Origin of the sequence: Paraflavitalea speifideaquila (assembly GCF_032395985.1) — a bacterium.
Taxonomy (GTDB): domain Bacteria; phylum Bacteroidota; class Bacteroidia; order Chitinophagales; family Chitinophagaceae; genus Paraflavitalea; species Paraflavitalea speifideaquila.
Genome location: NZ_CP135920.1, coordinates 3,263,958 through 3,321,628, shown reverse-complemented (window position 1 = coordinate 3,321,628; position 57,671 = coordinate 3,263,958). Strand labels below are relative to the sequence as shown.

Here is a 57,671-nt window from a genome sequence, read left to right as displayed (position 1 = left end):
GCGCCACCTTGGAATATGCTTTTCTATTGCTTCCCGCTTCTCTTTTGAGTCAGCCCTGGCGTTTATCTCTGTTGTCTGTATGTTTTCATGTCCTAAGATATCTCTGATGTAGACAAGGTTTACTCCGGCTTGGAGTAGGCCATAATCCTTTGCCCGTTTGTTTAATTTGAATATTTGGCGTTACTTGCACCCGTTAGCAACCAACCCCTATTATGAACCCTTGCTTATGCTCTAAAGTGCCATTTCGCACGATTCTTTTCCTTATACTTTGCAGCTTAATGAGTTCCTTAAGGATAGCTGCTCAAACCATTGTGTTCACACCAGCCACGGAGGATATTGATCTACTCAAAAAACTTTCCTTACAATATGAGGAAAAGTATAAGCTGACCATTACCAGCCTTCCTGCTCAGAATAAGGAAGACCTTCAAAAACTTTACCAGCAACGTTGGGAAAACATCAAATCCAAATTCAACGATAAAGAGATCTATACAGATCCAACCGCCCGGGGGTACCTCGAAGCCCTGGTCAATGAGCTCATACAGGGTAACCCTCAACTTAAGCAAAGAGATTTCCAATGCTTTTTCTCCCGCTCTGGTATTCCCAATGCCAGCTATATAGGAGAAGGAATCATTCTCTTTAACATGGGGCTCTTTCATCGATTAGAGAATGAAAGCCAGGTAGCTTTTGTGCTGGCCCACGAAATAGCGCATTTTTTTCTCAACCACAGCGATAATGCGATCAACCGGTATGTTAGTGCCCTCAATTCAGAAGAAGTACAGGCTGCTTTGCGTAAGATCAAAGGGTCCGAATTTGGAAAACGCGAACAGGTTGACAAACTCGTGAAAGGCCTCACTTTCAACTCACGCCGCCACAGCAGGGATCATGAAAGCCAGGCCGACTCCATGGCGGTGATGTTCTTACGCAATACAAAATTTGACATCACCAGTGCTGTCACCACACTGGCATTACTCGATACCATTGACACCGACAATTTCAATACGGCTACAGCACTCGAAAACACCTTTAATTCGCCCAAATATCCGTTCCAGAAAAAATGGATCAGAAAAGAAGAAGGCCTCCTGGGAGGTCATGCCTTGCTGAATGAAGACGCCCTCCCCGATGATTCACTAAAAACCCACCCCGATTGCCGGCAAAGGATCCAATACCTGCAACCAATGATCAATTCGGCCAGCCAAACCATTACAGCATCCAATCCTATTAACAAAACTACTTTTGAAACACTTGCCCAAACATTCAGGCAGGAGATCATTGCTTATACCTATACAGCCAACAATTATAGCCGGAGCCTGTATTATACCTTGAGGCAATTGCAAAAAACACCTACCGATCCATACCTCATTACCCACACCGGCACCCTGCTCAATCGTATCTATGAAGCCCAAAAATCACACACACTTGGCAAATACATCGACCTGCCAGGCCCGGCCTATCCGGGTAATTATAACCTCTTGCTACAATTCATCCAAAACCTATATCTCGAAAATATCGCATCTATTAGTTACCATTTCCTCAATCGGCACCATGCCCAATTGAGCCAGCATGAACCATTCAAAGTCGCCTATAGCGCAAGCATTCAAATAGCCCAACAATAACTAAACACTCCACCAAACACCTGAACATGATTAAAAGATTTATCATCGCCATCGCTTTGTGTTGTGCAGGTATGCACCACCTTTATGCGCAAACCAAACTCAGTATCGACAAAGTGTATTCTGCTTATTTACGCAACAGTGGTACCATTATGGAAAATAACCAGATCAAAGGTTATTTTTCCTGTACCAAAGTGATAAAATAGACAAGCGTACCAATGAATACACCCTACAGATCCTCGATCAGAATCTCAACAAGGTAAAAGACATTAAATTCCAGGATTCCAAACAAATTAGCCTCCTGGAAGCCGCCTATAATGGCACCAACCTCGCCTTCCTGTTTAAAAACGCAGAGACCAAGACCCTTGATATGAAAATTTACGCACTGGATGGTAAATTGAAATATACCTACTCAAGGGAATATGACGGAAAAACCGACGACCTCATGCGGCAATATGAAACCATGCATACAGATGAAGGCACCAATCAAAACGTATTCGACCTCGGTGAGCAGGGATTCGCATCCGTATTACCTTTGCGCGATGGTAAGCAGCGCACCTATGAAGTTGACTTTTATTCCTCTCTCTCAAAAAACAATGGACCTATGTACCCAATGATGACGAGGAAAAATATGCACAGGCAGAGTTCCTGGGTAGTACAGATAGCCTCATCATTCTGGAAGTGGTGAAAAAGAAAAGGGCCATGAGCGGTAAAATGGCTGCCAGCCTTATTGGTCTGAACTTCATTACCAAAAAGAAAGAATTTGAAATAGACGCAGAAGGCACAGATTATAAGTTCCTGCCTTCCAGTGTAGTTCAACTGAAAGACTCGCGTAAAGTATTGGTAATGGGTAGCTACTTTGATGTCAACGCCAATATAGCCAAAGATGCAAGTCTCGGACTTGCACTCTACGAAATCGATACCAAGGGGAAGATCCTTAGCAAAACCTATAATACCTGGGGTGGTGATTTTGCCAAATACCTGCCTACCACGGCCAAAGGAAAGATCGAGGATGTAGGTTACCTCTATGTTCATAAACTCCTCAAAACTCCTGAAGGAAAATTATTTGTCGTGGGAGAAGGATATAAACGAAAAGCAAGCGCACTGGGAATTGGCTTGATGGTTTTAAGCCGCGGAGGTTCCAATGCCGGTGTCACCAAAATCGTGATCACCGATATGGTCATGATGGAATTCAATGATAAATACAAGGTCACCAATGCTACAATCTATGACAAAACCCAGAATGATGCCACGGTTACCAATATCAGTGATTACTACAGTCAGCACGCCATAGCCACAATGCTCAAAATGTGGGGCTCTTTTGACTATGAATTCACAACCAGCGAACCCGACAACAGTACCTTCACCGTTTGCTACAGCGATTGGGTAAGAAGCTCAGACTACAAGGGCCAGACCTTCAATACCATTCGCTACACAGGAAGCAAGTTCACTACCGATAAAATTGAATTGAAGTCAAAAGCCAGCAGCATGAAAGTATTTCCTGCCAAATCCGGCTCTGTAATGATCCTGGAATACTTCAAAAAAGATAAACGACTGGACCTCCGCCTGGAAAAACTTGGATAACAAGGAATAGCATATAGTAAGTCCTGCTCCTTAAAAGGGCGGGACTTATTTTTAAAACTGTTTTACATATGATCGGACCCGGTTTTTACTCCTTTCTCACCAACCACCCATCAAACCCTGCATTTTCTTATCTTTACCGCTTACCGTAAACCCTGTCCTGCAACAACCTATTATTACACCAATAATAAATCCAGGTTCAGGAACCCGTGCCTATCACATCTTTATACAATGAGAAAGAACTACTACAACGCGTAGCTGCCGGAAATGGGCCGGCATTTGAACAACTCTTTGACCAATATTGGGATACCATTTACCAGGTGGCTTTTACCCTTACCAAATCCAGGAAACCGCCCGCGACATGGTACAGGAGATCTTTATCAAAATATGGCTTCTCAGAGAAGAATTGCCTCAAAGGACAGCTTCCGCAATTTCCTTTTCATTGTGGCCCGCAACCATATCCTGGACGAATTACGCCGCAAAACAAAAGAGGGCCATTTTACCCAACATTTACAGGCCTGGTTCCGGGAAAGCCCTACCACCCCCGATCAATACCTCCTGTTCCAGGAATCACAAGCCCTTCTCCGCAAAGCCATTGATACCTTACCTGCTCAGCAACGCCAGGTATACCTGCTCACCCGTGAAAATGGCTGGAGCCAGGACGAAATAGCCCAATACCTGCAACTGTCCAAAAGCACCATCAAAACCCATATGGCCCGGGCTTTGGCCGCCATCCGTGCCTACCTGGCCAACCATGCCCAGGGTATTTTGCTGCTGGTTGCCTTCCTGGAATGCCTGCTTTAAAAATATTTTTAACCCTTGTCATACCGCCTTCTTTAAAATACGTCTTTATCAATAGCACATCGTATGAACAGATTTGAAACACTTTGGAAAGCTTACCGCGAAGGCGTACTGCCCGAAGCAGAACTGGCCGAATTCCTGCAACTGATCCAGGATGCCGACAGCCCCCTGGCCGGTAAGGTCGATGAGCTTTTACAACAAGGCATGGAAGGAATGCCCCCGCCAGGTGAAAAGGAACATATCCTGCACCAGATCAGGGAACATATACAACCCGTCCATCCCAAAGTACATTTCCTGAAACGCTATCGTTGGGTAGCGGCAGCAGCCTGTCTACTACTTACCGGCGCTATTGCCTGGTTTACCCTGCGCAAAAGCGGCCAGCAAGATATTACCGGTACGGGGCGGCAGCCATCCCCGTTTATGATGCCGCCCCGGTAAATATGGTGCACAACTTACCCTAAGCAACGGCACCACCATCCTGCTCGACAGCACTTCCAATGGAACATTGGCTGTAGAGGGAAACACCAAAGTCATCAAAACCGATAGTGGCAGGCTCATTTACTCGCCTCCTGCCGGAACAGCACCCGGAGCGGTTGTCTATAATACCATGACTACCCAGCGCGGTCGCCAATTTCAATTAACCCTGCCCGATGGTAGTAAAGTGTGGCTCAATGCCGGCTCTTCCATCACCTACCCCACCGATTTTACCACTACGGCCAGAAAAGTTACCATCACAGGCGAAGCCTACTTTGAGATCAATACCATCCGTAATAAGGCAGGCAATAACATACCCTTTTTCGTAGATATACAGGCAGTTGCCGGCAACGGCCCCAGGGGGCAGGTAGAAGTGCTGGGTACCCATTTTAATATAAACGCCTATAATGATGAAGGCGCTATCAGAACAACACTGCTGGAAGGCAAGGTCAAAATAACACCATCAATAGACGCTCAACTCGTAGTTCGTAGCTCAAAGATGCTGGCTCCCGGCCAGCAAGCCCTTCTGCTTTTAGCTACCAACTCCAATCAGCCCCCTTCTATATCCGTTCGCACAATCGATGCAGATGCCGCAATAGCCTGGAAAAATGGACTGTTTAATTTCCATAAAGCCAGCCTGCCAAGCCTCATGCGACAAATAGCCCGTTGGTATGATGTGGAAGTAGTTTATCGTGGTCCGCTTCCTAACCGCTTATTTGGAGGAGAAATAGAACGTAACCTGCACCTGTCACAGGTCATAAAAATACTGGGTAAAATGGGCGTACAATGTACCATCGAAGACAAAAAGCTGATCGTACTGTCTTCCTAAAGCTGAATCCTGTACGCCCCCTGCAAGCCCACAAACTATCCTAAGAAAGCGCATCAACATCGCCCTCCTGGCTGCTGGCCGGGACAAGGCATCATCTTGCCAGAGAAGGAACAAGGTTATACCTGCATAAAAAACCGGAAAGTGTTCGCGGCACTTCCCGGCATCGTTCAGGCTAACCTTTGACCCGCCATAACACCAAAGAAGGGCGGGCTAAACAATTCCCGGTATACACCGGGAGAAGGACTGTTTATTGTTAAACCAAAACATTACGAAAGTATGCAATTTAAGGCGCTTTTCGATCAGCTTCCCACCCGGAAGTCCGGGCTGGGAGGTTTGTTCAGCAAACAAATGTTCTTAGTGATGAAACTGACTTTTTATTTTTGACCATCGCTTTCCTCCAGGTGAGTGCAGCCGGTGTTGCACAAACCATTTCTTTTTCCGATAAACAGGCACCATTGGAAAAAGCTTTCACTGCCATTAAGAAACAAACCGGTTACGTTGTCTTCTATGATTACAAACTTGTAGAGGGTTTAAGGCCCATTACAGTACATGCCGTTAACCAACCCCTCGAAACCTTTCTCCAAACAATATTGAAAGGCCAGCCATTGGATTATTCCATTGAAGGCAAAACCATTATTATTAGTCCGGCTGCTGCCAACAAAACAGTAGCTTCTACGCCATTTGCAACTGATGCGCCTGATAGACAAGAGATCAGTGGTACTGTAACCGATGCCGACAACAATCCCTTGCCAGGTGTAAGCGTTACCATTAAAGGCACCCATACCGGCACCTCCACCGATGCCAATGGGAAGTTTTCCATTCAGGTTACACCGGGCCAGGTATTATTATTTTCTTCAGTGGGTTATCAATCCATCGAAATAAAAGCAGGCAGCAGCAACACCCTCCAGGTGCAACTGAAACCTGCCAGCAATGAGCTCAACGAATCCGTGGTCATTGGTTATGGCACCGCTATCCGTCGCAGCAATACCGGTTCCGTATCCAGCGTAAAGAGCCGTGACATTGCTTCCCAGCCTGTCATGGATCCACTGGCTGCACTACAAGGTCGCGTACCAGGTTTCTTTGTATCCTCCTCCAATGGCTTGCCAGGCTCCAGCTTTAAAGTGATGCTACGCGGACAAAACTCCATTGCAGGTGGCAACGAACCCTTATACATTATTGATGGTGTACCTTATAATACCGAATCCCTCAACCAGTTCACTTCTGCCAATGGCAATCAAAGCCCCCTGGCTGCTATCAATCCCTCCGACATTGAAAGCATCACCGTATTGAAGGATGCCGATGCTACCGCCATCTATGGTTCAAGAGGCGCCAACGGCGTAATCCTCATCACCACAAAAAAGGCAAAGCTGGCGCTACCCGCTATAATTTTAACGCCTATGCTGGCGCCAGCAAAGTGGTGAATAAGATCGATATGCTGAGCACGCCCGAATACATTCAAATGCGCAAAGAAGCATTTGCCAATGACGGCCTCACCTATACCAGCACCAATGCGCCCGACCTTACTATCTGGGATCAGAATAAAACCACCAACTGGCAGGATTTTATGATGGGGCATTCTGCCAGTGTAACAGAAGTGCAAGGCTCCGCTTCAGGCGGCAATGAACAAACCCGCTTTTTATTGAGTGGCACCTATCGCCGCGAAACCACCGTACTGCCCAATGACCTGGCCTACAAACGCGGTGCTGTTCACCTCAACGTAGATCATACCGGCCTCAATGGTAAATTCAATATCAGCGCCTCAGTGAATTACTCCAGCGCAAGAGATAATTCATTACCCAGCGACTTAACCTCCTTTTACAACCTGGCGCCCAATTATCCCTTATACGATGCCGGTGGCAAATACTACTGGTTCCTAAGCGAACAAAACCCGCAGGCATACCTGCAACGCAGGTCCATTAACCGCACCAATAACCTCGTGGCCAATAGCGTGCTCCGTTATAAAATTATCCCTGGCCTCGACGCCAAAGTAAACCTGGGCTATACCCGTACCACCATGGACCAAACACAGGTATACCCCGGCATTTCATTGCCTCCCACGGTTACGACTGGCAGCTTTTCTTACTTTGGCAACGCCAATGCCACCTCCTATGTGATAGAACCACAACTTGATTACAAACGAACCATTGCTAAGGGTACCCTGGCACTCATGGCTGGCGCTACCTGGCAGGAGAGTTTAAAAGAAGGCGAAAACTTCCTGGCCGAGAACTTTCCCAGCGATGTATTGCTGGAAGATATCAGGTCGGCAGGCAGGTTAACTTCCCGCCCCAGCACCTATCGCTTCTACCGCTACAATTCTTTCTTTGGCCGTGTTAACTACAATTGGGACGAACGCTATATCCTCAATGCTACCTTCCGCCGGGATGGGTCCACCCGCTTTGGTCCTGGCAAACGCTTTGGCAATTTTGGCGCCATAGGCGCAGCCTGGGTATTTACCAACGAATCCTTTTTCCCGGCCACAGGCGTCATTAGCTTTGGTAAGCTGCGCGGTAGCTACGGCACCACCGGCAACGACATCATCGGCGATTATCAATACCTCAACAGTTGGACTACTACTACCTATCCTTACGATGGTATCCCCGGCCTCACCGTAGCCCGGCTGGCCAACCCCAATTACCGTTGGGAAGAAAACCGCAAGCTCGAAACAGCACTTGAATTGGGTTTCTTCAAAAACAGGGTATTGCTCAACACCAACCTCTTTCGCAATATCTCCACCAACCAATTGGTGCAGTATGCCCTTTCACCACAGGCAGGCTTTAGTAGCTATATCGCCAATTTACCCGCCACGGTATTGAATGCAGGTTTGGAAATAGAACTGACCACCACCAATATCCAGACAAAGGATTTCCGTTGGAAATCTTCCTTCAACATGACCCTCAATAAAAATGAACTGAAGGAATTTCCCGGCTTTGAATCCTCTTCCTATGCCAAAACCTATGTCTTAGGCAAATCACTCACCATTGTAAAGGATACCAGTTTACCGGCATTGATCCTCAAACCGGCAAAGCCACCTTCCTCAACATCGACAATAACCCCGCCATCTCCGAAAATGATGATTACGTGATATTGGGCAAAACTATGCCCGATTATTATGGTGGCTTTCAAAACTCTTTCAGCTATAAAGGTTTTGAACTCGATTTCCTCTTTCAGTTTGTGAAACAGGAAGGCCCGGGCATTAATTATGGTTATCTGTCTACACTCTATGGCATCATGAAAAACAAAGACCTGAGCGCATTGGATCGCTGGCAAAAGCAAGGCGATATAGCCAGTGTACCCAAGGCCTCTACCATTTCGGGTAATGTAGCCTACGACCAGTACCGTTTATCCTCGGCCGTATGGGGCGACGCCTCTTACATACGCTTGAAGAACGTATCCCTGCGTTATGACCTGTCGAAGTTTGTAAAGAAGTATAAGTTGAATAACCTGAGTGTATATGTGCTAGGGCAAAACCTGTTCACCATTACCAATTATGATGGGCTCGATCCTGAAACGCAGGGTTTAGTAATGCCTCCGCTAAAGACCATTACAGCAGGTGTTCAATTCGCTTTTTAAAGTATAACCTGGGTGAGTCGCCTTTCAAAGAAGGCTCACCCAGTTGAAGAGTTAACAACAGAAAACAGACTAAAGAAAAATGACAATGAAACGCATCCATATATTATTAATAAGCATATCCCTGGTGGCGGCAGCTTCCTGCAAAAAATATGTAGACACCCCCTTTCCTAAAAATGAATTATCGGCCGACCTGACGTTTACAGACGACAAAACAGCCACCTCTGCTATGGTGGGCTTGTACAGCAACATGAATGCATTGAATTATTATTATGCCAATGTGCTTATGAACTACCTCACCGCCATGCAGGCCGATGACCTGTATTATTCGTCCACCTTTGCCAATTACGATGTATTCAGGCAAAATAGCCTGTTACCCAGTAGCCAGTATGTACAAAGCATGTGGAAGGATCAGTATGCTTATATTTTCCATGCCAATAGCTGTATTGAAGGATTAACAGCTGCCACAGCACTTACCCCGGCTGTAAAGAACCAACTCCTGGGAGAGGCTTATTTTATGCGGGCCTTCCTCCATTTTTACCTCGTTAATATGTATGGCGATGTTCCCTTGATCACCAATACCAAATACCTGGAAAACAACATAAAGCCCCGCGAAAAAACAGCCATTGTATACGATTCCGTCATTAAGGACCTCACCAGGGCCAAAACCCTGATGGCCGACAATTATACTTCCAGCAACCGCGTGCGTCCCAATAAGGCAGCCGCCACCGCCTTACTGGCAAGGGTATACCTGTATACCAAACAATGGTCCCTGGCCGAAACAGAGGCTTCACTCGTCATCAACAATGGCCTGTATTCCCTGCCGAAAGACCTCAATACCGTATTCTTGGCCAATAGCCGCGAAGCCATCTGGCAACTGCAACCAGTGAACACTGCTGGTGGCCGCAATACCTGGGAAGGTTTCACATCCACCCCTGTCACTCCTACAACACCACCTTTATTCCGCCTGGATACCCTTAACCTCATCAGGAAGTTTGAAACAGGCGACCAGCGCCTGGCCAAATGGACAGGGTTCCTCAAACAATCTACAGGGGCTACCGTTTATTATCCTTATAAATACAAAATACGGGTGAACCCTGCCAACGTCACTACCGTTACCGAATATTCTATGGTGATGCGCCTGGCCGAGCAGTTCCTCATCCGTGCCGAAGCCAAAATACAACAGGACAAACTAAATGAAGGAAGAGCTGATCTGGATTCCATTCGTATCCGCGCCGGTTTAACTGCCTTGCCCGTAAACCTCGATAAGGCAGCATTATTATTGGCAGTAGAACAGGAACGCAAAGTCGAATTGTTTGTAGAATGGGGACACCGCTGGTTCGATCTCAAACGCACCAACCGGGCTACTACTGTACTGGGCGCCATCAAACCCCAGTTCTGGCAGGCTACCGACACCCTGTACCCCATTCCTTCCGATGCCATCAGAACCAATATTTACTTGGAACAAAATGAAGGTTATAAATAATGAAAAAGTTAACCAGTATACGCTCCACGGTGTTCATCTTTATCCTGTCCTGCACAAGCCTCCGGGCGCAGGACAGGGTGAAGATAACCCCACAATTCCCCGAGCGCGGATCAACCGTTACCATTACCTACGATCCCCAGGCGCCCGGCGCTACCATTCCGGCCGATGCAAATGCCATCACACTCGTATTTTCTTATTCCAACCTGTATGATATTGCCTATCGTGTGCCACTACAAAAGAAGGGCAACCAATGGACCACCTCTTTTGTACTGGCACGTTATGCCACCTTTGCTACTTTCTATTTACAAAGCGGGGAGACCATCGACAGACCAACGCCCAGCAGCCATTATGAGCTGGCGGTATTCATTGGTCAAAAACCTGTACGTGACGGTCATTTGTACAAGGGGTATAGCCTGAGTGCCCAAATGGGCAAATCGCCCGACCTGGGCGCCAAACAAGCCGAACAATACCAGCAAGAACTCAACAGCTATCCCGGTAATTACGAAGCCCAGCTTAGGCTGCTGCAATACCAAATGAGCAAGGCTACTGGAGAAGAGAAAGAAAAGATCAGGCAACAGGCACTACAGGTTATTGCCACCAAATTTTACCAGGCGCCTACCGTACCGGGCAATATGAATAAGGTAACCATGGGTTACCTCATCATTGGCGAAAACAGCCGCCTGGATTCTATCCGCAAAGTGGTGAGAGAAAAATATCCCGATACTGAACTGGGACGTGAACTATACACCAGCTTTATTGCAAAAGAAAAAGATACCACAACGCAGATCGCCTTGTTTGAAAAAGCCCTGAAGAAGGAAACGTCGAAGAATGAAAAGTCATTCGTGGAAATGCATGATCGCTTATTCAATATCTATGCTGCCCGCAAAAATGCCACCAAGGCCCTGTACCATGCCCGTAAAACGGCCCGCAAAACAGATGACCCTTACTGGCCCGTAACCCTGAAAGGCATTGCGCAGACCCTGCTCGACAATGAGCTGGCCCTGGATTCCGCCCGTGGGTATACCGAACAGGCCCTCGGCTTGTCAAATCAATTTCCCGTTGGCGTGATCCGGTATTTCCCAGAAACAGGTTATATATTCCCCTACGTTGACGACAGTACCCGCCAGGCTACCTATAACAAAGCCAGCGGCAACCTCTTGTCCATGCTGGGATTGATAGCTATGAAGCAAGGAAGGGCCAATGATGCCAATAACCACATGGAAGCTGCCATGCAGAAAGCCTCCGACAAAGAAACGCTTGACAATGTGGCCCTTTTTACCAGCAAACCGGCAACACTGCCAAACTGCAGCAACTACAGACCCTGCGTGAAAAGAACATGCTGGATAAGGTAAAAAACAACGGATCAACCAGCCTGCTCCTGCATTCAGTTTTGTTGACCTGACTGGCAAACCAGTTCCCCGGAAGTATGGAAAAACAAAGTGGTCATCATTGATTTCTGGGCTACCTGGTGCGTGCCTTGTATGCAGGAAATGCCCTATATCCAACGTTTGTATGAAAAGTACAAGGACAATCCTTCCGTCTTGTTCATGATCGTTAACAGTGGCGCCCGCAATACCCTGGCCGATGCCCAGGGCTGGAATGGCAATAAGAAATACAGCTTCCCGGTATTCTTTAATACCGATACCGAAGTGGGCGAAAAATTCAAATTCAATCTAATTCCCGCCACATACGTAATAAATAAGGAGGGGCAGATCCAGTTCAGCAATATTGGATTTGAAGGCCCCGATGTGGAAATGAAACTAAAACTGCAGATCGAGCTGTTGCTGACACCCTGAGCATTGAATTGACGGCATTCCGCTCAGTTGCCAGCCTCTGGCTGATGACGCCTATTTCAAAGCCTCCGGCTTTTAGGCTATACTCACATAATTAAGCGTGATCCGTATTCCACGCATCACGCTCCCGTGAAAACAAGAAAAAGGCAAACCAGTGGCCACACTGCATTTGCCTTTTGTTGGGTTGCCCACGCCTTTACCCGCTTTTCCTATTACCCTCCACACACTTATCGCCCAAATCAACACACTTACGCACTCAATCTGCACATTTAAGACTTTGTGCTAGGTAGAATTAATATTTATACTTTACTTTAGTATTGACGATAACAGTCACGGCCCCTATAAGGCCCAACCGTTATATCATAAATATTTCGCATTAACCAAACCCAACCTGACTATGAACCCGCTACTATCTTCTACCAGTTAAGGCCGCTTTGCATTACAGTAAACATGCTTACTTTTTAACATACGAGGCTACTCGTATATCCTCATCATGTCTAACCAAAACGTAACCATTTGATCCTGCGTGAGAAATTCTATTGGCGTATACTATGCATATCTGGCTTGTTCTTGATAGCCGGTTCAAGCATATTGGCCCAGGCGCCAACCAGTCGTTTTTCTCCTTCTACCCCATCAGACCCAATTCCCGACCTCAGGTTCGATTCCATCAGCTGGTACTACAGGGCAGCCTGTAAAGGGATTACCCGGGACTGGTTGCTGCTACCTGCTAAAAAGCAGCCTGGCATACCGGCATCCAACAACAATAGTTTGCCTGCCCCGCCAGCAATCCGCCAACATAAACCATTCTTAACCATTCACGGCAATGTTCAATACAACTTTCTCTACCGGTCATTTGTAGACACTCCTTTTGCTCAACATGATTTTCAGCAGCACACTATTCAAACATCCCTGAATATTACCATCAGGGACAGACTACCATTAAGAGTAAACCTTTCCCAACGTATCAGTAATTCACCTTACTTCAGGAACTTCCTCGACCTCAATACACAGTTTGACCGCTTTGCCTACGTAAAAAATGTACGGCAACAATTATTAGATCGTATAGCAAGCCGCTACCTCCAACATCCCGACCTTTCTAAAGCAGAACAGGCATTAAAGGAGCTGACCGACCGGTACAATAACCTGAAAAAGATGTTGAGCAGTGGCGATGTACGGCAAAAGATCGTAGAAGAAAGAGAAAAAGCCTTACGCCGGCAATCAACCTCCAGGCTCACCCTCAATCAACCTGTATTACCAGACCTGACAGTGCCAGACCTTGATCAACGGCAATTCTATAAACTAAAGGAAAAAGTACAGGAGCAGGCCACTACCGCTTTACAACCCGACAGCAGTTATTCGCAATACATCCACCAAAAGAAAAAGGAATTAGACAGCCTGCAGCAGCGCATGACACGGATGCAAACCTCCACCGACAGTTTGCGCAATGCACTCAATAAAACCCTTATTCAGGCGAACCAACAGGTATACAAAGCTACCTCGCTGGCTGGTCTGCAAAAAATAGCCACTGACAATAACCTGATCGAAGAAAGGCCCCGCGGAGTAGAGCGTTTTCTGGCCCATGTAAAAGCCTGGGTATTGGCCGCTCTGTCGTGAACTATTCCGAACTAACTGCCTGGAATGTTTCCTTAACCGGCTTCAGTATGGAATACAATCCGGGCGTCTACACAGCACTCGCCGTGGGTAAGATCGATTATGGCTTCAGGGATTTCCTGGGCAGGAATACCAGGCAAAAGGGACAAAACTTCCTCATGGGCCGCATAGGCCTCGGCAATATTGAAAAGAAAGCCATCATTTTTCAGCTTTTACAGGTAGAAGATATTCCTATGGCAGCTTCCTGTCTGATACTGTTTCCAATTACGTAAACCTCACGGGCTATTCTGTCGAAGCCATTTTTAAAAAGACGAAAACACTTCTTTCAGCGCCGAGATAGCCAAGACGACAAAGCCAGTCAGTGGACGCTCACCAGAAGACGGCATGAAAAGCTTGTGGCAGTTCCAGGACAATGCCAACCTGGGCATAAGTGTGAAAGGACAAACCATGATCAACAAGACTGCTACCCGCCTCAGCGGTTTCTACCGGAAGACGGGTGAGAGCTTCCAATCCTTCAGCCTGTTTACCTACAATACCGATCAAACCTCCTGGTCCGTAAAAGTCGATCAACCCTTTCTGAAAAATAAGATCAATGTAATTGCCTCCCTGCGCAGGAATGACTTCCTCAATCCTTTCACTGAAAAAACATTCAAGACCAGCAGCATTTTCAAAAGTGTGCAGGTAAATATCCGTTTCCCAAAATGGCCCGTATTGAGTGTGGGTTATTACCCGGGAACCCAGTTGTATGTAGTAAATAAGGAAAGGATCCGGGAAAATGCCTATTACCTGTTCAATGGCTCCTTGCTATACCAGTATGCTGCCGGCAATGCCAGGATGTTATCCTCTATCCTGTACAACAGGTATGCAGGAAAAGGTACCGATTCGGGATTTATCGCTTATGCGGGCACTACCTATATGGCATCACAAACGGTAATGATTGGTAAAGCACAATTGCAGGGTGTATATGTGTATACCAACCAGGAACAGCTGCAATATTATACACTCGAAGCCAATGGTGATTATTGGCTGGCTACCTGGCTGCAGGCAGGTGCCGGCATTAAGTACAACCGGGTAGCAGGCGGAAAAACCTATATGGGTAGCCGCGGCAGCCTGGGCATCGACATTAAAAAACTGGGTGGATTAAGGCTCCAATATGAAAAATCCTATTTACCAACCATCTGGCAAACCTTATACCCGGTCGAAACAGGAACCCTATCATGGTTTAAATATTTCTGATATGAAATGGAAACTGGTCAATTTGTTATGTTTTCTAATGCCCATCCTGGTACAGGCACAGGTAACCGTGAATGTTGTATTGCCTCCCGCTGGTATGGTACAGAAAGAGCAGCTATGGAACCTCGCTTTAACCAACAACAGTACCCCCATGGAGGTAATGATCTATTTTACCCTGCAGGATGCGGTAACCGGACAAACGGTGCTCACCGCCGGCACCAGGAGTGTATCACTTGCCAAAGGCGTAAAAATGATCCAGCTCAGGGATGTGCAGCCTGTTCAATACAACAATGCAGCCATCGGGTTTACCGGCCATTTCCTGCCGCTGGGTGCCTACCTGGCCTGTTATACCATCAACCGGTTGGAAGGCGACGGCAGTACAGCCATTGCTTCTGAATGTGTACGGCTTACTATCAACCCACTCAGCCCTCCCCTGCTCAATACCCCTGCCGACAAATCGACCATTGCCAATGCCTATCCTCCATTTACCTGGCTGCCTCCCACGCCCATGGATATGTTTGACAACCTGCAGTATGATATCAGTGTGGCAGAACTAATGCCGGGTCAATCGCCTGCAGAAGCTATTCTTTATAATACACCACAGTATGTTGCCAGCCGCCTCAAACAACCTTTTGATCAATATCCGGCAACTTATTCCAAATTGACAGCCGGTAAAACCTATGCCTGGCAGGTAACGGCCCGCAATGCAGGCACCTATGCAGCTGTCACTGAAGCCTGGATCTTCACGGTGGCAGCCGATTCTCTAATAACAACACCTGTTGTAACCAGTTATATACAATTAAAAAGCCGGCAGGAGAAAGCCGGCATCAGCTATATCACCGGCAGGGAATTGCATATTAAGTATTATGCTTACGACCCGGCAAGGATAACGACGATCAGGATACTGGCCCGGGACCAAACCCTGTTGCTGGAGGAAAAGCGAACGCTCACCTATGGTGATAATTTTATCACTCTTTCCTTAGGTAACCGGTTTCGTAAAGAACAGGTGTACCAGGTGACCATCACCGATCTCAACAACAATACTTATACCGCAGCATTCAGCATACAATAACCCTTTCTAACAGGATTTATTATGATTCAATTACTGGCAGCAAAGTACAACAAGCATATAGCCTACGTATTACTCCTTCTCTTCATAAGCAGTCTTGCCCCTGTATATAGCCGCACCAGTGAGGCGCGATTACCTGCCGTTCGTGCCGGCATTTTCAATACCGGTATTCAACCTGCAACGGAAGTTACCAACGGGTAAGTCAGCCACCAATGGGCGCTCCGCTTACGGGACCAGCGACCGAAACGTCACAGGCAACTACTCCCCAGCCAGACCGTATTCCATCTATGGCGTCACGAGGCCCCAGGCAGGTAGCCAATGGCGGTCCCAGCCAGCCCGAAATGTCTTCCTTTCAGGCAGCAGGCGCCAACAATATGGTGAGTCTCTTTACCGGCGACTTCAGCTATAATATTCCCTTGCTGGATGTGGGTGGTTATCCCGTAAATATATTCTATGATGGTTCGGTGTCTATGGAACAAGAGGCGAGTTGGGTGGGGCTCGGGTGGAATGTCAACCCCGGCAACGTGAACCGGAACATGCGCGGAATACCCGATGATTTCAATGGCAACGATACCCTGGTCACCATTCAAAGCATGAAACCCAATAAAACCTGGGGCATTAGCCTGGGGGCAGACCTTGAGATTAGTGGTGTCAAAACAAAATTACCAGACTGGCTTTCCGTGTCCGTTGGTCTAAATCTGGGGGTTTCGTTCAACAATTACCTGGGGCCTGCCCTCGATCTGGGCATAAAGGGGGCGCCAATTTCAAAATAGCCGGAAAGGCAAAAGCGGAAAAAAAGCGGGGACTCTACCGACCTTAAGGTTGGCATAGGGGTAGCTGCCAATATCAATTCACGTTATGGACTCACCCTTTCGCCCAACGTTTCATTAACAGGCAGTCATTTTACCAATACCAGAAGTATTACTTCCGGTTTATCACTGGCTACCAGTTATAACTCCAGAACAGGTATTAAGGCCCTACAGATTACTGAACAAACGAGCTTTAACGCAAAAGCTTTGATCCGGACTGAAAAAAATAAAAGGGCGTTACCCATGTAAGCGAAGACATGCGATCAGTCACTTATGGAGCCAGGCTGGCTGGCACTTCCATCAGCTTTGCCAAACCCAGCTATTCACCTGCTATCCGCATGCCATTGACCAATGAAGCCTGGTCGGGCCATTTCCAGCTGGGCGGTGGTATCTGGGGCGTTTATGGATCGGCCGAAGCAGAAGTATACGGGCAGGTATCTACCATTGCTCCCGGTGATGTAGAACAACGCAAACCCATGGTAGGCTATCTCTATTATGAAAATGCACGTAACAATCCGGCTGCCGTAATGGATTTTACCCGCCTCAACGATAAAGAAGTTACTTCCAATACCCCCATCATTTCGGCCCCACAGTATACCTATGATGTTTTTCCATTCAGGGCGAAGGCACAGGAGGCTCTATCAGGGCCTATCGCAATGACCATGGTTATATGCGCGATAATTATACCGGCTCACGCGATAAGAACCTGAGCATCGGGGCCGATATTGGCATACCTGGCCACTTCGGCGCCAATGTAAATACTATTAAAACGCCTTCTTCCATTGGCGAATGGGCACAGGGCAACCAGCTAAGGGATGCCCTTGGTTTCACCAAAGGATCAGGAACCTGGGAAAATATTTATTTCCGCAATCCCGGCGAAGCCAGTGTACTGCATGACGAGCAATTCAATAAAGTGAGCGGTACCGACCTGGTCCGGTACCGACTGGGTGGCACAAAAGAAATCCCACCGTTGACCCCGTACTGGAAAGATTTTCCCCCTCACAGGAACTCCTGGGTACCGTATCGATGAGCAGCACCCCAGAGCCGCAGGAGCGCAAAAAAGGACCCAGGTGATCAGCATGCTCTCCGCTGCAGATGCTGCTAAAGTAGCATTAGATACTGCGATCAGGAACTATGATAACCAACAAATACTGGATGGTGCGAAGAACCTGGTATTTTCCAATATCAGCCGGGTGAGTGAATACCGTAAAGCACACCATATTTCCCAGATCGATGTGACCGAAGCCGATGGGAAGCGGTATGTATATGGCATTCCTGTTTACAATATCATCCAAAAGATCTTTCTTTCTCTATAGCAACCTCCGATAATGCCGCACAAAATGAAGAAGAGCTGGCGCCCTTCAACCCGTCCGATACAGGCCGCAGCAGCCCCTCCTCGCCACGGGTAGCCAGGTAGATGGATTCCTGCAGGTGACCCGCACACCCGCCTATGCACATTCCTTTTTATTGTCAGGCCTCTTGTCGCCCGATTATGTAGATGTAACCGGCAATGGCATAACCGAAGATGACCTGGGCGGCGCCGTAAAATTCAATTACACAAAGATCACTGCCCCCATAAATGGCGTACGCCACTGACCAACGACAGGTTAGCCAATTTCAATCCTGGCAACCTTTCCGTGAGTAAAGACAACAAGGGCATCATTGCCTATGGAGAAAGAGAGTCCTGGTACCTCCATTCCATTGAATCGAAATCCATGATCGCTTTCTTTATCCTGGGCAACCGGGCAGATGGAAAAGGTGCTACCAATGAAATAGAGGGCATCAATACGAGCGACCCCTCCACCAGGCGGCTCGACCGCATCGACCTGTACAATAAGGCCGATGTTAAAAAGAATGGTATCCCCGGCGCCCGCCCGGTTAAATCCGTACACTTTCAATACAGTTATTCTCTTTGTGCCGATGCACCGGGCAATAATGGCAGTGCCGAATCAGTCGACGGCCAGCCGGTAAATACGGCCAAAGGCAAGCTCACCCTCGATAAAATATACTTCACCTACAATGGTCAATCCAGGGCCAGCAAAAACCAGTATGTTTTTGCCTATGGTTCAGATACCACCCAAAATCCAAAATATGCTCTGAGCGCCTCCGACCGGTGGGGAAGTTATAAGCCAAGGTGGATGAACCCCGGCAATATGAAAAATGCTGATTTTCCCTATACCATTCAACCGAAGAACAATACCGACAGCATACGTGTGAAGCAACAGGCCGGCGCCTGGGCCCTCAAAAAGATCCTCCTGCCTTCAGGCGGCCAACTGGAAGTTGAATACGAAAGTGATGATTATGCTTTTGTGCAGGACCGCCGCGCCAGCGCCATGATGCAGATCGTGGGTTTCGGAACCGGCAGCAGCGCCCTCTCCAATAATTTATACCAAACCTATTGGCCCACAGGTACCGGCAATAATGAACTGGCCGGATTAAGGGAACATGATCGTGTATACATCAAAGTACCCATGGCTTGTAACACCAGGACCGAAGTATTTGAGCGATACCTGCGCGATGGAACACCCCTGGGCACCAACCAACTGGCCTTTAAGCTGGCCATCAATATGCCCAAAGGAATGGAATACGTGAACTCCTATGCTACCGTGGCCGACTATGGGGTGCATAGCGTAGCTGATTCCATCATCTGGGTGCAGTTGAATACGATTGATGGCATCAGCCCCTTATCCCTCACTGCCCTGGAATACCTGCGGGAACAATTGCCCGGTCAGGCCTACCCGGGCTATGATGTGTCGGAGAGCAGCGGAATGAAGCAATTGGGTGAAATGATGGCTGGTTGGGGTCGGCCATCAAAAGTGCTTTCCGCGATCCCCTCAAGCACCTGCGTTCCCAGGGTCTGGCCAAAACTGTACTTCTTACCCGCTCCTTTGTGCGCTTGAATGACCCTGATGGCCGCAAATATGGCGGTGGCAACCGCGTAAGGAAAGTAACCATGAAAGACAACTGGAATACTATGACCGGGCAATACACCTCGTTCTATGGACAACAGTATGATTATACCACATCAGAAGTATTTCAGGGACAAAAGAGAACCATCAGCAGTGGAGTGGCATCTTATGAGCCAGCCATTGGCGGAGAGGAGAATCCCTTTCAAATCATCAGGCAGGTAGCCAATACACTGCCAATGGGCCCCACCTCCTATGGTTCTATCGAAATGCCCGTCCTGGATGCTCTCTTCCCCGCACCCGTAGTAGGTTACAGCAAGGTCACCGTAAGGTCACTGAACAAGGGAGTGCCGGGTGCAAAAAATCCCGCTCAGGTGTTGGCAGGCAGGTAACCGAATTTTATACCGCTAAGGATTTCCCGGTATACTATAATCATACCTCCTTAGACCCTTCATCGGACAAACAATCGCATTCCACTGCATTCAATGCCTTTTTCTATAAGTATGCCTTCGACAGCCGGGCGCTCTCGCAGGGCTTTATCGTAGCTACCAATGACATGCATGGCAAAATGAAGTCCCAATCGTCCTATGCTGAAAATGATTCGACCACCCGGATCAATTATTCAGAAAACTTTTACCGCAATACCGGCTACAAAGGATTGAATGAAAAGTTTGATTTTGCCTGGAACAGCGAAGGTGGCCTCGTAAAGCCGGGCAATATGGGCATCGACATAGAACTGATGACAGATACCCGTGAGTTCTCTATTAAAAGCTCCAGCCGCGAAATACAGGCCCAACTGGACCTCTATCCAGTGGTATTCCCCATCTGGCTACCGTTTATCTGGCCGGTTTTTGGCAATAGCGAAAATACTTACCGCGCTGTCACCACTACCAAGGTCATCAGCTACCATGCGATCCTCGACAGTGTGGTCGTGTTCGACAAAGGCAGCCAGGTATCTACCAAAAACCTCGTATATGATGCCGAAACAGGATCATTGATCGTAAGCCGCACCAATAATGAATACGACAAGCCAGTATACAGTGTCAACTATCCTGCCTGGTGGGCTTATAGCGGCATGGGGCCTGCTTATAAGAATATTGATGCCGTATATAGCCAGGTAAATTTTGCCGATGGTAAGATCACGAGTGGCAATGTGCCACTTAGTTCACTGGAAAGTGGCGATGAATTATTCATCATCAATCCGGGTAGCCCTCCCGGTGATTGTGCAGGACGCCCCATATCGCCGGATACCATTAAAAAGTATGGGCATTTGACAGGAAAAAGAACAGCCAATCCTTGTCCAACCTTAATCCTGACTATGTTTTTATCGACAAGGAGGGAAAAATATATAACCGGTCTAATGTCACCTTCCGCATTGTACGCAGTGGAAAACGAAACCACTTGGCTACAACCGTTGCAGGTGTAGCCCTCCTGAACAATCCGGTCAATTCATCCACCGGAAAGCTTATGGTCAATAACATGAGCAAGGCAATCAATGCTACTGCTGTGGAATTCCGTGAAAAGTGGCAAACAGACAATGATATTATCCGGACAGTCAGTATTCAATATGACCCCTATACCTGCGACAGCACAGAAATAACCGACTGCAATGGTTTCCTGGAAAGACATATCAATCCCTACCATAAAGGACTTATTGGTAATTACAGGCCTTATAGAAGCCTGGTCTTTTATGGTAGCAGAACAGGGGCGCCCCTGGGCGCAGCCACCAATTTGCCCAACAATGGCTTACTGGACAATTTTAAGTTGTACTGGGATTTTGATGGCAGTAATAACCTGGTACCTGATGGCGGCAATACCCAATGGGTTTGGAATAGCCAGGTAACCCGCATCAATGCCAAAGGCATGGAGCTGGAAACCAAAGATGCCATGAATATCTTTACGGGCGCTCAGTATGGCTACGATAAAACCCTGCCGGTAGCGATTGCCAACAACAGCCGGTACAACGAATTGGCCTTCGAAGGGTTTGAGGACTATGGCTATTCGGAATCGTTGAACGGCGCTATCGGCAACCCTTGTACTAAACGGCATATTGACTTCACTGGTATTGCCAATACCCAGATCGTCAATACCAGCCAGGCCGCATTCAATGCCCATTCAGGATCAAATGTGCTGGGTATTAATGCCAACAGCACTGCTGTGAAGTCAATCCCGGTCAGCAATAGCATGATAGATACCGCAAACCTGCGGTTTGGCGGAAACGTGGTAAAGGCATTGAGTTTTTCAGGAGGAAACTATTTCAAAGAGTTTTCTTTACCCACCAGTGCTCCTGCATTCGCGCCCACCTTTACAGCCTCTAACCTTGGCATGAATCTGAATTTCGGATCACATAATGTAACCGGACAAGTCAGCGGCAGTATCCTGGAATACTATGTTGTATACAAGACCCGGCAGTATACAGAGATCACTACCCCAATACCTATAATTTTACTTTGACCGCAGATCAGAGCATTGCCGAACTGGCCAGTCCTGATATTTTCAACAGGGGCACAATTGCGGTTACCATCAGAAAAGCGGCCGATGCGGATGAGGGTGGTGGAGTAGAGGTATTTAGCACCAATAGTATTACCAATAGTATTGTTGCTGCTTTTAGTACCAATAGCACCAATTCTCCGCAAAACTTTTCCGCCTTCCTCACCTGCGATACCTATGTCATTGAAACCCTATGTAGCATTGAACTCCGGAAGCCGTACGACAATGTTACGGGATTTCACCAGCTTATTGCCAGATTCGGTTATAGCTCCAATACCGGCACTACCAGTTACAAATCGTTGACACCAGTACTGGGCTGCAATTATACAACGCCGATCGCAGGAACCGATTCTATGCTGAATCCCACCTTTGGCCTGCCCGCCGGTAAAAAATGCTGTTCAGCGCCTGGGTTAAAGAGGCTTGTGGCGATCCTGCCAACGGCGTGCCCTGCAATAAGAGCACGTATACCGATAATTCGGTGAAACTACAATTTGATGATGCAGGTAATGCTACCGACGTAACACTCTCCCCACCGGCCCCATCATCGACGGTTGGCAACGGGTGGAAGGCGCATTTACCGTTCCTGCCAATGCTACCTCGATGACCCTCCAAATGATCAATAATACAGGAGCCATGGCTTATTATGATGACATCCGCGTTCACCCCTACAATGCTAATATGAAAAGCTATGTATATGATCCGGTAACCCTGCGGCTGGCAGCTGAGCTGGACGGTAATAACTACGCCACTTTCTATGAATACGATGCCGAAGGAGGATTGATCCGCACCAAGGCCGAAACCAATGAAGGCATCAAGACCATCCAGGAAACGAGAAGCTATAAACAAAAAAATGTGACCACCCTTCAATAACTGAATCCCATGATAAACCCACAATCCCCATATCACTTCCTCCGCCGCTTGCTGGTAGCCGCATTGCTCATAGGCTTATGCCCGGCAGCACGCGCCCAGGCTACTGATACCCTGACGCTGATCAGGCAGTTGATCCAGGCCGGTACCGCCTACCGGCAGTTGCCCCTGTATATAGAAATGGAAATGAAGAACACTACCAATTTCATGACCGGTGAGGACGATACAGCCAGTACAACAGGCAGTTTCTACCTCCTCTCCCACGCTGCCTATGTACGGATGGGCGAAGCCGAACAGTTAATTACCGATTCCATGGCCTTGGTGGTGAGCAATAAGCTGGAACGCATGATGCTGTACAAGGATGGTCAGGCCGCCTTGTCACAAATGAAAATGCCCGGAGGGCTGAGTTGGCAGGACTCCTCGGCTACTCAAATAGCCGCCCGATATACCCTGCAACGCTTATCTGTTGATAACAGCAAGGAGGTATATCATATTACCGATAAGCGGTTGTTATATGGTACTACCCTACCCCGCGAGTCCATGGAATTACAGTTTGAGGCCGGCACCCATCAGCCATTGGCCATGATCGCACTCAAACGTACACTGGTACCCCTACCGGCAGAAGACTATTCTTCCCTCCGGCAAAATACCAGCCTGGCGGGCAACCTGCTGAACCTGGGAGACAAGGAATATTACCTGATCAGGGAACAAAAGAACAGTTTTATCTATAAGGCCATCAGTCATGATACGGGCAGGAAGATACCCATAACCATGTCCGATAGGGTGCGGCCCGACAGCCAGGGAATTTATCAGCCCGTGGAAGCCTATAAACATTTTGTACTGTCCATTCATGAATGATCAATCCAGTATCCATTTACCCAAGGAAAGAACTTTTTAACACTATACCGACCATCATGCGATCTGAACAACTGCTTTTAATAAAGGATATTATAGTCAGGAAGACTGTCAAAACCCTGCTCCTGTTGTTGACCGTTGTAAGTATCTCACTGCCTGCCCTTGCCAGGCAGCAGGATGACGGTATAGAAGACAATATTCAATTGCAACAGCTTACCGGCGTCTCCCTGGTCCTGAATGCCACGGCAGTCACCGCTTTTCCCAGGGCACTGAAACGGGTGCGGCCATCTGGAATATTATCAGCCTGAAGGTAAAAGAAGAAACAAACTTATTTATCAGGGGAAACTTTACTGCCACAGTAAAGATCAGGATAGAGTATGGCGACAACCCTTCCAGTCTTCAAACCATCCAGGAACAGCCATTGACTGTTACCTATAGCAGGGAACAACGATCAAAGTACAATCCGCAAAACTATTTTCATTTTAAAGGAGCCAAATACGTTAAGATCACCGTTACAGCACCACCTTCGGGAACTGTTGGCAGCATTAACCTGGCCGACCTGCTGTTGTTGGAAAATGAAATGCGGGTAACCCGTTATTATGACCTGGCCAATAATATACAGCCCATAGCCTTTACTTCTTCCCAACCGGTAGCTACTGATGATGAACTGGATCTGAACTGGCAGTGGCCCACTAATGCGGGATATACCCATACCCAGTTAGAGTGGACCTGGCTGGAAAATGAGATGGAGTCTTATTATCACGTAAATGGAAGCCTGAGTATTGATAAATTATTTAAAAACAATGCTACCCGTATAGACCTCCCCTATAATGTCAGCACCTATCGTATTCCGCTGTTGTATGGTGATAATGGCAGACTGTATTGCCGCATCAGGACCGTGCACATCAGGAAGAATGGCAGCCGCGGTGACGGCCCCTGGTCGGCAGCCCTGAACCCGACATTTACCGGGCACCACAGCAACCTCAACTGGCAGGCCACTACCAGTTTTGCAGAAGAAGGAAAACGCAAAGCCGTGATCCAGTACTTTGATGGCTCATTGCGTGGTCGCCAAACGGTGACCAAGGACAATGTAACCAACAATACCATTAGCGCTGAAACCTTTTACGATGGAGAAGGCCGGCCAGCCATCCAGGTGCTTCCTGTGCCAGGCTTGAGCACAAAACTGGGATATACCGCCAACCTGAACCTGTTTGATTCCCTGTCTGTCCTTGGTTTGAACAGTCCCCAGGCAGCCGGCACCGATCCTGCTGAATTCTTTGACCTGCGTCCGGAAAATACCCTCACCAACCAAACGCCTCGCCTGCAGTCAGGCAGTGGCGCTGCGTTGTACTACAGTCCGGCCAACACGGAAAAAACCACAGGTATTCATAAAAACATACCTGATGCCGAAGGCTACCCTTATACGGTAACCCGCTATACTCCCGATGCCACTGGCCGTATACAGGGCCAGAGCGGCGTGGGCGCCCCCTTCCAAATGGGCAAAGGCCATGAAACCAAATACTATTATGGCACAGCCGCCCAGGAAGAGCTGGATGGATTGTTTGGTACCGAAGCCGGCAATTATACCCACTACTTTAAGAATATGGTAAAGGATGCCAATGGCCAAATGAGTGTAAGCTATACCGATATGCATGGCCGCACCATTGCTACCGCCCTGGCGGGAGCATCCCCGGCCAACCTGGTTCCCCTGCCCCTCAATGCCACTCATTATCCCAACCAGTTGGGTGACTCTATCACCAGGAGCCTGCTCAGCAGCAGTACCAATGTGGTAAAGAACAACAGTATTGAGGCCATCAATACCCTCCTGGTGCCGGCCCGTACAAAACATACCTTTACTTATAAACTCGATCCCGATAAATTGTCCCTTACTTCCTGCGAAGGACAGGCAGTTTGCTACGATTGCCAATATGACCTGGAAATATCCTTCACCGAAGAGTCCGGCGATCAATCGCCCATTATACGGCGCTACAGCAATGTGAACCTGCAGGCCGATGACAATTGCAATACTGGTGTACAGGGCTTTAAAGATGCCAATGGCACCCTGGTGGCCAATAACACCATCACAGATACCATTACACTCGACGCGGGCTCCTGGACCGTACGCAAAACCCTTACCATCAATGAAGCCTCCCTGGCTATTCAAAAACAGGCCTGGCTGCAAAAGGGATTGTGTAAAACCGAGCAACAGCTGATCGACTCCCTGCAAACCGTGATGGAAACCATCACCGGGTGCAACACACCGGTAACACCCGAACCCTGTACCACCTGCCAAACATCTCAAAACCTGCCCACCAAACGGCAGTTGATGCTGGCTGATATGATGCCTTATGGCGGACAGTATGCACAGGATCCACAGCAAGCAGTTAACAATACGACCTTCCAGCAATACAATATTTTTTCTTCCGCTTCCTATCCACAGCAGCCCTTCTTCCGCAATCCCCTGGCAGGCAACCAGCCCCAGGCTTTGTATTACAATTCACTGGGCCAGCCTGACCCCGTTAATGATGTGAAGACAACCATTACACGTGAAGACTTTGTATCGGCCTTTCAATATTCATGGGCCGAAGCCTTATTGCCCCGCCACCCGGAATACGGTAAACTACTATTTGCCGAAGCGAACCTACAGCCCAGCTATAATTTTGGCCATTCCTGCTCAGCACCAGCACCTGGGCTGATGCGTTGAGCAATGGTTATATCCAGTATGCCGGTTCGGCCTCTTCCCTGCCTGCCAGCGATCCATTCTATATCCTGGCGCCCGGTTATAAAAACGCCCTGGAAACCATGGTAACCAATAACTATAAAAGCCAGGATGGGGTAACCCTTAGTATGTGGCAGATAGCCTTTGCGGATGTACGCTGTAAGGGCTATGGAAACGTAGATCAACGACAATATTGTTTTAATTCAGCTCCCAAACAACCGGCAGCCACTTTACCTTTCCCTTATAACAACCTTACCACTGCTGAGAAGGACCAGGTATGGACGGTATTCCGCAACCTGTATGCCAACGAAAGGGATCGGCAGATCAACGACCATATCAATACTACTGTTCCCTGGCCAATGCCGGACAGATCGTGACCGATGGGTACCAGCTTCACTTCCCCACCGAAGCGCAACTGGTGCAGCAATCCAATAGCAGTGGCGACTGGAGTTGGTGGCCCACTACCCCGGCGGGCCGCCCAATGTACCGGCCAACCAGGGCAATGCACCGGTAACGCAAACCTATGCCAGCCGTTGCGAAAGCTATATCAATAACTGGCGCCAGGCATTGCTGCAATGTCCGCAATTGAATGACCATGCCAATAAAGAGCAGATACTGACTGCCATCACTACCCAGATGGCCGAGGTATGTAAAAAGGCAGTGATACCTACAACCCGTATGGATCTTCTGAAGTAGAGCCCGGAACACCCAACGATGGCAGTGCCCGCAACTTTGAAGCAGTGATCAATCAAGTATTCCAGCAATACGGCATCAATAAGAGCACCGTCTGCAATCCTTATATGATCGATTTCCCCAAGCCCTATGGCAGGGGGCCCAAATTCACCCCCGAGCTGATCACCGTATTGGATACCTGCCATTGCAAACGCTTTACCCAATTGAAAAATGAGGCAGCGGCACTGGGCTATACCCCCACCAATTACAATTCACTCAACCAGTATTTCAGGCTCACTTATAAGGACACCATCACCCAGGCGCTTTTTAACGCCTTTGTCAATTGCAGCCAACTGGGTATACAACAGGTATGCCGCACCGAATACGAAACCATCTATGCTCCCTGCGATGCCACCGACCCATGCGGCATTGCGTTGGCCGCCAAAACCAAAAAGCCGTGGACTCCACGATGCAGCTGATGGTGACCCAATGTGGATGGGGATATCACTGGAGTAATGTATTGGAGATGTGCCTTCAGAATGGGGTTTCCTACGATTGCCCTTATGGATATCGATGGGATTCGAATATGGAAGATTGTGTACCTGAAGAAACAGAACCGCAGGAATGCCCTTTCCAATGCCCTGTTTCAGTCTGTGAGCAGGTGCCCAACTATCATATACCCCTCCCTGCGCCCCAGCCATGGCCCGATTTCATGAAATGCAATTATGTAGCGCAGCCCCGTTGCCTCACCTGTGCCGACCTGAGTGGGCTGACCCTGGCGTTTAAAGATACCTTTGCACTTCCCATCAATTCGGCCCCTGTGATCGATGACAACCTTACAGAGCAGCAGACCGGCTACAACATGCTATACGCCCGTTTCCTCAACTACCGCACCGGGTTTCAATATACCTGGCTGGACTATGCGCGGGCTGCAGCCGATTCCACCTGCAACCTGGCCACTCCCGCCGGCAATACCAATAATTACCGCACAGTGATCTGCGCCGATACTAAACCCCTCAATGATACCAGCGGCATCTTCCTGCCCAAACCGCCCTGCCAGGAGGCTACAATATGGCCGTGGCATCGGCCCAACAGATCTATGCGCACCGGGTACAAACCCTGCTGGCCGGCTTTGAAGCATCCTATCGCGCCAAATGCCTGGCGGCCAAAGACCTCGAAGAATTTACCGTGCGGTATGCGACCAAAGAATACCATTATACCCTATACTATTACGACATAGGCGGCAACCTGGTAAAGACCGTACCTCCCAAAGGCGCCCGGCCCAATTTTACCAAGGCATTCCTGGACCTTGTAAAGAGTGACCGTTCCAATGAGTTGGTGCGCGTGCCCGATCACGTGTTGGTTACCGACTACCGGTACAATAGCCTTAACCAGGTCACAGAACAAAACTCGCCGGATGGCGGTACCAGCCGCTTCTGGTACGACCGCCTGGGCCGCCTGGCTGTTAGCCGCAATGCGCAGCAGGGCCTCGATGGCAAATACAGTTATACCCTGTACGACCCGCTTGGCCGTATTACTGAAGTAGGCCAAAAGCCCCATACAACAGACATGAGCCAAACCATCAGCCAGGATACCACGGCCCTCAAAAACTGGATATTGACCAGCGGTAGTACCCGCGAGCAGATAACATTCACGGTGTACGACCAGCCCTATGTGTTTGGCACCAACACCTACCTGTACCAACGCAACCTCCGCAACCGGGTAAGCTATACTGCTGTTCAAAAACTGGCTACCGACCCCTTACATTATGCGGCCAGTTTCTATACCTACGATGTACATGGCAATGTGGATACCCTGTTACAGGACCTGGCAGGTATCCCCGAAATGACATCCATTCAGCAGCGTTTCAAGAAAATAGCTTATAACTACGACCTTATCAGCGGTAAAGTCAATTTGGTGAGCTATCAACCCGGAGAAGAAGATGCCTTCTATCACCGGTATGAATACGACGCAGAGAATAAGTTAACGAAGGTAGAAACCAGCCGCGACCGGGTGCTGTGGCAAAGGGATGCCACCTACCAGTATTATAAACACGGCCCCCTGGCCCGTACCGAACTGGGCCAGCAAAGGGTACAGGGCATTGATTATGCCTATACCCTGCAAGGCTGGCTGAAGGGGATCAATACCACCAATATCAGCAATACCGGTTACGATATAGGCCGCGATGGCCTGCCTGGCGGCAGCAATGCCGTTGTGGCCCGTGATGTACTGGGTTTTGCATTGCATTATTTTGATGGAACAGATAATACCAATACCTGGATCGATTACAAGCCCATTTATGGCACTTCTCCTTTGCAAGGCCCGCCACCGCTTCGGGTTTTGTATCCCTGTACAATGGCAATATTGGCGCTATCAGTATGAATAATACCGGACTTGCCAAAGGCAATGCCGGTACTACCAATGCCGAGCCGCTGTTCTATCAATACCGCTACGACCAGCTCAACCGCATTGTAAGTCTCCAGGCCTATAAAGGCCTTGACCCCGGCGCCAATGCCTGGGTGCCGGTTTCCATCAACGACTATAAGGAGACCGTGTCGTATGATCCCAATGGCAATATCCTGGGTTATTTACGCAATGGTACACCTTCAACAGGCAAGCCCACTGTCATGGATTCACTGTCCTATAAATACTATGCAGCCACCAACCGGCTTGAGTATGTAGTGGACAGTGTGCCCTACAGCCGTTATGCAGAGGACCTGGATAAGCAAAGCCAGGGCAATTACCGCTATGATGCCATTGGTAATTTGATAGCTGATGACAGTGCCGGCATTACCAGGATCAACTGGAATGTATATGGCAAGATCAGCAGCATCGAAAAAGGCAGCAACCTCATTACTTATGGGTATGACGCTACCGGCAATCGTATTACAAAAACTGCCAATAACAAAACCACTGTGTATGTGCGCGATGCATCAGGTAATGTGATGAGCATTTATGAAAAGCCAGCCACTACCAATTTAAAACAAATTGAAGTACATTTATACGGCAGTAGCCGGCTGGGTATGACCACCGCCTTAACAGCGGCGCCCACCAGCATCAACCTGCAAAGCGGGTACGCCCCTGCCCTGCTGAGCACCTTTACCAGGGGCGAGAAGATCTTTGAAATGACCAATCACCTGGGCAATGTGCTGACTACCCTTACTGACAGGGCCTTGCAACATAGCAGCGACAGTACCAACCGCGATTATTATGAAGCGGATATCCTCACCGCTACCGACTATTACCCCTTTGGCATGCAAATGCCTGGCAGGGGTGTGGCAGTAGCCGGCTGTCATGAGGAGATACAGGATGCCGTGGAAGTGAAAGTCACCAGCGACCTGAACAGTGGGGCGGTACAAAATGGACAGGAAGTATTGCACAACGGCGTACGCTGGGCAAGGCAAACGGGTAATGAGACCCTCACACTGGAGAACCAGGCCATTAAACTGACCAATGCCGGAGGTGGCAGCGACGGAGTAGTTGCTTACGTGCCCATAGCCCTGTTAGAGCCCAATACAACCTATGTGATGGAGTTTGATATTACCGACAAATCAGCCTCTATTACTCAATTCACCTGTCAGGCCAACAGTTCGGGCAATGATGTTTACCGGGCTACCACCCGTAAAACCGGCCTGGGGCATCATACCATTCTGGTGACCACGCCTGCCACGCCGGTCACTTATTTTAGGTTGCGTGTCACCTCCAATGTAACGACTGCCGGGACTTATTTCGTGGTAGACAATTTCGTGTTCAAAAAATATACCGCGGTAGAGCAAACCACTTCCTACAGTACCGATTTTAATTCGGCAGTGAAATCCGGGGTGAATGTCAATGACAACGGCCAGTTGTGGATACCGTTTACCAGTGGGGTGGATAATATGACCGTGGATGGCAGCAGCGACCGGCGCATCAGGGTCAGCTCTACCGATATGATCAGCAGCCGCATAAGGACCACCAGGGCATTGGCGGGTGGGTACCATTACATCCTGCGGTTTAGTTCGGCCCAGGATTCTGCCAACAAGCGACTGTTCCTGAATGTTTTTAACCGGGTCAATGGTGTATGGGGTAATACCCTGTACCAGGGGTTGTTTTATGTGGGGAATGGCAATTACCTGCTGAACATGGATATGCCTGCAGGTACCGATAGTATCCGGGTCGATTTTCAGCGGTTTGCCACTACGCCGCCTGCTAGCTATGATGGCCTTACCACCTCCTATTATATCGACAACTTCAGCATTACCCGCCTGGATACCTTCTCCACCCGCAAAGTAACCGTGTGCGACCCGCCACCAGCGGGTGAACAGAAAGAAGGGTTGTACAGGTATGGCTTTAACGGAAAGGAACTTGACAAAGAAACATCTTCAACAACTACATACGATTATGGGTTTAGAATTTACAGCCCTGCACTTGGTCGCTTCCTTAGTGTTGACCCATTGACTAAATCATATCCTTGGTACACACCATACCAATTTGCAGGAAACACACCAATACAAGCAATAGATTTAGATGGATTGGAAGAACTAAAAAGTATTTATTTTAAAAATGTTCGCTTTGTATTGTTAAAGAATGTAACGTTTGATTTTGTTATAAGAAAATCAACAAATACGTTAACTACCGAAATGATGGGCAAAGATGCCACAGGTAGAACAGAATATTCAGTCAATTTGCAGATGTATGAACCTAAACCAGGTACAAACCCTGATTATTATACTGCTACAAAACCTCAAGACAATTATAGAAGCCAAGGGTTAAATAATGCCGGTGGTAAGACTGTTGAAGGGAGGAGTTCGCCATCTACGTTTTTCTTCTCAATAGGTAACAATGGTGCAGTAACTGCGGGAATGGGAGATGCTCCGTTGGATAGTAAAGTATCCTTTGGAGGTGGAGTTCCATTGTATGTAAATGGCTTGAAATACGGAGAAGACAATATTTGGAAGCCGGGTACACCTGCTGAAATTGCTAAGAATACAAGAGGTGCTGTTGCTCCAGAAAACACTAAATATCTGTTACAAAAAAGTAATAGTGCTTATCCGAATCAAAATGACGATGAGGTAGGGAAGACTATCTTAGCGTATAACTCAAAGCAAAATATTTGGCTGATTGCATCTCAAGAAAATGGTACAGAGGGTATGACTTTAGACCGTTTAAGAGATAAATTAGTTAATGAAGGATGGGATCAAATATTATCCTTTGATGGGTCGAGTTCTGCAACTTTAGTAAAAGACAAGCAAATATTAACAAAGCCAGCTAACTACAAAAATAACACAGCTCCATCAGGATTATCGCTATCAGTACCGAACAAGTAAATAAACAATTTTTATTATGAAGCTACTATTTTTTTACTGCTGTTACTTATAACATTTTCCTGCAAAAACAATTCTTTACTTAAAAGAGAAAATAAGTTTCTAACTGATGAAGATAAATGCAGAATTATATCATACTATCCAATAATCAAATTAAAAGGCAGCGCAGATAGGATAAATGAATTTAATAAAACATTAGAGGATGTAAACGAAATGAGCCGCTATGTAGGAAACTGTGCATCATATTTTCCTGCTGAATATGCAGATAAGAAAAAGAAATTATTGGTGATTACAACGTACTATATAGTTCTGACAGCCTATTAAACATTGAATTTTTTACAAAATTTTCAGGTCTTTCCAAAGTTGAATATCGAAATGTATTTATTGATTTAAAAAATGGACAACTGTTAGAAGAAAATAAAGCCATACCAAATATCGAACGAGGAAAATTATATCCTTACGTTAAAAAATTCACTGACAGTACAGGCATTAATATTAACTTAAAAGCCTATGAGAGTAATAGCAATTATGCAATCATGTTTGGCAGAACAAAAACGATTTGGTTTTATATTTAGGGCAAGAAGGAGAATTTGGCGGTTATTATAAAATTTTAATTCCACTAACCGAAGCCACGAAATAAGTATAAACCAAAAATCAATTAGCCGTTTGCAAAAATGTGAACGGCTTTTTTTTGCCTTCGCCTCCCTTCGGTCGGCTCGGCGGTTTGCAGCAAGAAAATATTTTTTATCCCCTAAATTTCGTTCAATAAAAAGTTTTCCACTCTGCCACATTGGCTGTAACTCAATGTGGATAAGGTTTTCAGCAATTCGGTACAATGGCTTTGGTGTGTGGTTTTTCTGTGCAGGGCGGCGACGTTGTATGCTATGTAATTTTTATCAAGGTACATAGCATACAACGCTATGCCCTGCACAGCCCCCTCTGGCGCAAGTAGGCAGCGTAGCTCGGCGCGTGAGCGTACTTGTGCCCATCAAAAACACGTTAGCGTGTCTATAATCGCAATATTTATTTCCATTATTTCTTGTCAAAGCAGGATTGAAACAAAAATCGTAAATGACAAAAAAACAATATGGAGAGTACTTCAGCATGGGAAAATTAAAAATGACTCTTCCTTGTTCTTTTACAATATTAAAGCAGATGGAACTATGGAAGAGTTGCTTCTTCGAAATTCCAAATTTGTAGACCCAAATCTTAGTTCAGATGTAATCAACTATAAGAAGTGGCGAATAATCAATGATTCCACTATAAGCATTTATCTTATACCTTATAATGTTGAGATATTAAACGATAGCCTTTTTATTGGAGTAAACAAAAAGCATAACGATGACACTATTAAATTAATAAAGATTAATAGGTAGCCCTTCACTAATAGCTCCAGCTTTTGGAAAAACTGGACTGGGAACCCAATATTTATCCCCAATCAATTTGAAGGCTCTTTTGAAACGAGGTATAATAGAACCAATACCATAATATACAATGAACAAGAATGAATTAAAAACAAGTCTTGAACTATTAGGCATAAGTCAAAATCGGTATTCATTGAATGGCGATTTGAATCCTGACAGTATAGTGTTATTTCATAATTACAGTAATTGGGAGGTTTTTATTTCGACGAACGAGGAGGCCGAAATGATGAAAAAGTTTTTAAGTCTGAGAATGAAGCTTGCTTATATATCTATGAAATATTTAAAGATGCAAAAGATAAAGAAGTAAAATTCGGATTAAATACGTCAGGTACCTAGTGTAATGACAAATTAATTATGAAACATTTTGTATATTAGTGCTCTAAATCGACACTAATATGGCATTATCCTTAAAGCTTAACCGGAAAGAACTATCCTTTCTAGAGTCTAAAAAGCAAGGTAAGGATTTGGGGTTGCGCAGATATAACCGCATTAATGTGCTATTGCTTCTTCACAAAGGGAAGAAGGCGTCAGAGATAGAGGAGTTCCTGGGAGTCGACCGTATCACGGTCTGGCGCACAAAGAATCGTTATCTGGAGCAAGGGATAGAGGCGGCCATTGAGGAAGAAAGTCGTACAGGTCAGCCGGTGAAGTATACAAGCGATCATGAAGCTGAATTGGCCTCATTAGCCTGTGGTCCGTGCCCTGCAGGCAGAAAGCGTTGGACAATACGTTTACTCACAGAAGTGATCCGGTCCAAACCCGGTTTTGAACAGATCAGCCGCGAAAGTGTGCGGCTGGTGTTAAAAAAATGAATGTAAGCCTTGGTTAAGGAAGATGTGGTGCATTCAGGAGATAACCCCGGAATATCGTAAACGAATGTACCGGCTCCTGGATCTTTACAAGCAGCCATATGACGATAAACACCCGGTGATCTGCCTGGATGAAAAAGTAAACAGTTATTAATGGACAGCCGTTCACCGATAGCGGCCAAACCCGGAAATCCGGAAAAGTATGATTACGAATACAAGCGAAAAGGAACCTGTAACATATTCGTTGCAGTTGTACCCAAAGCCGGAAAGCGTATCGTGAAGGTAACAGATACAAGAACAAAGGCGGACTTTGCCTGCTTCGTTGAAGAACTGCTGAACAACCATTTTCCAGAAGCCGATTACATACAGTTAGTCGTGGACAACTTAAATACACATTTTGAACGTTCCTTTTATGAAACAATGGGGCATCAAAAGCTTCCCGGATACTGAAGCGAATAAGATTTATTTACACCCCGAAACATGCAAGTTGGCTGAATATGGCAGAAATTGAAATCAATATTATGGATAGGCAGTGTACCGGCGGCAGGATAGAATCAAAGAAAAAATTGATCACTGACATCCACGCCTGGAGCAAAAAGCGCAATCGTAATAAATGTGACATCGAATGGAAGTTTACACAGCAGGACGCAGATAAAAAACTTTCTAAACACTACGTTTCATAATTAATTTGTCACTACACTAGCAGCACTGCAACCTCTACAGCCTTTACACAATCAGGTGTCCGGATATCCGGAAGAGGTTAGAAAGGTATTTCAGAGCGGGCGGTCCGGCAAAAATGTAAAGAAGGATGCTACTGGGAGTGCTGAAGGAGAAATGAATATTTTGAAAACAGGGCAGCGGCAGCACTTTTTAATGAGCCTCCTGGTTCAAAAGCTGTAACAGCAGGCTGCTTTTTTATTGGCAACCATTCTGTTGGCTTTGGCGGCGGCGATTTGTTGGTGATAGGCGTATTAATCATAACGCTGCCCATTCAGCACTTCCAGCGGCGTTAATCCATTCAGTAGCTAGAATAGTTCAAAATATAGTTGATTGACTGAAGAAGTGTTTCTATATTAGGTTGAAAAACTATTGTGTTCCGATTGTCTGAGGTACGTTTAAGAAACCGACAAGTTCTTTGACATAAAGAAGCCAAATAGCGGTACAGCCGTACAAGGGTGCCACGCAAGAAATGTTTAATAGCAGCACAAAAGCCTGGTACCCTAAAAGCTCCTTCGACAGTAACAAACTGCAATGATACTTCGGAGCTCTACCACATACCATACTGGTGACCACGCCTGCCACGCCGGTCACTTATTTTAGGTTGCGTGTCACCTCCAATGTAACGACTGCCGGGACTTATTTCGTGGTAGACAATTTCGTGTTCAAAAAATATACCGCGGTAGAGCAAACCACTTCCTACAGTACCGATTTTAATTCGGCAGTGAAATCCGGGGTGAATATCAATGACAACGGCCAGTTGTGGATACCGTTTACCAGTGGGGTGGATAATATGACCGTGGATGGCAGCAGCGACCGGCGCATCAGGGTCAGCTCTACCGATATGATCAGCAGCCGCATAAGGACCACCAGGGCATTGGCGGGTGGGTACCATTACATCCTGCGGTTTAGTTCGGCCCAGGATTCTGCCAACAAGCGACTGTTCCTGAATGTTTTTAACCGGGTCAATGGTGTATGGGGTAATACCCTGTACCAGGGGTTGTTTTATGTGGGGAATGGCAATTACCTGCTGAACATGGATATGCCCGCAGGTACCGATAGTATCCGGGTCGATTTTCAGCGGTTTGCCACTACGCCGCCTGCTAGCTATGATGGCCTTACCACCTCCTACTATATCGACAACTTCAGCATTACCCGCCTGGACACCTTCTCCACCCGCAAAGTAACCGTATGCGACCCGCCACCGGCGGGTGAACAGAAAGAAGGATTGTACAGGTACGGGTTTAACGGCAAGGAGAATGATAATAACGTGAAAGGTGAAGGCAATCAGCAGGATTATGGTATGCGGGTGTATGATCCGAGGATTGGAAGGTTTTTGAGTGTGGATCCGATTGCAAAAGATTATCCTGAGTTAACACCTTATCAGTTTGCAAGTAATACACCGATTTGGGCAATCGACTTAGATGGGTTAGAAGGTTTCATTGCAACGGGAATGCCATTAGGGAATTCAGGACATGGACATGGAATGATAATTAGTGCCCCGGATGCAGCGAAGATTAACAATACTGTGGGGAATTGGGTTTCCACTAAGCATCAGCAAGGCATGCGAAATGTTAGAATTGCCGAACAAGCGAAACAACAAGCTATAAAACAAGGAAGAGCAGATGGGGATGGGATCACTTGGTACACTAAATCTCTCGTTTATCTCGGCCCTTGGTGGAACAGCACGGCGGCTTTATCAGATGCAAACGATGGTGCTGTGATACTGTCAGGTAAGAATCTTGATGGGTCTGAAGCTACGGCAGGCGACTATGTCGCAGCCGGTGTTGGTTTCTTTATTCCTTTTGTTAGTGGAAAGGCTGCGAAAGAGTTTCTTCAAGGATTTGTAACCAGTGTTTCAGGCTACAAGTTCAACGGGAAGGTTATAAGAAATGCCGATGAGTTTGAGAAAGCATTGTTTAATGTTGGAAGTTTTAACGATAAAAAAGCGATGATTCAATCAGTTTTGAGGGATGCTGCAAAAACAAATGGATGGAAGAAGGCTTCTGATTTGTCTAAAAAGACCGGCCGTGAAATTTATGACATGGGAGACGGCGCATTTGCTTCCATTGATGAGTTGCACGGACATTTTGAGATTTTTCAGAAAGAAGGCAATAAGACTTTGAAACATCAGGGATCGATAAATATTGACGGAGTTAAAAACAAAGAAGGAAACAAAAACTATGACATTAAGATCAATTAACTTGTTTGAGATTGATGATGATAGACAGTTTCAATCTGGCACTATCTTTAGAATTTATAATGTCAAACGATTGGATATTATTAAGCAAGAGTCAGATTTTCAAGATGAAGAACGGAGGAAGTTGGATTTCTACGACTTTTTGCTTGTTGACACAAATGCGTTATCTGCTGAAACATTTTCATTAATAAATGTAACGTTGGATAGCAGCAACAAGGGCGAAGTTTTGTGTATTTTGAAAAGTGGCGAATCAAGATACTTTTTGGATGCTAAAGTTTTGAAATCATATTTTGAAGGAAGTGAAGATGTTCATGTGTTGGAGGGATAATGTTGGCAATGTTCCAATCGAGCGATGTTCGCATCTCCCTCGGCAATAAAAACGTATATCAAAGGAGTTGACATCGGTCAGCTCCTTTGAATTTTGGGGCATAACCGCCGGCCTTGTTACGGGCGTTTTTTATATTGCCGGAGTAGTTCTATTTTTATGTTACCATGCAAACATCCTTAGCGCATTTACCGGAACACAAGCAGGCGCAGCTTGGTGATATCACGGCCATCATTGTGAAGGCCGTGGATCCTGAGAAGGTGATATTGTTCGGCAGCCATGCTACGGGGCGGTGGGTGCAGGAGCGGGGTACGGAGGAGGGTAGGTTGTATGAGTATGTGAGTGATTATGATATCCTGGTGATCACCCGCAGCGGCGATGAGCGCAAGGATTACGAGGTGCAGGACATCATCGAAAACCGGTGCGTGTACAAGACGCCGGTCAATGTGATCGTGCATGATATCGGCTTTGTGAATAAGATGCTGAGCGAGGGGCAGTATTTTTTAGCGATATAGAGCAGGAAGGCATCCTGCTCTATGATGCGGGCAGTACGCCCCCTCTGGCGCAAGGAACTGTCATCCAAATTTTATTTGTTTGCCCCTGGCGAAAGGTGGGTCGCTCTGCAGACTGGCAAATGCAGCGTTGTAGAGCGGCTCACCTTCATCAGGAAAGAGGTGACACCTTTCCCTTACCACGAAAACGAAAAGGTGTCACCTCTTAGCCCCTGGCGCAAGTATGCAGCGTAGCTCGGCGCGTGAGCGTACTTGTGCATCCTGTTACTATAAACACCAGAACAGGGAATGTAGTCGATGGGAACACAAGGATATATGAGATTCAACGGAGAGGATTGAATGTGGAAGTCCCAGTTAAAGGGTACACTCCCAATAATTCAGCCTTCCCAGACCTGAAAGAACCACCTCCCCAAAATTAGAATAATGGAAAAGAAACTCTTACTCTACTTATTATATTCAGCACTTATAGATATTAGGCAACGTAGTTATGAGAATAACGATAAGGAATCTTTTGGAATATGTGACTTGCTTCATAATATTCCGTTAGCACTTGCTGCTGAAGAAGATAGCAAAGATACCTATGAAAGGTTATGTGAAAAGGTCGAAGCAATGGGTGTTCAGGATTGGCTTAGTTCACGTAAGGAAGAATTTTATCAGAGATATCCAGAGTATAAAAAATTATGAAGGGGCTGAGCAAGCCAATCTCGGAATCCCCCGCAGCGATAAATCGTATATTAAAGGAGTTGATCTGAGTCAGCTCCTTTGCTTTTGGCGGGCTTAACGACTAACCTTGTTGCCATCGTTTTTTCTAATGGATCAGTAAACTATATTTGAGTAGCTATGCAAACATCCTTAGAATATTTACCGAAGCACAAGCAGGGGCAGTTGCGGGAGATCACGGCCATCATTGTGAAATCGGTGCCCCGCCTCTGGCGCAAGTATTCAGCCTAAAAAGAAAAATCACAGAATGAACAACCTAAAGTCGATTCATCAAAGAATGGGCAACCAAATTAGAATAAAAATAAAATTAACCATTCTCTTGTGTCTATTAGAGTGCTTATGCATGGCTCAAAGTAAGGAAGTTTCAATTGTATATGGCAAAGTCATAGAAGTCGACACAATTCATAGTGAAGCGATTAGGGAAAACGCTTTGCTGAATTACGATAAGTACTTATATGACATTTATCATGTAAAAGTTATTGATCAAAGAAAGGATACTATTTTGCTTGCAATAGTGTATAACATAACAAAGGATGTGGATTCTGTTGTCAAAAATTGCGGGGTAAAAATGGGAAATACCTATGAGTTTATAGCTAGTTATTTTTCTCCTTGCAATTCAGATTTTCCAAAGATGAATGGCTGTGATTATTTACATAACATATATGTCGGAAGTAAAGGGAGTAAAAAAAAATACACCCGCATATTAAGGGTTATAGATATAATAGCAATCGATAAAGCTTTGTGGGAAAAATTATAGGCAGAGTGGGCAGTATCCAACTTATCACCGGGCAACCTTCACAACGTGTTGACGATTAGCGATCCGGATATCCGGATCGCGGAAAAATAAGATTTACACTGTAAGGTGCACTTAAAATGGTGAACCTGTACAAAGAAACAGGCCAGCATATAGAGTTAACGAAGCTCTTTGTGTCGGTCTGTTTTATTTTCAACCGGCGGGTAAGACAAAGGAGTGTAATCTTGAACATCCTCTGACTAAGCTGGGTCTCAAAAGCACAAGCCGGGCTATTGATAAAATAAGACCAGCCAGTAAAAAGTCTGCTTACAGTTGGCTTACTTAAAAGCCATAGCAACAAGCGGCTTTCTTGTTGGTGGCTGTCCGGCTGGCCCTGGCAGTTGCAATCTGCTGATGGTATTGAGCAGGATCGTACTGTTGGCCGCCCAAGGCCTCGACAGCAGTAAGCCCCTTTAAAGCAGTTAATGGACGGCTGGCATAATCTTCGACCATTTTAGGCATATGCCGTCTCAATGCTTCGTGATCGGCTATAGGGTGATGGTAGAGGTAATGGTACTTGGCTTGTTTATTGACAGACTCCCCCTCTGGCGCAAGTATGCAGGGGCTAGCCCAGCGCGTGAGCGTACTTGTGCCCATCTTGCCAATCTTTTTTGTTGCCACTTAAAGAAAGGTAGCAATGTAAGCTTCCCCGAACTTCGGCCACAAGAATTAGAGTTACCAATTGTATGAATTATTAACTTTAAACTTGGATTATGAAACGACTCTCCCGTTGACGTTAGCATCTACTCCAGCTTAGTGCATTAGCATACTACGCCCTGCAATAGACAATCCGATTACGGATGATTTATTTTGAAATGAAGATATCCCTCCACTGGCGGCGGCATCGCCACTTCCTCTTCCTGGCAGCTAACGCCAGCTGCAATAGAATAAGTATAGGTTGAAAGTGGATTCGCATTATATGTGGCCCCTGCAAATACCAGCTGTCCTTTTTCATTCACCACCCATCCCTGCACCGGCTTTTTATAACCACTACCCGCTGCCTTCCTACTACGGACTTCCCGACTTCCCGATTTCCGGTCTTCCCGTCTTTCCTCCTCCATCCACTTCGCCAATGCAGGCGGCAGCTCCCATTGCGGCCAGTCTGTTCTATAACCCAGTCGCGTAAGTTCTTCCCAGGCAGCCTGCTGCACCGTTTCTTTTGTGGCTCCCTGGTGCAGGAGCTTTACGCCGAGGCCTACCAACTTGCGGTACAGGTCATGGCAGCGCCAGTCTTCGGTAAGATTGTTGTACACCGGCGTCACCCATTCCGACGCCCTGGCCAGTACCCCTGCATGGTGCATCGTACGGCGGAAGCGCTTGTCTTTTTAACCTGTTTTCCCGTCAGCGAACTTTTGCTGCGCATAAAGTACGCACCATACATCTTATAGCAGGTGATGATACCACACAAAGTGGCTTCTACCTCAGTGGCCGCCAGGTAGTTCTTCCTGAATTCCTCCAGATGAGGCGGTAGATCAATATATTGTAAACGCTTTTTCATGGCAGATATCCATACCCTGAAATTACAAAATAAACACATATAACTATTGTCCGGGGCCTGGAATCTGGTCAAAATGAGGCAATTGGCCGCCACTTGGCCGGCCCTTGTTCGCCCCATGTTCGCTGCTCATTAGTGGTTAATGCGCATTTTCTAAGGGTTTCGTTTCCTGAGCTGGACCGAAGAAGACACGAACATAGTACGAACTTGGTACGAATGAAACCTAAAGGAAACAGGTGTGTACCATGCAGGAATAACTATCCAGTTTCCGGAGTTATATAAAATGGCTAGACCATGGCAGCCTGAAACATAGGCCCAGAAAAGCCTTCAGCAATAAAAAAAAAGGGGCTTTCACGTTAAGGCTGATCACCTGTTAACACAATCAACCCGTTGTCACATGAACTTCCCTGAAAAAAATGGCTTGCCCTTGGAGCGTCGATTACACCGCCCTGTTTTTGTCTGTTCTTTTCCTGCTCGTCACCCTCCTTTTCCCAGCCAGGCATTTTGCACAGCAATTTTCCACTCAGGTATCGGAAACCTTCAAGTCCGATGGCAGCCTGACTTACCGGAAATTGGGTCATGAATTCTATTCTTTAACACAACAGTTTGGCAGATCCCAATTAGGCTTTACATTCAAATTGCACAAGGTAAAATACAGCATCCGGCTGCGCCGGTACGATAGCACCATGCAAATGCTGAAAGAACAGGAACTGTTTAAGGATGATAAAAAAGCAGGCCCCTTTCCGCCTTACCTCGGAACACATAACGGAAAATTGTTCTTATTGTATTTTCTATATGAAAAAGAAGAAGAAAACATACGCTTAATGATGGCCAGTATTGACCCGGTTTCACTGGAAGTACAGGCCGAAAAAGAATTGATGGCATTGCAACAGGCCAACACAGGACTGATCAAGTCATGGGATACTTATAACAGTACCAATATCACAGTGAAGGAGTCTCCCGACGGAGCCGGTTGCTGATCTATTGGGCCAATGACCTCAATAATCAGTTTTCCTTTCGCGTATTGGATAATAGTTTTAATACCATGTGGAAAATGGATGAAACGGTGAGGGCAACAGAAGCGATCTCGCAATTCTCAGGGTGTATGGATAATGAAGGACGCGTATACGCGGGCTATACCCTGACTGCTACCGGTGCCAAAAAGTAGCCGTATACCAGGAGGGTAAAAAGTAAAGGAGTACAACCTGCAATTAACTGCCGGTTCCATATACCAGTCGATCCTGACCGGTTGCTCCAACAATAAACAGGTACACATAGCAGGCAGTTATTCCACCCAGGAGGGTAAATTGAATGGGCTGTTTCAACAAACCATCAATACAGCCGATCTTTCTATAACGAAACCCATTGCCCTCCCCTTTGAAAATACCTTGGTAGAGCAATTGGATAAAGACGGATGGGGAAGCACAAAAACGAAGAATTACGGAATCAACCCATTGGGGCTGCAGGGCTTTGTGTTGAGCGATGGACGTATTGGATTGGTGGGAGAATACCGGAAATCAAACTGGACCGGAAGAGCGACCTTTATCACCTCTGGTAGTTTGGTCTATGCCATCCTCGACGGCTCAAAAGGCAAGGTAGCCTCCATCCCCAAATACAGAACCAGTGCCGGAAGCACCATCGGCGACTCCTATGCCGCGTTTCCCTATAAAAACACCCTGCTGATCTTTTACAATGACCAGGAAAGCAATTTACAGCGGGATATTACCAAACCGGCCACCACCTCCAACGTGTATAAAAACTCCGTACTGGCAGTAGCTTATATGAATGGCGATGCCATTAGCCGGCAAACCTTGATCGACCTCACCAAAGACAACTTTTTGGCCGTTGGCGAAGGCATGAGCCCCCTGCAAGGGAACAAAGTATTGATCCCTGTTTATAAAATAAAAGGATTGGGCGGCGTGGGCAATGATCAAAAATGGGGATACATCAATATTGATTAGTATCTTTCCCATCATGATCAAAAGCCTGCTCCTGCTCCCTTTACTACTCATCACCCTCCTGCTCAGCGCACAAACCGACACAGCAGGATTCTATACCTCCTTTGACGGCACTAAAATATTCTATGAAGTAAAAGGTAGCGGACAGCCCGTCGTATTGCTACATGGCTTTATCGTCAACAGCAGTACCTGGAAAAAAGCAGCACTGTACAACGACCTGCAGAAAGCCGGCTACCAGGTCATCACACTCGACCTGCGCGGCAATGGGCAATCCGGCAAACCGCATGAAGCAGCAGCCTATGCCAATGATGCCGAAGCAAAAGACATTATGGGACTGCTTACCCACCTGGGCATCCAACAATACCAGGTAGTCGGATATTCACGCGGCTCCATCATTACGGCCCGCCTGCTGGTATTGGACAAGCGGGTGCAAAAAGCCGTACTGGGCGGCATGGGTACCGATTTTACCAATCCCAACTGGCCCCGCCGTATTATGTTTTACCGGGCCCTCTCCGGCGATTCCATACCCGAGTTGAAAGGTGTGGTGGACTATGTACAGCATTCAGGCCTCGATCAAAAGGCCCTGGCCCTCCTACAAAAAGAACAACCCTCCACCCCTAAAGAAGTATTGGCTACTGTACAACAACCCGTCCTGGTAATTTGCGGTACAGAAGACAGCGACAATGGCGCTGCAGCCGATCTGGCCCGTCTCTTTCCCCATGCCAGCTTCGCCCCAGTGCCAGGCAATCATAACAATGCCGCCGCCTCACCCCAATTCTCCGAAGCTATCCTGGCATTTTTAAAACGGTAAAACAATATTGATCTATTACTTAAACGCATCCTCCTGCTTATGGTAGTTCAGAAAGGCTATTACTTTGGGGTGCGCCAATAGGGTAAAAGTAAAGAGTAATAGACCAGCTACTTTTAAAAATGCAGTGAGGGTTAAAACAAGGTCAGCCCCTGCCTGATGGGTTATTTTCAACCACTCACCGATAAATCCCAGCACATAGCCAAAGACTAAAATCAGTAATCCCAATTTAATTTTCATATCCTGCACAGTTTAAGCGTTAAACACATTTCTTAGCCTGATTAGTATCTGTACATCCAATTAATTTGCGAAATTGAACACAGCGTTCCCCCTCCCAAAAAATTGCCAGGCTTTTGTGTGGCTCCGCATTTCCCGACTTCCAGACTTTCGGTCTTACGGTCTTCCCCACTTCCCGTCTTCTTTAAAAGCGTAAAAACTACACGATATTATCCACATCGACCAGTAGGACACACCGGCATAGCAAAAGATACTTAGCTTACAGCGTTTAAGCTCAGCTATTATCATGGAATCAGTCAACATCAAGAAACTTGCCCAGTTATTGAACCTTTCCATTGCCACCGTATCCAAAGCCTTGCGCGACAGTTACGATATCAGCAAGGAAACCAAAGAAAAGGTCATCGCCCTGGCCAATGAGCTGAATTATGTACCCAACCCCTATGCCAGCAGCCTGCGCAAACACAAAAGCAAAACCATTGCTGTTATTATACCCGAAATAGCCAACAACTACTTCACCCTGGCCATCAATGGCATTGAAAGCGTTGCCCAGCAAAAGGCTACCATGTGCTCATCTATTTAACCCATGAAGATGTGAACCGCGAAATAGCTTTTGCCCGGGAATTATTCAATGGCCGCGTTGATGGCGCCCTCATTTCTGTATCGGGCACCACCACCGATCATACCCACTTAAAGAACCTCCAGGACAAAGGACTGCCCATTGTTTTCTTTGACCGGGTTTGTGAAGAGTTGGAGACCTTGAAAGTGACTACCGACGATTTTGAGAGCAGCTACCTGGCTACTCAGCACCTTATAGAACAGGGCTGTAAAAGATCGCCCACCTGGCTATTTCCAGCCAGTTGTCCATAGGCAATAAAAGAAAACAGGGCTACCTCAAAGCCCTGGCCGATCACCAGTTACCTGCCCACGAAACCTTGATTGTAGAAGGATCTAATGATGAAGAAAAAGACATCAACCTGGTGCAGGAGATGTTTGTGCGCGAAAAACCCGACGGTATTTTTGCCGCTGTAGAACGGTATGCCATGGCCGCCTATGAAGTGTGCGGGCGCCTTCAGCTACACATACCGCAGGATGTAAAGGTCATCAGCTTTTCCAATCTGCGCATTGCCGCCTACCTCAACCCCTCTTTAACCACCATTGCACAACCGGCTTTTGATATTGGAAAAGAGGCTGCGTCCAGATTACTGACGGTACTCGAAAAAAAGAATGCCCAATTACCCAATGAAAGCCTCATCTTCAAATCCTCCCTCATCCAGCGCGCCTCTACCAGTAAGTAACCAGGTACCGGTTGCTATTCCCCTCTGGCCCCTCGCCATTTACCCCTCGCCACTCACCTACAAATACCACTTCTTATACCGGCCCAGCGCTTCTATAAAATAATAATCGGCATAGGTCAACGGCATATCCACTTCCGATTGATGAGGCAGCGAACCAACACTGTGCAACAACAGGAAACCACCATTGCTGCCCAATGGCGCACGGTAGGCAGGAGAAGCCAATGATTGCAATAGCTGTGCTGCCGTAGCAACGTATTCTGTCTTTTGTTTCCCTTTACTGTATTGCCCCAGCTCCAGCAATGCCGAAGCCATGATCGAACCAGCGGAGGCATCCCTTTTGGCCTGTGGTATATCTGTGGCATTGAAATCCCAATAAGGCACTTTATCTGCCGGCAGGTTGGGATGGTTCAACAGGAAAGCCGCGATCTTATGCGCCTGGTTAAGATAAACAGGGTCCTTGGTAAACCGGTACATCACCGTATAGCCATACAATCCCCAGGCTTGTCCACGCGCCCAGGCCGATTCATCGGCAAAACCCTGGTGGGTTACTTTGCGCGATACACCACCTGTGGCCAGGTTATAATCCAGCACATGGTACGAACTATTATCCGCGCGGAAATGATGTTGCAAGGTGGTATTGGAATGCGTTACTGCTATCTGATGGTATTTGTCATCTCCCCCATGCTGAGTTACCCATTCCAACAATTCCAGGTTCATCATATTGTCGATGATCACCGGACACTTGAAGTTCTTACTGGAATCCCAGGATTGAATGGCCTTAATGGAAGGCCGGTACCTGGTTGATAATGAATGGGCCGCAGTAAAGATCACTTCTTTATAAGCAGGGTCCTTTGTAATAGCATAAGCAGTACCAAAACTGCAATACATCATAAAACCCAGGTCATGGTTGCCCGTATACGTCTTTTCCTTTTCCAGGATGGCCAGTCGCTTTAAAGCTTCTGCTTTAATAGCTTCATCTTTGGTATAGGCATAGATCATCCAAAGCGTGCCAGGATAAAAACCACTGCACCACCATTTGGTATTACTCGTAACCAGCGAATCCTTTCCGGCCGCATAACTACGCGGCATTACTGTTGCCGGCAGTTTTGAAGCCAACACTTTATACTGTTGTGCAGCAAACTGCATGTTCTCATCAATCAATTGCTGCATCGCTTTCTTTGAACTTTGCGCCTGCATCTCATGTAATACGACCAACGCAAGCACCACAATCATTAATTTTCTCATATACTGTATTATTCTGTATTCTGTATTCTGCCAGCTGTATTCTGTATTCTTTTCCCTAGGTCGACATCCTCCTGATCAACTCCACCGGTGTAATGATGGGCGCCGCATCAATAGCCGCCATCTGTCGGTCATTCTTTAACAACTTCAGCAACTCAGTCACGATCACCGTACCAATACGCCCCGGGAATTGTTCTACCGTCGTGATCGAAGGGGTAACGATGGATGAACGCGGATCATTGGAATAACCCACAATACGCAGTTCCTGCGGTATGGCAATCCCTTTCTCTTTGGCAAATTGCAAAACTGTCAACGCCGTAAGGTCATTGGCAGCCAATATGGCATCGGGGTAAGGCTTTCGGGCAAACAACCGGTGCATGGCCTTGCGGGCATTATCAACCGTTAATTCCTGGTAATACACCCAATCCTTTTGTACAGGTACCCCGTGCTGACGCATCGCCTGCTCAAAACCAGCATACCGGTCAATGTAAATATTACAGCCAATAGGCCCCGATATGTACGCTATTTGCCGGCTGCCCAGCTCGATCAAATGCGAAGTAGCCAGGTAAGCCCCCTGAAATCATCGCCCTTGATTATACAAGCGGGATAAGGTGAAACCGGCACCCGGTCGTAAAATACCACCGGGATATTATTCTGGGTGAGAATATCAAAATGACTGAAATCGGCAGTAAACAAGGTACAGGCCACGATCACCGCATCCACCCGGGAGGCATACAGGGTTTGCGCCAGGTCTTTTTCTATCTCCAATGAATCGTTCGACTGGCAAATAATAAGGTTATAGCCATGTACATGCAACCCATTCTGAATGGTAGTAATGATCTCCGTATGCACAAACATCGAAATACGCGGAACGATCAGGCCAATGGTATGCGTTTTATTGGTACGCAAACCCGAAGCCATGATATTACGCTTATACCCTACCTGCTCTACCATCGTCATCACCTTGGTACGGGTTGACTCATGCACATGGGGATGATTGTTCAATACCCGCGAAATGGTAGCAGGCGATAACTGCAAGGCAGCAGCAATATGTTGGATGGAATTCTTTTTGGCAATTTTCTTTTTCATATTGGCATGTGGTACAGTAAGGACGATAACTTAATCCATTAGTTGCATCGACTACTGAAATCGTTTCCAGAACAAACAAATTACCGTACCAACCTGGCCGGGAAGCCTGCCACCCGAACAAATAGCGCATTGTTCATATATGTGGGCAACCTGTTAGCATAAGCAATCGTTTGTGGTAAATCAAATAGCCCAACCAAACTTGATAAAAAAAGCTGGAATCGTTTTCAGATTATGTTTATTTATTTACTGAAACGTTTTCGTAAAAATAAACCCCTCTACCACAAGATTCGTATAGAGTAGAATGTCTAATTTCCATTGTACAGTGGTGTATTGCATCCAACAAGCCACCAGCACCATCATCTTTTCAAGCGAAACCCGATTGTCATGCACATCATACGTCTGTTACCCGGCCTCCTGGCCCTGCTGCTTTTTTTCATCCGCTCCTGCCAGCGCCCAAACCGATTATATAGGTACAGCCGTTACCCCGCCCGCCCATCCCCGGCTATTGCTGTTCAAAGGAGAAGAAAAGAACATTCAAAAAACCATCGCAGGCGATAAAACATGGGATGGCATACACCAGGCCATCCTCACCGGGTCAAACGCCATCATTCAATTACCTGTACTGCAACGTATACAGATCGGCCGCCGCCTGCTCGACAAATCACGCGAAGCCATCCGCCGGCTCTTTTTCCTTTCGTATGCTTATAGGCTCACGCAACAACCGGCCTACTGGCAACGTGCCGAACAAGAGATGTTGGCCATCGCTGCTTTTACGGATTGGAACCCCTCGCATTTCCTGGACGTTGCCGAAATGACCATGGCCATGGGTATTGGATATGACTGGCTCTATGACCAACTCTCCCCTGCTACCCGCACCATCATCAGAGAAGCCATCCTTAAAAAAGGGATCGAACCTTCGCTGGACGCCAAAAACAATGGCTGGCTCAAAGCAGAACACAATTGGAACCAGGTATGTAATGCGGGCATCAGTTATGGCGCCATTGCCATTTATGAAGACCAGCCCGGACTGGCCAAACAGATCATTAACCGGGCCATTGAAACCATTGTAAAACCGATGGCCGATTATGCACCCGATGGCGCTTACCCCGAAGGTTATGGCTATTGGGGATATGGCACCAGCTTCAATGTACTATTCATCAGCGCCATCGAAAAACTGTTTGGCAAAGACTTCGGCCTTTCCAATAAACCGGGTTTTCTCCAAACAGCCGCCTACCTCGAAAATATGACTGGTCCCACCGGTAAACCGTTCAATTATTCCGATGCCGGCGGTAGTGGCGGTTTACAACCTGCCATGTTTTGGTTTGCCGCCAAACAAAAAGATCCGTCGCTGTTATGGGTAGAAAAGAACTGGCTATTGAACAGCGATCCTAAAACACAGGTGGGCAATCGCCTGCTGCCCGCCATTATGTTGTGGGGCGCCGGTACACCCATTAATAAAATAACACCCCCTGCCTCCACTAGCTGGGTAGGCAAAGGCAAGAACCCCGTAGCGTTGATGCGTACTTCCTGGACAGATGCCGCTGCCATTTTTGTGGGGATGAAAGGGGGCTCCGTATCTGTCAACCATGCGCACATGGACATCGGCTCCTTTGTGATGGATGCGGACGGCATACGCTGGGCCATGGATTTTGGTATGCAGGATTATGAATCACTGGAATCCAAAGGCATCAAATTGTTTGGAAGAACACAGGATGCCCAACGATGGACGGTATTTCGCCTCACCAACCTGGTACACAATACCCTCACCGTTAATAACCAGCACCAACGCGTAGAAGGCTATGCGCCCATTACCGCTTCTTCGGCCAAACCGGGCTTTATGCAGGCTACTACCGATATGACAGCCGTTTATAAAGGCGCCCTGTCGAAAGCCCAACGCGGTATTGCCATTGTTGATAAAACCTATGTATTGGTACAGGATGAAGTGGAAACCCTCAACGAAGCCACCACCATCCGGTGGACCTTACTTACACCCGCCAGCGTAACCATTACCGGCAGCCATAAGGCCGAACTGACGAAGGACGGGAAGAAGCTGCAGCTCGAAGTAAATGCACCCGGGGCCGTTACTATGAAAACATGGTCAACCGATCCGCCCAATAACTATGATGCGCCCAATCCCGGCACCACGTTGACAGGCTTTGAAGTAACCCTGCCGGCCAATACAAAAGCCACTATTACGGTTACCCTTAAACCTGGTAAAGCAGCCGGTACCACAACCCGTTCGATCACACCGCTTGCCAACTGGCCACAACAATAAACTCATCCATTCACCTGTAATGCCCTGTATGAAAAAAATAACATGGTTCCTGCTTACCCTGCTGCCTGCCAGCCACCTGCTGGCTCAGCAAAACCTGTTGAGCGGTAAGTACCCCGCAGCTCAATTGAAGTCCGTATTGATCCCCCAATCCCAATGGACACCCTTTCCCCGCATCACTGATCGCGCGGGATGGGCCAAAGCAGATGCTGCTACCATGAAAGCTTGCCTCGACAAAGCCAATACGCTCCTTAACTACAAGTGGCCGCCCATACCAGCTACCACCTCCTTACTGATAGAACGCACCGGCAACCGCAGCGATTACCAGGCCATTGCCAACGAAAAACGTGCAGCCCTGGGCGCCTTGTTAATGGCTGAAATATATGAGAACAAAGGCCGCTTTGTGGACCCCATCATCAATGGCGTATGGTCTATTTGTGAAGAATCCTTCTGGGGAGCATCGGCGCATTTGCCACAATCCAAAGAGATTGCAGGACTGGTAGATGTATCAGCACCCTTTGTTGATCTGTTCAGCGCCGAAACAGGTACTTTACTGGCCTGGGTGGATTATTTCGCAGGCGACAAACTCGATGCCGTTTCACCACAGGTCAGGAAACGGATATACTATGAAACCAATTACCGCATTTTTCAACCCCTCATGACCAAACCACATGGCTGGATGACAAAGACTGCCAATGGCAGGCCCCCCGAATAATTGGAATCCCTGGATCTGCTCCAACTGGCTCAATACCGTATTGCTGTTGGAAAAAGATGATACCAAACGGACTGCCGCAGTAGGTAAGCTATTATGGGTACTCGATGAATTTGTAAATCCCTATCCACAGGATGGTGGCTGCGATGAAGGGCCTGGCTATTGGGGCGCGGCAGCAGCCTCACTGTATGACAATATATCCATGCTGAACCTGGCCTCTAACAATGCCTTCAGTTATGTGTTGGAAGATGAGAAGATCAAAAACATGGGCCGCTTTATTTACCGTGCCCAGATAGGCCCTCAATACTTTGTCAACTTTGCCGACGCCTCCCCCACCCCTGGTATGTCGGCCGATATGATCTACCGGTTTGGCAAGGACATTAAGGACAGCAATATGGTAAAATTTGGCGCCTGCTACCACCACCCCAATGATGGCAGCATAGACCGGTACCATTTCTTCCGGAATTTCTATTCCCTGTTCATGCAGGAGGAGTTTAATAACGCCCCCAAAGGCCTTCCCCTGCCTGCCAGTGTATGGCTGCCCGATATACAGGTTATGATGGTACGTGACAAACAAGGCGCCACCGATGGGTTCTTTGTAGCCGCCAAAGGCGGCCACAATGATGAAAGCCATAACCACAATGATATTGGCAATTATATTGTGTACTACAATGCCCTACCCCTCCTGATCGATGTAGGCAGCGGCACCTATACCCGCAAAACATTCAGCAGCCGGCGGTATGATATTTGGTACAATTGCTCCGAATACCACAATACGCCTACCGTTAATGGCGTGAACCAATCGCCCGGCGGCAGCTTCAAAGCCACCAACGTTGTGTATAAAGAAGACAAGGGCTTTGCCGAGTTATCGCTGGACATCGCAAAAGCCTATCCCGAAAAAGCAGGCATCAACAGTTGGCAACGCACCATACGCTTAAACCGGGGTAAAAATGTGGAAGTAAAAGACAACCTGGTACTCACCAGCGCCGATAACATCGTACAAAACCTCATGACCTGTTACCCGGCCACCATCAACACCGCAGGTGAAGTGATCATTCATTATGCCCCAACAAATGGTACCCCCAAGGATTTTGTGATCAAATACAATCCCAAACAATTGGGCGTAACGATTGAACAAGTACCCCTCACCGCGGTGGAAGACAAAGGGGTGCTAGACAGGTGGGGCAACAATATTTACCGCATCACTTTTAAAGTCATTGTACCCAAACTCAAAGACAAGATCAATTTTGTCATTGCACCCAAATAATGCCCATGTACCGGAAATACTTTACCTGCTTATATGCCGCCTTATTGATACTGGTTTCCTTTTTCAACAGCCAGGCACAAAATACCGGCCTTATCAAAAAACGGGTAGTAGATGAACTCCTGGCCCCATCAGTGAACGAGGCAGGCATACAACAACTTATTAAAACCATTCAACCCGATGGTACCTGGCCCGGCATCAATTACCAGGATGTTTCCCGTACCGGCTTTCAACACAAAGACCACCTCGACAATATGCTGGCCCTGGCCCGGGCATACAAAAAACCAGGCACGCCGCTATTCACGGCACCGGCAGTAAAGCAAACCTTTTCCCTGGCGCTTGACTACTGGCTGGCCCATGATTTCAGGTGCGATAACTGGTGGTGGAATGAAATGGGCACACCCAATCTCATGATCAATACCCTGCTGGTGATGGACAGTAGTCTTACCCCTACACAAAGGACCGAAGGCCTGAAGATTGCCCACCGCGCCAATATGGAAACCTTTGGCGCCCGCCCCGGCGGCGACCTGATACCCATTGCCGGTATGCTGGCCAAACAGGGATTGTTGTTGGGCAGTGCCGATACGCTTAAAAAAGCCCTGCAAGCGATGGCTGCCGATATTAAGATCAGCAATGGACGTGGACTGCAACCGGACATGAGCTTTCATCACCGCACAGACAACGTAATATCTACACTTACTTACGGCAGCAATTATGCCAGCTCTTTTGCCTATTGGGCAGCCAAGATCCAGGGGGCAGGTTTTTCCTTCCCGGATGCTTCTGTTAAACTGGTAACAGACTATTTCCTGGATGGCATTTGCCAGTCGATGGTATATGCCACCTATCCCGATCCGGGCGCTATGAACCGCGATATCAGCCGCAAAATGCCCTCGAAGCAGAAGATATCAGCTTGCCCGGAAACCTGCTGCAAGCGTCCTCCTATCGTGCTAAAGAACTGGCCGATGTCATCAGCATACGCCAGGGTAAAACAAAGGCCCAATTTACCAGGGACCGTTACTTCTGGCATTCCCATTATTATACCCATGAGCGTCCGGCCTATTATGCGTCTGTACGTATGCATTCCGCCCGCGCCAATAATATGGAAGAACCACACAATGAAGAAGGCATCAAGAACCATTATTATGGGGATGGCTCCTTTTTCCTGACGCGCACCGGGCAGGAATATTTCAATATTTTCCCCATCTGGGATTGGCGCAAGATACCCGGGGCCACCATTGTACAAAAGGAGGACTTTCCGCATTGGAGACAGTTGGCCAGGAAAGGGCTCACTGATTTTGCCGGGGCTGTGAGTGATGGCAGGTATGGCGTAGCTGCTTTTGATTTTGCCAGCGTGCATGATCCCCTCAAAGCCCATAAATCCTGGTTCTTCTTCGACCAGGAGATCGTATGCCTCGGCGCAGGCATCCAGGTAGATACTGCCTTGCCTGTGGTTACCACCCTCAATCAATGTTTATTGAACGGCCAGGTAATGGTAAAAGAGAAAGGTAGCCAACCTGCCACCATCCTTGAAACCGGCGCGCATACCTTACCTTATGTGTCCTATGTATTGCATGACAGTGTAGGTTATTTTTCCCGCAACCTGCTATGGTGAACATCAGTAATGCAGAACGCACCGGCAACTGGCGGCAGATCAATCACCAGGCCTGGGCCACAGAAGAAACAGTACGAAAAAGGGTATTGGCTCTCTGGCTCCATCATGGCACACAACCACAAAACGCCGGCTATTCCTACATCGTGGTACCCAATATAAATGCCACCGCTGCTAAAAATACAGTAGAAAAAGCAGGTAAAGATATTGGTCAATACCCCAGCGCTGCAAGCCGTACAACATACTGGCCTGGCAACAACGGGGATCGTTTTTACCAGCCAGGCACTATCAAAATAAGCAATCAACTAACCCTTACCACCAACCAACCCTGTATCGTGATGCTGAAAGCAAAAGGTGCTGCTGTTACCTCCCTCCTTGTAACCGATCCTACACAAAAGCTCAGCGCCCTGCAATTAAAAGTAAATGATCGCACAATAGAGGTGTCATTGCCCACAGGGGTGAAGCCGGGAGTTCCATTGCTGTACCTTAACAATGGCAACATTTTCGCATACTGCGAAGCATGCCAAAATACCTAAAAGCTATAGAGCTCTTATAGAGCAGTTATAGAGCTACTATAGAGCACCTATAGAAACTACCCTCCGGCCGTTATGGCGGGACCGTATAGGGACAGTAGCCAGGTAATAGTAGTAAGGTGTATCTTTTCCTATTACCCATACAGGCTTAAAAAGAACAGGCCCTCCGGAGAGCGCCTGCCTTTGTTCTTGCTATAAAATAACTAACTGCTGCCTTGTCTTTTCACCCCTGGGGTGCGCCACCTACGGTGCCGCTTGTAACACGCAACTATGTTGCTACAAAGCGGGTGCTTCTAACGGAGCAAAAGCCCCATTCACCACTTACCACTTGCCTTTCCCCCACTAGCTACTTACTACTCACTACTTGCTTCTTACAACGCATACCGCTTCATACTGATCACGGCGCTCTTAGTTCCATTATTGATGGAGTTCACGTAAATATAAGCACGGTACTTCTTATCCGCGGTTTCCACCCACACGCCTGCTTCCGCTTTCAGGTTCACGGCAAAATTGGGCGCATTTGAGATGTCCAGCTCCTGGAAATCCCTGTCATCAATATAGATCCCAAATTGCAGTTGCGCCAGGTCAAAATCCTGTAAACTGAATACCCTTTGTATTTTGGTATTCCTGTTCACGCCGGCGGGCAGGGTAATATCTGGCAAATACTGCGGATCGGCGGCAGGCGCTACCAATGCATGGGTAAAGGTGCTGGTGGTATAAGTACGGTACAAATAAACCAGGTCGATCTTGCTGGCATTGGCTGCAGCCCCTGCATCATTGTATACCGCCATGTCTTCAATAGATATATAGGCATTGGTTGCATTCGTTACCGTGATCAGGCGCTTCATATCCATTTTCGCTACATTGTAAGGCCCCAGTTTATACGTAGCCGTTTCGCCATTGCTGCTTTTTGCCCTAAAGGTGAAAGAAACCGTTTTACCGCGGGCTGCTTCCGGTACGATATAAGTATACCGAAGTGCAGCGGCAGAAGTATCCCTGGTGAAAGTAACCGTTGTTTTTCTTTCACCGTTACAGAAGGATCCCCTATTGGCACACCAATATCAACACCTGTGTTATTGGTATAAAAAGAGCGGTGCTCCAGGAAAGTACCTGTACCGCCTTCAATAGAAGCTTCAACTTCGGCCGAAACCAGTTTACCTTTCGAAGGCAGGATACCCATGGCATACACAAACTCAATCGTATTATTTACAATATTGGGGCCCAGGGAACGCTTCATGGCATCATTCTGCAATCCATCTTTGGCAGTGGGCAGCTCATAATCCTTTTTCTCACAACTTGTGATCACCACCAGCAGCAAGGCCAGCAGTGCAATGGGATGAATATAGTGGGATGTTCGTTTCATGATTGCTGATTTAATAATAATGAATAATTAGCGCGGCTGAACAGTGACCAGTACTTTATAAGGTTTCCTGATCTGCCGGTTACCCGATACCACCGTGTACACACGCGGATTGGCCAGGTCCGAAAAATCGGTCCTGCCCGTGATCTTGGGGTCCAGCTTGCAATCCTGCGCCAGCGTAAACTGGGGGTACAGGTTCTTCAGGTCAGTCCCAAACATCACGGTTACCGAGATCGTTTGTGCCGTGGTATCAATCGTCGCCGCCTTCGTTCTTACCGTTACATAATCTGTTCCCAGCAATTCAAAATTGCTCACAAAACATTCGGCCCGGCTGGTGATCAGCAGACCATCTTCATCTACCGGATTGTCTTTTTTACAAGCGCCTCCCACAAGAGCCATCAGTAAGAGCGCATATATTATATTCGTTGGTTTCATTGTCTTACATTTTCAAATTTTCAAATTGCCTAATTATCAAATTAGCACATTATCAAATTAACGCCAGGGGTATTCTGAGTAAGGTTGGGATTCAGGTCCCGCTCAGAAGGTGGTATCCTGAAAATATAATTCTGCTGATAAGTTCTATCAGCCACATTTTGATAAAACCGCTCCCGATCAGCTCCCCAGGTATCACGCCTCCACACACCTGCTGTGCCAGGCGCTCCCCATATTTTTTCAATAGCCCTCCAACGGCGGATATCAAAAGAGCGTTGACCTTCACCGATCAACTCTACAATACGTTCCTGTTCAATAGCATTGAAGAAATCGGTGTAGGTACCTGTTTTACCGGCGGCCAGTACTGGCAGGTTACCGCGGCGGCGTATCTTATTCACCAGGTCAATTGCATCTGCCTGCGGCCCCCACTTCATTCGTAGCTTCGGCATACATCAGGTACACATCAGCCAGTCGGATCACCGGCCAGGCAAAATCGCCATCACTACGGCCCTGACCAGCATAGTTGCGTACGAACTTGCGGAAAGCATAACCCGAGTTGACCCCATCAGTATTGTAGGTGATATAATTAACCCCATTCAGTGTGATGTTGGCGCCCCAGGTTTGATAAATGAATGGGCACATGCCGGTTGTTTGCAGAGAAACCATACCCACACTCATTTCATAATCCCATTGGATCGTCGCCTTCATACGGTAATCCCGGTTGGCATAACTGTTGGGATTTACCGCCGAGTTTAAAGTAGTACGCGCATTGGCATTCGTAGTTGGGTTCAACCCTACCAGTTTAGGTGCAAAATCACCTGTAGTAAGCAACTGGTACCGGTCGGCAATTTCAAACCTGGGCGATACCCACAATTGTGAACCTTCATGAGAACGGCCGGCAAAGTCACGCATCAGTTCTTCCCCTGGTTGGTACTGTTGCCGCCATGCGTAAATACCAGCAGCATTTCAGAATTGCCATTCGCCTTGGGCGTAAACAAATGATAATAGTTAGGCAACGAATCAGCCCTTCCCAAACCACTGATAATACCAGGATCACCACTCAGGTATAACGAAAGACCATAATCATTGATCACCGATTTAAAATCGAGCGCAGCAGCCGTAAAAGCAGCCGTGGCGGCAGCAAGATCCTGCGTAAAGCCTTCCAGTTCGGGCCACCCATTCTTTTTCCA

The 57,671-nt window shown here is 47.2% G+C and carries 63 protein-coding genes and 4 pseudogenes (1 of these 67 only partly in view); 54 read left to right on the top strand and 13 right to left on the bottom strand.

Annotated features, from left to right (window positions below; all coding sequences use genetic code 11):
* Positions 1-278: 278 nt before the first annotated feature.
* The 41 genes and pseudogenes from RS881_RS22680 (at position 279) to RS881_RS22470 (ending at position 40,139) form a co-directional block, all read left to right on the top strand.
* Positions 279-1,613: a M48 family metallopeptidase gene (locus tag RS881_RS22680; RefSeq protein WP_315823172.1), complete on the top strand. Its 1,335-nt coding sequence runs from the start codon at positions 279-281 to the stop codon at positions 1,611-1,613.
* Positions 1,614-1,639: 26 nt separating this feature from the next.
* Positions 1,640-3,194: pseudogene (locus RS881_RS59860) on the top strand (DUF6770 family protein).
* A gap of 384 nt (positions 3,195-3,578) precedes the next feature.
* A complete protein-coding gene (locus tag RS881_RS22660) occupies positions 3,579-3,995 on the top strand; it encodes a sigma-70 family RNA polymerase sigma factor (protein WP_315823170.1) in 417 nt (138 codons plus the stop codon).
* A 63-nt stretch (positions 3,996-4,058) separates the two neighbouring features.
* Entirely contained in the window at positions 4,059-4,430 is a 372-nt protein-coding gene (locus RS881_RS22655) for a hypothetical protein (RefSeq protein WP_315823169.1), read from the top strand.
* Between the two features lie 67 nt (positions 4,431-4,497).
* Positions 4,498-5,295, top strand: a complete 798-nt coding sequence (locus tag RS881_RS22650; RefSeq protein ID WP_315823168.1) for a FecR family protein — start codon at positions 4,498-4,500, stop codon at positions 5,293-5,295.
* A gap of 380 nt (positions 5,296-5,675) precedes the next feature.
* Complete coding sequence (locus RS881_RS22645) at positions 5,676-6,716, top strand: SusC/RagA family TonB-linked outer membrane protein (protein ID WP_315823167.1); 1,041 nt, start codon at positions 5,676-5,678, stop codon at positions 6,714-6,716.
* Entirely contained in the window at positions 6,710-8,377 is a 1,668-nt protein-coding gene (locus tag RS881_RS22640) for a SusC/RagA family TonB-linked outer membrane protein (protein WP_315823166.1), read from the top strand. Before RS881_RS22645 ends, RS881_RS22640 begins: the two co-directional genes overlap by 7 nt.
* Positions 8,374-8,865 carry a hypothetical protein gene (locus tag RS881_RS22635; RefSeq protein WP_315823165.1) on the top strand — a complete coding sequence of 164 codons (492 nt, stop codon included), beginning with the start codon at positions 8,374-8,376 and terminating at the stop codon, positions 8,863-8,865. The genes RS881_RS22640 and RS881_RS22635 overlap by 4 nt, the downstream gene beginning before the upstream one ends.
* 85 nt (positions 8,866-8,950) lie before the next feature.
* Positions 8,951-10,348 (top strand): RagB/SusD family nutrient uptake outer membrane protein, encoded by a 1,398-nt coding sequence (locus RS881_RS22630; protein WP_315823164.1) that lies wholly within the window; start codon positions 8,951-8,953, stop codon positions 10,346-10,348.
* Complete coding sequence (locus RS881_RS22625) at positions 10,348-11,700, top strand: hypothetical protein (protein ID WP_315823163.1); 1,353 nt, start codon at positions 10,348-10,350, stop codon at positions 11,698-11,700. Before RS881_RS22630 ends, RS881_RS22625 begins: the two co-directional genes overlap by 1 nt.
* 87 nt (positions 11,701-11,787) lie before the next feature.
* On the top strand, positions 11,788-12,144 hold the full coding sequence (locus tag RS881_RS22620) for a TlpA family protein disulfide reductase (RefSeq protein ID WP_315823162.1): 357 nt from the start codon (positions 11,788-11,790) through the stop codon (positions 12,142-12,144).
* 513 nt (positions 12,145-12,657) lie between these two features.
* Positions 12,658-13,755, top strand: a complete 1,098-nt coding sequence (locus RS881_RS22615; RefSeq protein ID WP_315823161.1) for a hypothetical protein — start codon at positions 12,658-12,660, stop codon at positions 13,753-13,755.
* A 47-nt stretch (positions 13,756-13,802) separates the two neighbouring features.
* Complete coding sequence (locus tag RS881_RS22610; RefSeq protein ID WP_315823160.1) at positions 13,803-14,024, top strand: hypothetical protein; 222 nt, start codon at positions 13,803-13,805, stop codon at positions 14,022-14,024.
* A 112-nt stretch (positions 14,025-14,136) separates the two neighbouring features.
* Positions 14,137-14,988, top strand: coding sequence for a hypothetical protein (locus RS881_RS22605; protein WP_315823159.1), 852 nt, complete (start codon positions 14,137-14,139; stop codon positions 14,986-14,988).
* Position 14,989: 1 nt separating this feature from the next.
* A complete protein-coding gene (locus RS881_RS22600) occupies positions 14,990-16,057 on the top strand; it encodes a hypothetical protein (RefSeq protein ID WP_315823158.1) in 1,068 nt (355 codons plus the stop codon).
* A 21-nt stretch (positions 16,058-16,078) separates the two neighbouring features.
* The gene (locus tag RS881_RS22595) at positions 16,079-16,255 is read left to right on the top strand and encodes a hypothetical protein (RefSeq protein ID WP_315823157.1); all 177 of its coding nucleotides are present in this window, start codon (positions 16,079-16,081) and stop codon (positions 16,253-16,255) included.
* Between the two features lie 86 nt (positions 16,256-16,341).
* On the top strand, positions 16,342-16,827 hold the full coding sequence (locus RS881_RS22590; RefSeq protein ID WP_315823156.1) for a hypothetical protein: 486 nt from the start codon (positions 16,342-16,344) through the stop codon (positions 16,825-16,827).
* Between the two features lie 293 nt (positions 16,828-17,120).
* A complete protein-coding gene (locus RS881_RS22585) occupies positions 17,121-17,573 on the top strand; it encodes a hypothetical protein (RefSeq protein WP_315823155.1) in 453 nt (150 codons plus the stop codon).
* Complete coding sequence (locus tag RS881_RS22580; RefSeq protein ID WP_315823154.1) at positions 17,534-17,893, top strand: hypothetical protein; 360 nt, start codon at positions 17,534-17,536, stop codon at positions 17,891-17,893. The genes RS881_RS22585 and RS881_RS22580 overlap by 40 nt, the downstream gene beginning before the upstream one ends.
* A gap of 40 nt (positions 17,894-17,933) precedes the next feature.
* Entirely contained in the window at positions 17,934-18,179 is a 246-nt protein-coding gene (locus RS881_RS22575; protein WP_315823153.1) for a hypothetical protein, read from the top strand.
* A 115-nt stretch (positions 18,180-18,294) separates the two neighbouring features.
* Entirely contained in the window at positions 18,295-18,459 is a 165-nt protein-coding gene (locus tag RS881_RS22570; protein WP_315823152.1) for a hypothetical protein, read from the top strand.
* Positions 18,460-18,500: 41 nt separating this feature from the next.
* Positions 18,501-19,763: a hypothetical protein gene (locus RS881_RS22565; RefSeq protein ID WP_315823151.1), complete on the top strand. Its 1,263-nt coding sequence runs from the start codon at positions 18,501-18,503 to the stop codon at positions 19,761-19,763.
* On the top strand, positions 19,754-20,161 hold the full coding sequence (locus RS881_RS22560) for a hypothetical protein (RefSeq protein ID WP_315823150.1): 408 nt from the start codon (positions 19,754-19,756) through the stop codon (positions 20,159-20,161). Before RS881_RS22565 ends, RS881_RS22560 begins: the two co-directional genes overlap by 10 nt.
* A 176-nt stretch (positions 20,162-20,337) precedes the next feature.
* A complete protein-coding gene (locus RS881_RS22555) occupies positions 20,338-21,195 on the top strand; it encodes a hypothetical protein (protein ID WP_315823149.1) in 858 nt (285 codons plus the stop codon).
* On the top strand, positions 21,171-22,223 hold the full coding sequence (locus RS881_RS22550; protein WP_315823148.1) for a hypothetical protein: 1,053 nt from the start codon (positions 21,171-21,173) through the stop codon (positions 22,221-22,223). Before RS881_RS22555 ends, RS881_RS22550 begins: the two co-directional genes overlap by 25 nt.
* Positions 22,220-22,741: a hypothetical protein gene (locus RS881_RS22545; RefSeq protein WP_315823147.1), complete on the top strand. Its 522-nt coding sequence runs from the start codon at positions 22,220-22,222 to the stop codon at positions 22,739-22,741. Before RS881_RS22550 ends, RS881_RS22545 begins: the two co-directional genes overlap by 4 nt.
* 79 nt (positions 22,742-22,820) lie before the next feature.
* On the top strand, positions 22,821-23,129 hold the full coding sequence (locus tag RS881_RS22540) for a hypothetical protein (protein ID WP_315823146.1): 309 nt from the start codon (positions 22,821-22,823) through the stop codon (positions 23,127-23,129).
* A gap of 9 nt (positions 23,130-23,138) precedes the next feature.
* Positions 23,139-23,984, top strand: a complete 846-nt coding sequence (locus RS881_RS22535; RefSeq protein ID WP_315823145.1) for a hypothetical protein — start codon at positions 23,139-23,141, stop codon at positions 23,982-23,984.
* Between the two features lie 56 nt (positions 23,985-24,040).
* Positions 24,041-24,289: a hypothetical protein gene (locus tag RS881_RS22530; protein ID WP_315823144.1), complete on the top strand. Its 249-nt coding sequence runs from the start codon at positions 24,041-24,043 to the stop codon at positions 24,287-24,289.
* Positions 24,290-24,402: 113 nt separating this feature from the next.
* Positions 24,403-26,685, top strand: coding sequence for a hypothetical protein (locus tag RS881_RS22525; protein ID WP_315823143.1), 2,283 nt, complete (start codon positions 24,403-24,405; stop codon positions 26,683-26,685).
* The gene (locus tag RS881_RS22520; RefSeq protein ID WP_315823142.1) at positions 26,682-27,077 is read left to right on the top strand and encodes a hypothetical protein; all 396 of its coding nucleotides are present in this window, start codon (positions 26,682-26,684) and stop codon (positions 27,075-27,077) included. Before RS881_RS22525 ends, RS881_RS22520 begins: the two co-directional genes overlap by 4 nt.
* Positions 27,078-27,150: 73 nt before the next feature.
* Positions 27,151-27,396 carry a hypothetical protein gene (locus RS881_RS22515; protein ID WP_315823141.1) on the top strand — a complete coding sequence of 82 codons (246 nt, stop codon included), beginning with the start codon at positions 27,151-27,153 and terminating at the stop codon, positions 27,394-27,396.
* Between the two features lie 44 nt (positions 27,397-27,440).
* A complete protein-coding gene (locus RS881_RS22510; protein ID WP_315823140.1) occupies positions 27,441-27,851 on the top strand; it encodes a hypothetical protein in 411 nt (136 codons plus the stop codon).
* 598 nt (positions 27,852-28,449) lie between these two features.
* Positions 28,450-29,754: a hypothetical protein gene (locus RS881_RS22505; protein ID WP_315823139.1), complete on the top strand. Its 1,305-nt coding sequence runs from the start codon at positions 28,450-28,452 to the stop codon at positions 29,752-29,754.
* A complete protein-coding gene (locus tag RS881_RS22500) occupies positions 29,751-32,678 on the top strand; it encodes an RHS repeat-associated core domain-containing protein (protein ID WP_315823138.1) in 2,928 nt (975 codons plus the stop codon). Before RS881_RS22505 ends, RS881_RS22500 begins: the two co-directional genes overlap by 4 nt.
* Positions 32,679-34,494: 1,816 nt before the next feature.
* Positions 34,495-35,591: pseudogene (locus RS881_RS22495) on the top strand (IS630 family transposase).
* Positions 35,592-36,193: 602 nt separating this feature from the next.
* On the top strand, positions 36,194-37,828 hold the full coding sequence (locus RS881_RS22490; RefSeq protein ID WP_315823137.1) for an RHS repeat-associated core domain-containing protein: 1,635 nt from the start codon (positions 36,194-36,196) through the stop codon (positions 37,826-37,828).
* Position 37,829: 1 nt separating this feature from the next.
* The gene (locus tag RS881_RS22485; protein WP_315823136.1) at positions 37,830-38,153 is read left to right on the top strand and encodes a hypothetical protein; all 324 of its coding nucleotides are present in this window, start codon (positions 37,830-37,832) and stop codon (positions 38,151-38,153) included.
* A 164-nt stretch (positions 38,154-38,317) separates the two neighbouring features.
* Complete coding sequence (locus RS881_RS22480; protein WP_315823135.1) at positions 38,318-38,665, top strand: nucleotidyltransferase domain-containing protein; 348 nt, start codon at positions 38,318-38,320, stop codon at positions 38,663-38,665.
* Between the two features lie 420 nt (positions 38,666-39,085).
* A complete protein-coding gene (locus tag RS881_RS22475; protein WP_315823134.1) occupies positions 39,086-39,346 on the top strand; it encodes a hypothetical protein in 261 nt (86 codons plus the stop codon).
* Between the two features lie 283 nt (positions 39,347-39,629).
* On the top strand, positions 39,630-40,139 hold the full coding sequence (locus tag RS881_RS22470; protein ID WP_315823133.1) for a hypothetical protein: 510 nt from the start codon (positions 39,630-39,632) through the stop codon (positions 40,137-40,139).
* Between the two features lie 318 nt (positions 40,140-40,457).
* On the opposite strand, the gene RS881_RS22465 is transcribed toward RS881_RS22470, so the two are convergent.
* From RS881_RS22465 to RS881_RS22455, 3 genes are all read right to left on the bottom strand, one after another.
* The gene (locus RS881_RS22465; RefSeq protein ID WP_315823132.1) at positions 40,458-40,772 is read right to left on the bottom strand and encodes a hypothetical protein; all 315 of its coding nucleotides are present in this window, start codon (positions 40,770-40,772) and stop codon (positions 40,458-40,460) included.
* Positions 40,773-40,969: 197 nt separating this feature from the next.
* Positions 40,970-41,476, bottom strand: coding sequence for a hypothetical protein (locus tag RS881_RS22460; protein ID WP_315823131.1), 507 nt, complete (start codon positions 41,474-41,476; stop codon positions 40,970-40,972).
* Complete coding sequence (locus RS881_RS22455; RefSeq protein ID WP_315823130.1) at positions 41,434-41,745, bottom strand: hypothetical protein; 312 nt, start codon at positions 41,743-41,745, stop codon at positions 41,434-41,436. Before RS881_RS22455 ends, RS881_RS22460 begins: the two co-directional genes overlap by 43 nt.
* A gap of 341 nt (positions 41,746-42,086) precedes the next feature.
* Between RS881_RS22455 and RS881_RS22450 the strand changes: the two genes are divergently transcribed.
* The 4 genes from RS881_RS22450 to RS881_RS22435 all read left to right on the top strand — a co-directional run bounded on the left by RS881_RS22450 (position 42,087) and on the right by RS881_RS22435 (position 44,439).
* Entirely contained in the window at positions 42,087-42,650 is a 564-nt protein-coding gene (locus tag RS881_RS22450; RefSeq protein WP_315823129.1) for a hypothetical protein, read from the top strand.
* Positions 42,644-42,838, top strand: coding sequence for a hypothetical protein (locus tag RS881_RS22445; protein ID WP_315823128.1), 195 nt, complete (start codon positions 42,644-42,646; stop codon positions 42,836-42,838). The genes RS881_RS22450 and RS881_RS22445 overlap by 7 nt, the downstream gene beginning before the upstream one ends.
* A gap of 139 nt (positions 42,839-42,977) precedes the next feature.
* The gene (locus RS881_RS22440; protein ID WP_315823127.1) at positions 42,978-43,631 is read left to right on the top strand and encodes a hypothetical protein; all 654 of its coding nucleotides are present in this window, start codon (positions 42,978-42,980) and stop codon (positions 43,629-43,631) included.
* A complete protein-coding gene (locus RS881_RS22435) occupies positions 43,624-44,439 on the top strand; it encodes an alpha/beta fold hydrolase (RefSeq protein WP_315823126.1) in 816 nt (271 codons plus the stop codon). Before RS881_RS22440 ends, RS881_RS22435 begins: the two co-directional genes overlap by 8 nt.
* Positions 44,440-44,454: 15 nt before the next feature.
* On the opposite strand, the gene RS881_RS22430 is transcribed toward RS881_RS22435, so the two are convergent.
* Positions 44,455-44,676, bottom strand: coding sequence for a hypothetical protein (locus tag RS881_RS22430; RefSeq protein ID WP_315823125.1), 222 nt, complete (start codon positions 44,674-44,676; stop codon positions 44,455-44,457).
* Positions 44,677-44,959: 283 nt separating this feature from the next.
* Between RS881_RS22430 and RS881_RS22425 the strand changes: the two genes are divergently transcribed.
* From RS881_RS22425 to RS881_RS22415, 3 genes are read left to right on the top strand one after another with little or no spacing between them, the layout of a single operon-like run.
* Entirely contained in the window at positions 44,960-45,253 is a 294-nt protein-coding gene (locus tag RS881_RS22425; RefSeq protein ID WP_315823124.1) for a LacI family DNA-binding transcriptional regulator, read from the top strand.
* Positions 45,238-45,540, top strand: coding sequence for a substrate-binding domain-containing protein (locus tag RS881_RS22420; RefSeq protein ID WP_315823123.1), 303 nt, complete (start codon positions 45,238-45,240; stop codon positions 45,538-45,540). The genes RS881_RS22425 and RS881_RS22420 overlap by 16 nt, the downstream gene beginning before the upstream one ends.
* On the top strand, positions 45,531-45,968 hold the full coding sequence (locus RS881_RS22415; RefSeq protein WP_315823122.1) for a substrate-binding domain-containing protein: 438 nt from the start codon (positions 45,531-45,533) through the stop codon (positions 45,966-45,968). The genes RS881_RS22420 and RS881_RS22415 overlap by 10 nt, the downstream gene beginning before the upstream one ends.
* A 57-nt stretch (positions 45,969-46,025) precedes the next feature.
* Here the strand turns inward: RS881_RS22415 and RS881_RS22410 are convergent, their stop codons facing one another.
* The 3 genes from RS881_RS22410 to RS881_RS22400 are packed head-to-tail and all read right to left on the bottom strand — an operon-like array spanning position 46,026 to position 48,299.
* Positions 46,026-47,213 carry a glycoside hydrolase family 88 protein gene (locus RS881_RS22410; protein WP_315823121.1) on the bottom strand — a complete coding sequence of 396 codons (1,188 nt, stop codon included), beginning with the start codon at positions 47,211-47,213 and terminating at the stop codon, positions 46,026-46,028.
* Between the two features lie 55 nt (positions 47,214-47,268).
* Positions 47,269-47,760, bottom strand: coding sequence for a LacI family DNA-binding transcriptional regulator (locus RS881_RS22405; protein ID WP_315823120.1), 492 nt, complete (start codon positions 47,758-47,760; stop codon positions 47,269-47,271).
* On the bottom strand, positions 47,757-48,299 hold the full coding sequence (locus RS881_RS22400) for a LacI family DNA-binding transcriptional regulator (RefSeq protein WP_315823119.1): 543 nt from the start codon (positions 48,297-48,299) through the stop codon (positions 47,757-47,759). Before RS881_RS22400 ends, RS881_RS22405 begins: the two co-directional genes overlap by 4 nt.
* A gap of 322 nt (positions 48,300-48,621) precedes the next feature.
* On the opposite strand from RS881_RS22400, the gene RS881_RS22395 reads away from it, so the two are divergent.
* From RS881_RS22395 to RS881_RS59855, 6 genes and pseudogenes are all read left to right on the top strand, one after another.
* Positions 48,622-50,574 carry a heparinase II/III domain-containing protein gene (locus tag RS881_RS22395; RefSeq protein WP_315823118.1) on the top strand — a complete coding sequence of 651 codons (1,953 nt, stop codon included), beginning with the start codon at positions 48,622-48,624 and terminating at the stop codon, positions 50,572-50,574.
* A 28-nt stretch (positions 50,575-50,602) separates the two neighbouring features.
* Positions 50,603-51,286, top strand: a complete 684-nt coding sequence (locus RS881_RS22390; protein WP_315823117.1) for a hypothetical protein — start codon at positions 50,603-50,605, stop codon at positions 51,284-51,286.
* Positions 51,267-52,550: a heparinase II/III domain-containing protein gene (locus RS881_RS22385; RefSeq protein WP_315823116.1), complete on the top strand. Its 1,284-nt coding sequence runs from the start codon at positions 51,267-51,269 to the stop codon at positions 52,548-52,550. The genes RS881_RS22390 and RS881_RS22385 overlap by 20 nt, the downstream gene beginning before the upstream one ends.
* The gene (locus RS881_RS22380) at positions 52,550-53,713 is read left to right on the top strand and encodes a glycosaminoglycan polysaccharide lyase family protein (protein ID WP_350340166.1); all 1,164 of its coding nucleotides are present in this window, start codon (positions 52,550-52,552) and stop codon (positions 53,711-53,713) included. The genes RS881_RS22385 and RS881_RS22380 overlap by 1 nt, the downstream gene beginning before the upstream one ends.
* A pseudogene (locus tag RS881_RS22375) lies at positions 53,614-54,278 on the top strand (polysaccharide lyase family 8 super-sandwich domain-containing protein); the annotation flags it as partial. The gene RS881_RS22380 and the pseudogene RS881_RS22375, both read left to right, overlap by 100 nt.
* A gap of 24 nt (positions 54,279-54,302) precedes the next feature.
* Positions 54,303-54,692: a polysaccharide lyase beta-sandwich domain-containing protein gene (locus RS881_RS59855; RefSeq protein ID WP_425476389.1), complete on the top strand. Its 390-nt coding sequence runs from the start codon at positions 54,303-54,305 to the stop codon at positions 54,690-54,692.
* A 368-nt stretch (positions 54,693-55,060) separates the two neighbouring features.
* On the opposite strand, the gene RS881_RS62595 is transcribed toward RS881_RS59855, so the two are convergent.
* The 6 genes and pseudogenes from RS881_RS62595 to RS881_RS22350 all read right to left on the bottom strand — a co-directional run.
* Entirely contained in the window at positions 55,061-55,537 is a 477-nt protein-coding gene (locus RS881_RS62595; RefSeq protein WP_527250433.1) for a DUF8576 domain-containing lipoprotein, read from the bottom strand.
* Between the two features lie 72 nt (positions 55,538-55,609).
* A pseudogene (locus RS881_RS62590) lies at positions 55,610-55,926 on the bottom strand (DUF4466 family protein); the annotation flags it as partial.
* 153 nt (positions 55,927-56,079) lie between these two features.
* A complete protein-coding gene (locus RS881_RS22360; protein WP_315823113.1) occupies positions 56,080-56,484 on the bottom strand; it encodes an SGBP N-terminal domain-containing protein in 405 nt (134 codons plus the stop codon).
* Between the two features lie 41 nt (positions 56,485-56,525).
* The gene (locus RS881_RS59850; protein WP_350340165.1) at positions 56,526-56,915 is read right to left on the bottom strand and encodes a RagB/SusD family nutrient uptake outer membrane protein; all 390 of its coding nucleotides are present in this window, start codon (positions 56,913-56,915) and stop codon (positions 56,526-56,528) included.
* On the bottom strand, positions 56,884-57,393 hold the full coding sequence (locus tag RS881_RS59845) for a RagB/SusD family nutrient uptake outer membrane protein (protein ID WP_350340164.1): 510 nt from the start codon (positions 57,391-57,393) through the stop codon (positions 56,884-56,886). Before RS881_RS59845 ends, RS881_RS59850 begins: the two co-directional genes overlap by 32 nt.
* A protein-coding gene (locus RS881_RS22350) for a RagB/SusD family nutrient uptake outer membrane protein (RefSeq protein WP_315823112.1) crosses the window boundary here: on the bottom strand, positions 57,393-57,671 show its 3' end. Its footprint extends 723 nt past the window's final position; 279 of the gene's 1,002 nt are visible here — the last part of the coding sequence; its start codon lies beyond the right edge, outside the window — the gene reads right to left on this strand; it ends in the stop codon at positions 57,393-57,395. The genes RS881_RS59845 and RS881_RS22350 overlap by 1 nt, the downstream gene beginning before the upstream one ends.

Coding starts and splice junctions, on each gene's coding strand:
- RS881_RS22660 (WP_315823170.1), top strand. CDS start 3,579: ATGGCTTCTCAGAGAAGAATTGCCTCAAAGGACAGCTTCCGCAATTTC.
- RS881_RS22460 (WP_315823131.1), bottom strand. CDS start 41,476: ATGCACCATGCAGGGGTACTGGCCAGGGCGTCGGAATGGGTGACGCCG.
- RS881_RS22585 (WP_315823155.1), top strand. CDS start 17,121: ATGCGATCAGTCACTTATGGAGCCAGGCTGGCTGGCACTTCCATCAGC.
- RS881_RS22360 (WP_315823113.1), bottom strand. CDS start 56,484: ATGAAACCAACGAATATAATATATGCGCTCTTACTGATGGCTCTTGTG.
- RS881_RS22410 (WP_315823121.1), bottom strand. CDS start 47,213: ATGAGAAAATTAATGATTGTGGTGCTTGCGTTGGTCGTATTACATGAG.
- RS881_RS22475 (WP_315823134.1), top strand. CDS start 39,086: ATGGAAAAGAAACTCTTACTCTACTTATTATATTCAGCACTTATAGAT.
- RS881_RS22605 (WP_315823159.1), top strand. CDS start 14,137: ATGAAAAGCTTGTGGCAGTTCCAGGACAATGCCAACCTGGGCATAAGT.
- RS881_RS22390 (WP_315823117.1), top strand. CDS start 50,603: ATGAAAAAAATAACATGGTTCCTGCTTACCCTGCTGCCTGCCAGCCAC.
- RS881_RS22590 (WP_315823156.1), top strand. CDS start 16,342: ATGGCGTCACGAGGCCCCAGGCAGGTAGCCAATGGCGGTCCCAGCCAG.
- RS881_RS22600 (WP_315823158.1), top strand. CDS start 14,990: ATGAAATGGAAACTGGTCAATTTGTTATGTTTTCTAATGCCCATCCTG.
- RS881_RS22595 (WP_315823157.1), top strand. CDS start 16,079: ATGATTCAATTACTGGCAGCAAAGTACAACAAGCATATAGCCTACGTA.
- RS881_RS22610 (WP_315823160.1), top strand. CDS start 13,803: ATGGAATACAATCCGGGCGTCTACACAGCACTCGCCGTGGGTAAGATC.
- RS881_RS22465 (WP_315823132.1), bottom strand. CDS start 40,772: ATGGGCACAAGTACGCTCACGCGCTGGGCTAGCCCCTGCATACTTGCG.
- RS881_RS22655 (WP_315823169.1), top strand. CDS start 4,059: ATGAACAGATTTGAAACACTTTGGAAAGCTTACCGCGAAGGCGTACTG.
- RS881_RS62595 (WP_527250433.1), bottom strand. CDS start 55,537: ATGAAGCGCCTGATCACGGTAACGAATGCAACCAATGCCTATATATCT.
- RS881_RS22500 (WP_315823138.1), top strand. CDS start 29,751: ATGAATAATACCGGACTTGCCAAAGGCAATGCCGGTACTACCAATGCC.
- RS881_RS22555 (WP_315823149.1), top strand. CDS start 20,338: ATGAAGTCCCAATCGTCCTATGCTGAAAATGATTCGACCACCCGGATC.
- RS881_RS22450 (WP_315823129.1), top strand. CDS start 42,087: ATGGCTTGCCCTTGGAGCGTCGATTACACCGCCCTGTTTTTGTCTGTT.
- RS881_RS59850 (WP_350340165.1), bottom strand. CDS start 56,915: ATGAAGTGGGGGCCGCAGGCAGATGCAATTGACCTGGTGAATAAGATA.
- RS881_RS22630 (WP_315823164.1), top strand. CDS start 8,951: ATGAAACGCATCCATATATTATTAATAAGCATATCCCTGGTGGCGGCA.
- RS881_RS22480 (WP_315823135.1), top strand. CDS start 38,318: ATGCAAACATCCTTAGCGCATTTACCGGAACACAAGCAGGCGCAGCTT.
- RS881_RS59845 (WP_350340164.1), bottom strand. CDS start 57,393: ATGCGTGACTTTGCCGGCCGTTCTCATGAAGGTTCACAATTGTGGGTA.
- RS881_RS22430 (WP_315823125.1), bottom strand. CDS start 44,676: ATGAAAATTAAATTGGGATTACTGATTTTAGTCTTTGGCTATGTGCTG.
- RS881_RS22530 (WP_315823144.1), top strand. CDS start 24,041: ATGCGATCTGAACAACTGCTTTTAATAAAGGATATTATAGTCAGGAAG.
- RS881_RS22470 (WP_315823133.1), top strand. CDS start 39,630: ATGAACAACCTAAAGTCGATTCATCAAAGAATGGGCAACCAAATTAGA.
- RS881_RS22625 (WP_315823163.1), top strand. CDS start 10,348: ATGAAAAAGTTAACCAGTATACGCTCCACGGTGTTCATCTTTATCCTG.
- RS881_RS22400 (WP_315823119.1), bottom strand. CDS start 48,299: ATGAAAAAGAAAATTGCCAAAAAGAATTCCATCCAACATATTGCTGCT.
- RS881_RS22580 (WP_315823154.1), top strand. CDS start 17,534: ATGCGCGATAATTATACCGGCTCACGCGATAAGAACCTGAGCATCGGG.
- RS881_RS22680 (WP_315823172.1), top strand. CDS start 279: ATGAGTTCCTTAAGGATAGCTGCTCAAACCATTGTGTTCACACCAGCC.
- RS881_RS22385 (WP_315823116.1), top strand. CDS start 51,267: ATGGCAGGCCCCCCGAATAATTGGAATCCCTGGATCTGCTCCAACTGG.
- RS881_RS22425 (WP_315823124.1), top strand. CDS start 44,960: ATGGAATCAGTCAACATCAAGAAACTTGCCCAGTTATTGAACCTTTCC.
- RS881_RS22380 (WP_350340166.1), top strand. CDS start 52,550: ATGCCCATGTACCGGAAATACTTTACCTGCTTATATGCCGCCTTATTG.
- RS881_RS22535 (WP_315823145.1), top strand. CDS start 23,139: ATGATAAACCCACAATCCCCATATCACTTCCTCCGCCGCTTGCTGGTA.